This window comes from Streptomyces himalayensis subsp. himalayensis, assembly GCF_013778455.1.
Lineage (GTDB): Bacteria > Actinomycetota > Actinomycetes > Streptomycetales > Streptomycetaceae > Streptomyces > Streptomyces himalayensis.
Window position 1 is genome coordinate 1 of record NZ_JACEHE010000016.1, and the last position, 57,671, is coordinate 57,671.

Annotated in this window: 48 protein-coding genes, 1 pseudogene and 1 riboswitch (1 of these 50 running past the window's edge); of the genes and pseudogenes, 31 read left to right on the top strand and 18 right to left on the bottom strand. The window is 70.4% G+C overall.

The features are described 5' to 3' along the window. Positions 1-38: 38 nt before the first annotated feature. Positions 39-1,253: an ornithine--oxo-acid transaminase gene (gene rocD / locus H1D24_RS24640; RefSeq protein ID WP_181659860.1), complete on the bottom strand. Its 1,215-nt coding sequence runs from the start codon at positions 1,251-1,253 to the stop codon at positions 39-41. Between the two features lie 108 nt (positions 1,254-1,361). After that, positions 1,362-1,449: riboswitch (ZMP/ZTP riboswitch) on the top strand. A gap of 34 nt (positions 1,450-1,483) precedes the next feature. Here rocD and H1D24_RS24645 point away from each other — a divergent pair. The 4 genes from H1D24_RS24645 (at position 1,484) to H1D24_RS24660 (ending at position 6,189) form a co-directional block, all read left to right on the top strand. After that, positions 1,484-2,929, top strand: a complete 1,446-nt coding sequence (locus tag H1D24_RS24645) for a glycine hydroxymethyltransferase (RefSeq protein WP_181659861.1) — start codon at positions 1,484-1,486, stop codon at positions 2,927-2,929. Positions 2,930-3,179: 250 nt separating this feature from the next. After that, the gene (trpS, locus tag H1D24_RS24650; protein ID WP_258564290.1) at positions 3,180-4,271 is read left to right on the top strand and encodes a tryptophan--tRNA ligase; all 1,092 of its coding nucleotides are present in this window, start codon (positions 3,180-3,182) and stop codon (positions 4,269-4,271) included. 109 nt (positions 4,272-4,380) lie between these two features. Further along, complete coding sequence (locus H1D24_RS24655; RefSeq protein WP_181659862.1) at positions 4,381-4,980, top strand: 2'-5' RNA ligase family protein; 600 nt, start codon at positions 4,381-4,383, stop codon at positions 4,978-4,980. A gap of 45 nt (positions 4,981-5,025) precedes the next feature. Next, positions 5,026-6,189 (top strand): hypothetical protein, encoded by a 1,164-nt coding sequence (locus H1D24_RS24660; RefSeq protein WP_181659863.1) that lies wholly within the window; start codon positions 5,026-5,028, stop codon positions 6,187-6,189. A gap of 18 nt (positions 6,190-6,207) precedes the next feature. On the opposite strand, the gene dprE2 is transcribed toward H1D24_RS24660, so the two are convergent. Together dprE2 and dprE1 are read right to left on the bottom strand one after the other, a co-directional pair. Beyond that, positions 6,208-6,963 (bottom strand): decaprenylphospho-beta-D-erythro-pentofuranosid-2-ulose 2-reductase, encoded by a 756-nt coding sequence (dprE2, locus tag H1D24_RS24665; protein ID WP_181659864.1) that lies wholly within the window; start codon positions 6,961-6,963, stop codon positions 6,208-6,210. A 51-nt stretch (positions 6,964-7,014) separates the two neighbouring features. Continuing rightward, complete coding sequence (gene dprE1, locus H1D24_RS24670) at positions 7,015-8,424, bottom strand: FAD-binding oxidoreductase (RefSeq protein WP_181659865.1); 1,410 nt, start codon at positions 8,422-8,424, stop codon at positions 7,015-7,017. A gap of 198 nt (positions 8,425-8,622) precedes the next feature. On the opposite strand from dprE1, the gene H1D24_RS24675 reads away from it, so the two are divergent. The 4 genes from H1D24_RS24675 to H1D24_RS24690 are packed head-to-tail and all read left to right on the top strand — an operon-like array spanning position 8,623 to position 11,601. Then, entirely contained in the window at positions 8,623-9,153 is a 531-nt protein-coding gene (locus H1D24_RS24675; RefSeq protein ID WP_181659866.1) for a phosphatase PAP2 family protein, read from the top strand. Next, positions 9,150-10,106: a decaprenyl-phosphate phosphoribosyltransferase gene (locus H1D24_RS24680; RefSeq protein ID WP_181659867.1), complete on the top strand. Its 957-nt coding sequence runs from the start codon at positions 9,150-9,152 to the stop codon at positions 10,104-10,106. Before H1D24_RS24675 ends, H1D24_RS24680 begins: the two co-directional genes overlap by 4 nt. A gap of 41 nt (positions 10,107-10,147) precedes the next feature. After that, positions 10,148-10,657 carry a GtrA family protein gene (locus H1D24_RS24685; RefSeq protein WP_181660037.1) on the top strand — a complete coding sequence of 170 codons (510 nt, stop codon included), beginning with the start codon at positions 10,148-10,150 and terminating at the stop codon, positions 10,655-10,657. Beyond that, positions 10,645-11,601 (top strand): YihY/virulence factor BrkB family protein, encoded by a 957-nt coding sequence (locus H1D24_RS24690; protein ID WP_181659868.1) that lies wholly within the window; start codon positions 10,645-10,647, stop codon positions 11,599-11,601. Before H1D24_RS24685 ends, H1D24_RS24690 begins: the two co-directional genes overlap by 13 nt. Here H1D24_RS24690 and H1D24_RS24695 read toward each other — a convergent pair. Further along, entirely contained in the window at positions 11,549-12,832 is a 1,284-nt protein-coding gene (locus H1D24_RS24695; RefSeq protein ID WP_508479866.1) for a D-alanyl-D-alanine carboxypeptidase family protein, read from the bottom strand. The genes H1D24_RS24690 and H1D24_RS24695 overlap by 53 nt on opposite strands. Positions 12,833-12,941: 109 nt before the next feature. On the opposite strand from H1D24_RS24695, the gene H1D24_RS24700 reads away from it, so the two are divergent. The 3 genes from H1D24_RS24700 to H1D24_RS24710 all read left to right on the top strand — a co-directional run bounded on the left by H1D24_RS24700 (position 12,942) and on the right by H1D24_RS24710 (position 14,959). Beyond that, positions 12,942-13,184 (top strand): SCO4848 family membrane protein, encoded by a 243-nt coding sequence (locus H1D24_RS24700; RefSeq protein WP_181659870.1) that lies wholly within the window; start codon positions 12,942-12,944, stop codon positions 13,182-13,184. A gap of 89 nt (positions 13,185-13,273) precedes the next feature. Then, on the top strand, positions 13,274-14,689 hold the full coding sequence (locus tag H1D24_RS24705; RefSeq protein ID WP_181659871.1) for a metallophosphoesterase: 1,416 nt from the start codon (positions 13,274-13,276) through the stop codon (positions 14,687-14,689). A gap of 108 nt (positions 14,690-14,797) precedes the next feature. Next, complete coding sequence (locus tag H1D24_RS24710; RefSeq protein WP_181659872.1) at positions 14,798-14,959, top strand: hypothetical protein; 162 nt, start codon at positions 14,798-14,800, stop codon at positions 14,957-14,959. A gap of 256 nt (positions 14,960-15,215) precedes the next feature. On the opposite strand, the pseudogene H1D24_RS24715 reads toward H1D24_RS24710, so the two are convergent. Further along, positions 15,216-16,661, bottom strand: a pseudogene (locus tag H1D24_RS24715) (sensor histidine kinase); the annotation flags it as partial. 57 nt (positions 16,662-16,718) lie between these two features. Further along, positions 16,719-17,435 carry a response regulator transcription factor gene (locus H1D24_RS24720; RefSeq protein ID WP_181659873.1) on the bottom strand — a complete coding sequence of 239 codons (717 nt, stop codon included), beginning with the start codon at positions 17,433-17,435 and terminating at the stop codon, positions 16,719-16,721. Between the two features lie 202 nt (positions 17,436-17,637). On the opposite strand from H1D24_RS24720, the gene H1D24_RS24725 reads away from it, so the two are divergent. Beyond that, the gene (locus H1D24_RS24725; RefSeq protein ID WP_181660038.1) at positions 17,638-20,121 is read left to right on the top strand and encodes an MMPL family transporter; all 2,484 of its coding nucleotides are present in this window, start codon (positions 17,638-17,640) and stop codon (positions 20,119-20,121) included. Between the two features lie 75 nt (positions 20,122-20,196). On the opposite strand, the gene H1D24_RS24730 is transcribed toward H1D24_RS24725, so the two are convergent. From H1D24_RS24730 to H1D24_RS24755, 6 genes are all read right to left on the bottom strand, one after another. Continuing rightward, positions 20,197-20,604, bottom strand: a complete 408-nt coding sequence (locus H1D24_RS24730) for a VOC family protein (protein WP_181659874.1) — start codon at positions 20,602-20,604, stop codon at positions 20,197-20,199. Positions 20,605-20,731: 127 nt separating this feature from the next. Beyond that, positions 20,732-21,490, bottom strand: coding sequence for a succinate dehydrogenase iron-sulfur subunit (locus H1D24_RS24735; RefSeq protein ID WP_181659875.1), 759 nt, complete (start codon positions 21,488-21,490; stop codon positions 20,732-20,734). After that, complete coding sequence (sdhA, locus tag H1D24_RS24740) at positions 21,490-23,244, bottom strand: succinate dehydrogenase flavoprotein subunit (RefSeq protein WP_181659876.1); 1,755 nt, start codon at positions 23,242-23,244, stop codon at positions 21,490-21,492. Before sdhA ends, H1D24_RS24735 begins: the two co-directional genes overlap by 1 nt. A gap of 22 nt (positions 23,245-23,266) precedes the next feature. Next, positions 23,267-23,758: a succinate dehydrogenase hydrophobic membrane anchor subunit gene (locus tag H1D24_RS24745; RefSeq protein ID WP_181659877.1), complete on the bottom strand. Its 492-nt coding sequence runs from the start codon at positions 23,756-23,758 to the stop codon at positions 23,267-23,269. Positions 23,759-23,763: 5 nt separating this feature from the next. After that, a complete protein-coding gene (gene sdhC / locus H1D24_RS24750; RefSeq protein ID WP_181659878.1) occupies positions 23,764-24,144 on the bottom strand; it encodes a succinate dehydrogenase, cytochrome b556 subunit in 381 nt (126 codons plus the stop codon). A gap of 148 nt (positions 24,145-24,292) precedes the next feature. After that, a complete protein-coding gene (locus H1D24_RS24755; protein ID WP_374064356.1) occupies positions 24,293-24,886 on the bottom strand; it encodes a 2-oxo-4-hydroxy-4-carboxy-5-ureidoimidazoline decarboxylase in 594 nt (197 codons plus the stop codon). A gap of 531 nt (positions 24,887-25,417) precedes the next feature. On the opposite strand from H1D24_RS24755, the gene H1D24_RS24760 reads away from it, so the two are divergent. The 6 genes from H1D24_RS24760 to H1D24_RS24785 all read left to right on the top strand — a co-directional run bounded on the left by H1D24_RS24760 (position 25,418) and on the right by H1D24_RS24785 (position 30,413). After that, positions 25,418-27,040: a beta-N-acetylhexosaminidase gene (locus tag H1D24_RS24760; RefSeq protein WP_181659880.1), complete on the top strand. Its 1,623-nt coding sequence runs from the start codon at positions 25,418-25,420 to the stop codon at positions 27,038-27,040. A 128-nt stretch (positions 27,041-27,168) separates the two neighbouring features. Continuing rightward, positions 27,169-27,684, top strand: a complete 516-nt coding sequence (locus tag H1D24_RS24765) for a hypothetical protein (RefSeq protein ID WP_181659881.1) — start codon at positions 27,169-27,171, stop codon at positions 27,682-27,684. Positions 27,685-27,895: 211 nt separating this feature from the next. Next, positions 27,896-28,477, top strand: coding sequence for a hypothetical protein (locus H1D24_RS24770; RefSeq protein WP_181659882.1), 582 nt, complete (start codon positions 27,896-27,898; stop codon positions 28,475-28,477). Continuing rightward, a complete protein-coding gene (locus H1D24_RS24775; protein ID WP_181659883.1) occupies positions 28,478-29,245 on the top strand; it encodes a hypothetical protein in 768 nt (255 codons plus the stop codon). It begins immediately after the preceding gene. Between the two features lie 81 nt (positions 29,246-29,326). Beyond that, positions 29,327-29,887: an isochorismatase family protein gene (locus H1D24_RS24780; RefSeq protein WP_181659884.1), complete on the top strand. Its 561-nt coding sequence runs from the start codon at positions 29,327-29,329 to the stop codon at positions 29,885-29,887. Positions 29,888-29,957: 70 nt separating this feature from the next. Beyond that, on the top strand, positions 29,958-30,413 hold the full coding sequence (locus H1D24_RS24785) for a DUF5959 family protein (RefSeq protein ID WP_181659885.1): 456 nt from the start codon (positions 29,958-29,960) through the stop codon (positions 30,411-30,413). A gap of 104 nt (positions 30,414-30,517) precedes the next feature. Here H1D24_RS24785 and H1D24_RS24790 read toward each other — a convergent pair whose 3' ends face one another. The 5 genes from H1D24_RS24790 to H1D24_RS24810 all read right to left on the bottom strand — a co-directional run bounded on the left by H1D24_RS24790 (position 30,518) and on the right by H1D24_RS24810 (position 38,838). After that, positions 30,518-33,172, bottom strand: a complete 2,655-nt coding sequence (locus tag H1D24_RS24790; protein WP_309484429.1) for an FG-GAP-like repeat-containing protein — start codon at positions 33,170-33,172, stop codon at positions 30,518-30,520. Between the two features lie 346 nt (positions 33,173-33,518). Next, positions 33,519-34,649: a hypothetical protein gene (locus H1D24_RS24795; RefSeq protein WP_181659887.1), complete on the bottom strand. Its 1,131-nt coding sequence runs from the start codon at positions 34,647-34,649 to the stop codon at positions 33,519-33,521. 87 nt (positions 34,650-34,736) lie between these two features. Further along, on the bottom strand, positions 34,737-37,421 hold the full coding sequence (locus H1D24_RS24800) for an FG-GAP-like repeat-containing protein (RefSeq protein ID WP_445194925.1): 2,685 nt from the start codon (positions 37,419-37,421) through the stop codon (positions 34,737-34,739). Positions 37,422-37,718: 297 nt separating this feature from the next. Next, positions 37,719-38,027, bottom strand: a complete 309-nt coding sequence (locus tag H1D24_RS24805) for a DUF397 domain-containing protein (RefSeq protein WP_181659889.1) — start codon at positions 38,025-38,027, stop codon at positions 37,719-37,721. Next, positions 38,014-38,838: a helix-turn-helix domain-containing protein gene (locus H1D24_RS24810; RefSeq protein ID WP_181659890.1), complete on the bottom strand. Its 825-nt coding sequence runs from the start codon at positions 38,836-38,838 to the stop codon at positions 38,014-38,016. The genes H1D24_RS24805 and H1D24_RS24810 overlap by 14 nt, the downstream gene beginning before the upstream one ends. A gap of 111 nt (positions 38,839-38,949) precedes the next feature. On the opposite strand from H1D24_RS24810, the gene H1D24_RS24815 reads away from it, so the two are divergent. The 9 genes from H1D24_RS24815 (at position 38,950) to H1D24_RS24855 (ending at position 48,145) form a co-directional block, all read left to right on the top strand. Then, on the top strand, positions 38,950-39,189 hold the full coding sequence (locus tag H1D24_RS24815) for a hypothetical protein (RefSeq protein WP_258564292.1): 240 nt from the start codon (positions 38,950-38,952) through the stop codon (positions 39,187-39,189). A 117-nt stretch (positions 39,190-39,306) separates the two neighbouring features. Continuing rightward, a complete protein-coding gene (locus H1D24_RS24820; protein WP_181659891.1) occupies positions 39,307-41,112 on the top strand; it encodes a pyridoxal phosphate-dependent aminotransferase in 1,806 nt (601 codons plus the stop codon). Further along, a complete protein-coding gene (locus tag H1D24_RS24825) occupies positions 41,109-41,912 on the top strand; it encodes a phosphatidate cytidylyltransferase (protein WP_181659892.1) in 804 nt (267 codons plus the stop codon). Before H1D24_RS24820 ends, H1D24_RS24825 begins: the two co-directional genes overlap by 4 nt. Positions 41,913-42,327: 415 nt before the next feature. After that, the gene (locus H1D24_RS24830; protein WP_309484430.1) at positions 42,328-43,068 is read left to right on the top strand and encodes a DUF6612 family protein; all 741 of its coding nucleotides are present in this window, start codon (positions 42,328-42,330) and stop codon (positions 43,066-43,068) included. A 435-nt stretch (positions 43,069-43,503) separates the two neighbouring features. Beyond that, complete coding sequence (locus tag H1D24_RS24835) at positions 43,504-43,899, top strand: hypothetical protein (RefSeq protein ID WP_181659894.1); 396 nt, start codon at positions 43,504-43,506, stop codon at positions 43,897-43,899. A 161-nt stretch (positions 43,900-44,060) separates the two neighbouring features. Then, on the top strand, positions 44,061-44,702 hold the full coding sequence (locus H1D24_RS24840; protein ID WP_181660040.1) for an RNA polymerase sigma factor: 642 nt from the start codon (positions 44,061-44,063) through the stop codon (positions 44,700-44,702). A 38-nt stretch (positions 44,703-44,740) separates the two neighbouring features. Then, positions 44,741-45,721 (top strand): hypothetical protein, encoded by a 981-nt coding sequence (locus tag H1D24_RS24845; RefSeq protein WP_181659895.1) that lies wholly within the window; start codon positions 44,741-44,743, stop codon positions 45,719-45,721. A gap of 448 nt (positions 45,722-46,169) precedes the next feature. Beyond that, a complete protein-coding gene (locus tag H1D24_RS24850) occupies positions 46,170-46,832 on the top strand; it encodes an RNA polymerase sigma factor (RefSeq protein ID WP_181659896.1) in 663 nt (220 codons plus the stop codon). Next, positions 46,832-48,145, top strand: coding sequence for a hypothetical protein (locus tag H1D24_RS24855; protein ID WP_181659897.1), 1,314 nt, complete (start codon positions 46,832-46,834; stop codon positions 48,143-48,145). The genes H1D24_RS24850 and H1D24_RS24855 overlap by 1 nt, the downstream gene beginning before the upstream one ends. Positions 48,146-48,545: 400 nt before the next feature. Here H1D24_RS24855 and H1D24_RS24860 read toward each other — a convergent pair whose 3' ends face one another. Further along, entirely contained in the window at positions 48,546-49,409 is an 864-nt protein-coding gene (locus H1D24_RS24860; protein ID WP_181659898.1) for a L,D-transpeptidase family protein, read from the bottom strand. A gap of 368 nt (positions 49,410-49,777) precedes the next feature. Here H1D24_RS24860 and H1D24_RS24865 point away from each other — a divergent pair, with 368 nt between their 5' ends. From H1D24_RS24865 to H1D24_RS24880, 4 genes are all read left to right on the top strand, one after another. Continuing rightward, positions 49,778-51,358: an acyl-CoA mutase large subunit family protein gene (locus tag H1D24_RS24865; protein ID WP_181659899.1), complete on the top strand. Its 1,581-nt coding sequence runs from the start codon at positions 49,778-49,780 to the stop codon at positions 51,356-51,358. 55 nt (positions 51,359-51,413) lie between these two features. Beyond that, positions 51,414-51,992: a Uma2 family endonuclease gene (locus H1D24_RS24870; RefSeq protein ID WP_309484431.1), complete on the top strand. Its 579-nt coding sequence runs from the start codon at positions 51,414-51,416 to the stop codon at positions 51,990-51,992. Between the two features lie 67 nt (positions 51,993-52,059). After that, positions 52,060-52,722 carry a leucine efflux protein LeuE gene (leuE, locus tag H1D24_RS24875; RefSeq protein WP_181659900.1) on the top strand — a complete coding sequence of 221 codons (663 nt, stop codon included), beginning with the start codon at positions 52,060-52,062 and terminating at the stop codon, positions 52,720-52,722. 215 nt (positions 52,723-52,937) lie between these two features. Further along, positions 52,938-57,671: the 5' portion of a golvesin C-terminal-like domain-containing protein gene (locus H1D24_RS24880; protein WP_258564293.1), read on the top strand. Its footprint extends 4,413 nt past the window's final position; only the first 4,734 of its 9,147 coding nucleotides appear in the window; it begins with the start codon at positions 52,938-52,940; the stop codon falls past the right edge of the window.

The window sequence follows — 57,671 nt, forward strand, 5'->3', positions numbered from 1 at the left end:
AAGAGGTGAGCACCTCTAAGCCTCCGGGGCCTGTGACGTCAGGTCCTGGCGGCCAGGACGGCCCGCAACTGGCCCAGTCCCCAGTCCAGGTCCTCCCTGCTGATGACCAGCGGCGGGGCGATCCGGATGGTGGAGCCGTGGGTGTCCTTCACCAGGACGCCCCTGTCCATCAGCCGCTCCGAGATCTGCCGCCCCGTGCCGTACGACGGGTCGATGTCGACGCCCGCCCACAGGCCGCGGCCGCGCACCTCCCGCACGGCGCCGCCGCTCCCGGCGAGCAGCCGCAGCTCGTCGTGCAGATGCGCGCCCAGCTCCGCGGCCCGCTGCTGGTACTCGCCGGACCGCAGCATGTCGATGACCTCCAGCGCCACCGCGCACGCCAGCGGGTTCCCGCCGAACGTCGAACCGTGCTCCCCGGGCCTGAACACCCCCAGCACGGCACTGGACGCGACGACCGCCGACACCGGCACGATGCCGCCGCCGAGCGCCTTGCCGAGCACGTACATATCCGGCACGACACCCTCGTGCTCGCACGCGAAGGTCCTGCCCGTACGGCCCAGGCCCGACTGGATCTCGTCGGCGACGAACAGCACGTTCCGCTCGCGCGTCAGCTCCCGCACGCCCGGCAGATAGCCGTCGGGCGGCACCAGCACCCCGGCCTCGCCCTGGATCGGCTCCAGCAGCACGGCGACCGCGTTCTCCGTGAGTGCCTCGCGCATCGCGGTCAGGTCGCCGTACGGGACGATCTCGAAACCGGGCGTGTACGGCCCGAAGTCCGCCCGCGCCTCCGGGTCCGTGGAGAAGCTGATGATCGTCGTCGTACGGCCGTGGAAGTTGTTGTTCGCCACGACGACCTTGGCCATGCCGTCGGGCACGCCCTTGACCCGGTACCCCCACTTCCGCGCGGTCTTCACGGCGGTCTCCACGGCCTCCGCACCCGTGTTCATCGGCAGGACCATCTCCATGCCGCACAGCTCGGCCAGCCGCGCACAGAACTCGGCGTACCGGTCGTGGTGGAAGGCGCGGGAGGTCAGCGTCACCCGCTCCAGCTGCGCCTGAGCGGCCTCGATCAGCCGCCGGTTGCGGTGCCCGAAGTTGAGCGCCGAGTACCCGGCGAGCAGATCGAGATAGCGGCGCCCCTCGACATCGGTCATCCACGCCCCGTCCGCGGTCGCGATGACGACGGGCAACGGGTGATAGGTGGGCGCACTGTGCGCCTCGGCGGCGGCGATGAGCGTGTCCGTAGCAGTCACGGGATCTCCGTCCGTACGACAGAGAGGGGAGGGTGTGCCCTTTCTACCCGATTTGCCCGCCCGCTTGCTGGACCGGCAAGGCCGGCCCCGGGTCTTGCCGGTAGGCTGGCCGCGGGCCGTGACTGGCGCGCTGGGATGGGACCGACCATCGGGGAGCGGCCCGCGCAACCGTGTGCCGTGCGCCTGGGCCGACCCGTGAATCCCGTGTCCGCGTCCGGAGGTCCTACGACATGCCAGAGCCCCTCTCCACCGAGTCCACCGCCTTCCGCAGCGCCCTCGATGTGATCCGGGGCGTGGAGCCCCGCGTCGCCGACGCCATCGGCCAGGAGATCGAGGACCAGCGCGCCTCGCTGAAGCTGATCGCCAGCGAGAACTACGCCTCGCCCGCCGTCCTGCTGACCATGGGCAACTGGTTCAGCGACAAGTACGCCGAGGGCACCGTCGGCCGCCGCTTCTACGCCGGATGCCGCAACGTCGACACCGTCGAGGCCCTTGCCGCCGAGCACGCCAAGGAGCTCTTCGGCGCCCGCCACGCCTACGTCCAGCCGCACTCCGGCATCGACGCCAACCTGGTCGCCTTCTGGGCCGTCCTCGCCGCGCGCGTCGAGGCCCCGGCGCTGGAGCGCGCCGGCGCCCGCCAGGTCAACGACCTCTCCGAGAAGGACTGGGCCGAGCTCCGCCGCGAGCTGGGCAACCAGCGCATGCTCGGCATGTCGCTGGACGCGGGCGGCCACCTCACGCACGGCTTCCGGCCCAACATCTCCGGCAAGATGTTCGACCAGCGCAGCTACGGCACCGACCCGGAGACCGGCCTCCTCGACTACGAGGCGCTGCGCGCCACGGCCCGCGAGTTCAAGCCGCTGATCATCGTCGCGGGCTACTCGGCGTACCCGCGCCTGGTGAACTTCCGCATCATGCGGGAGATCGCCGACGAGGTCGGCGCGACCCTCATGGTCGACATGGCGCACTTCGCGGGCCTGGTCGCGGGCAAGGTGCTCACCGGCGACTTCGACCCCGTACCGCACGCGCAGATCGTCACCACGACCACCCACAAGTCCCTGCGCGGCCCGCGCGGCGGCATGGTGCTGTGCGACGACTCGCTGGTCGAGCAGGTCGACCGCGGCTGCCCGATGGTGCTCGGCGGCCCGCTGCCGCACGTCATGGCCGCCAAGGCCGTCGCCCTCGCCGAGGCCCGCCGCCCCGACTTCCGCGACTACGCCCAGCGCATCGTCGACAACTCCCGCGCCCTCGCCGACGGCCTGATGCGGCGCGGCGCCACGCTGGTCACCGGCGGTACGGACAACCACCTCAACCTGATCGACGTCGCGACCTCCTACGGGCTCACCGGCCGCCAGGCCGAGTCCGCGCTCCTCGACTCGGGTGTCGTGACCAACCGCAACGCCATCCCGCAGGACCCCAACGGCGCCTGGTACACCTCCGGCATCCGGATCGGCACTCCGGCCCTGACGACCCGCGGGCTCGGCACCGCCGAGATGGACGAGATCGCCGCGCTGATCGACCGGGTGCTCACCTCGGCCGAGCCGGGCACGACCAGCAAGGGCGCCCCCTCCAAGGCGCAGCACGTCCTGGACGAGAAGGTCGCGGACGAGGTCTCCCGCCGGGCCACCGACCTGCTGGACGGATTCCCCCTCTACCCGGGCATCGACCTCAGCTGATCCCCTTCCGATCCGGCTGATCCACGGCTGCCGGCGGCGTACTGCCGTCGGCAGCCGACGCTGTTCTCAGGGGCCGGTCGGCCCGGCCGGGCGCACTGTGTCCCACGTCTCATCGGCAGTCGCTCGACGGGGCCGCTGCCACCCGCATCCTGGAGGTGAGCCGTCGCCCTCCCGGCCGCGGAAGAAACGGTTCACGAGCTGTCGTGGATCGGTTCCCAAGCTTTCGCGCGCACCTGAGAGAATGTTGAGCATGGTCTCTGAGCACCCACCCGTCGCCCCCGGTTCCGAGGCTGCCCCAGCCTCCGGCCGGGAGGTGCCCCCACGCTCCACGCCCGGCGCCCGTCCGCGTGTCCTCTCCGGAATCCAGCCCACAGCGGGCTCGTTCCACCTCGGCAACTACCTGGGTGCGGTGCGCCAGTGGGTGGCGCTGCAGGAGACCCACGACGCGTTCTACATGGTCGTCGACCTGCACGCGATCACCGTCCCGCAGGACCCGGCCGAGCTGCGCGCCAACACCCGGCTCGCCGCGGCCCAGCTCCTCGCCGCCGGACTCGACCCGGAGCGCTGCACGCTCTTCGTGCAGAGCCACGTTCCCGAGCACGCGCAGCTCGCCTGGGTCCTGAACTGCCTGACCGGGTTCGGCGAGGCGTCCCGTATGACGCAGTTCAAGGACAAGTCCGCCAGGCAGGGCGCCGACCGGGCCAGCGTCGGCCTGTTCACGTACCCGATCCTGCAGGTCGCGGACATCCTCCTCTACCAGGCCAACGAGGTGCCGGTGGGCGAGGACCAGCGCCAGCACATCGAGCTCACCCGCGACCTCGCCGAGCGGTTCAACGGCCGGTTCGGCGACACGTTCACGGTCCCGAAGCCGTACATCCTCAAGGAGACGGCGAAGATCTTCGACCTCCAGGACCCGGCGATCAAGATGAGCAAGTCGGCGTCCACGCCGAAGGGCCTGATCAACCTCCTCGACGAGCCGAAGACGACGGCCAAGAAGGTCAAGAGCGCGGTCACCGACACGGACACGGTCGTGCGGTACGACGCGGAGAACAAGCCGGGCGTCAGCAACCTGCTCACCATCTACTCGACCCTCACGGGCACAGGTATCGCGGAACTGGAGCAGAAGTACGCCGGCAAGGGCTACGGTGCGCTCAAGACGGACCTCGCCGAGGTCATGGTCGACTTCGTGACGCCGTTCCGGGAGCGGACCGAGCAGTATCTGGGCGACCCGGAGACGCTCGACGCGATCCTGGCCAAGGGCGCCGAGAAGGCACGCGCCGTCGCCGCTGAGACGCTCTCCCAGGCGTACGCGAAGGTGGGCTTCCTGCCCGCCAAGCACTGAGGGGACCGGACCGGCCGGACGTTCCGGCCGGTCATCGCCAGTGCATCGAGGGCCTGGGAGGTACCCCCGGCCCGACTGTCCACCACCCGACGCGACGAAGGAGTAAGACGTGGGGACCGTAACGATCGGTGTGTCGATCGCGGTCCCGGAGCCACACGGCAGCCTGCTCCAGGAGCGGCGCGCGGGCTTCGGGGACCCCGCGGCGCACGGCATTCCCACCCACGTCACGCTGCTGCCGCCCACGGAGGTCGACGACTCGGAGCTGCCCGCGATCGAGGCGCATCTGCTGGAGGTCGCGGCGGCGGGCCGCCCCTTCCCGATGCGGCTGTCGGGCACGGGGACGTTCCGGCCGCTGTCGCCCGTCGTGTACGTGCGTGTCGTGGAGGGCGTCGAGGCCTGCACCTGGCTGCAGAAGCAGGTCCGGGACGCATCAGGGCCGGTTGCACGCGAACTGCAGTTCCCGTACCACCCGCATGTCACGGTGGCGCACGCCATCGACGACGAGGCGATGGACCGGGCGTACGAGGAGCTCGCGGACTACGAGGCGGACTGGCCCTGCACCGGCTTCGCGCTCTACGAGCAGGGTGCGGACGCGGTGTGGCGCAAGCTCCGTGAGTACGTCTTCGGAGGCGACGAACCGGGCGGCGGTCCCGTCGTACCTCTGCAGGCGTCGGCGCCCGTGGTCCGGAGCACGCTCCCCGCGCACTGACCTTCGGCAGGCGTACGGGCGGAGCCGGGGAGAGCGAGGGGGGACATGGCCAGGGTCAACGCGGCACTCGCCGTGATCGTGCTGGTGTTCGCCGCCGCGGTGGCCTTGTACACCGTGGTCGAACCCGGCATGAGCTGGAAGTACGACAAGGTCTACAAGGACCTCGGCAGGCTCTCCGACGTGATCGCGACCGCCGACGACGACATCTGGGTGGTCGGCAACGCCACCGACACCGTCAGCTACGCCGGGGACGATACGGCCGACGACGGCTTCCTCCTGCACTACGACGGAACCCGCTGGCAGCGCCGTCCCATGCCTGCGGCGTTCGGCGACAGCGTCTACGAGGCCCGCTTCGACGAGGTGGACTCCGGCGGATTCTTGCTGACGGCGAGCCTGGACAGCCTGGAGGCGCCGCGCATGGCGCGCTGGGACGGCACGCGCTGGACCCCTGTGCCCGAGATCCCAGACATCGGCCGGGTCGTCGACGTGCGGGCTTTCGCCACGGACGACATCTGGGCCCTGGCCGGGACCTCCCGGGTGTGGCACTGGGACGGCACCCGCTGGACCGCCACGGACCTGCCCGCCACGGTCAGTGCGCTCGACGGCGTCGCGCCCGACGACCTGTGGGCGGTCGGCTACCAGGGCAGCGGCGAATCCGAGGAGAGCGGCCACGAGACCATCCAGCCCGCCGCACAGCACTGGGACGGCCGCTCCTGGACGTCGACCAGGACCCCGGAGTACCGCTTCCGGGACCCGGTGCCTGCCGAGCCCGTGGCCTTCCTCACCTCGGTCCGCGCGCTGGCCGCGGACGACGTACGCGCGTACGGCTCGCACACCTTCAACCACGGCGAGGTGGAAGACGAGCCCGCCGACGAACACATCCGTCTGCGCTGGGACGGCACCCGCTGGAGCAAGCAGCCCTCCGTGGAGGGCGACTGCGCCACCCGTGTCCCCGTGGCCGTCGACGGGGAGCGCGGGGTGTTCCTCAACGGGAACCGGTACCTCACTGCGGACGGCGACTGCGAAAGGATCAAGCGCCCACGGCTGCCGAGCACCGGCGGGATCAGAGACAGCTCCCAGCAGTCGCTCTGGCTGAACGGCATCGAGCCGATACCCGGCACCGACGAGGTCCTCGGCGTGGGCCACGTCCAGGTCAACCAGGCCGGCAACCCCACGAGCAGATCCGTGATCGTGCGGCTGAAACGCTAGCCGTTGTGCCTTGGGCGGCTACACCGGCAACCGCCGGAACACCGCCCGCGGAACATGCCGCAGCGCCGACATCACCAGCCGCAGCGTCCCCGGCACCCACACCACCTCCGAGTGGCGCCGCAACCCGGTCTCGATGGCCGTGGCCACCGCCTCCGGAGTCGTGGCCATCGGTGCCTCCTCCAGGCCCGCGGTCATCTTCGAGCGGACGAAGCCGGGGCGTACGACCATGACGTGGACGCCCGTGCCGTGCAGGGCGTCGCCGAGGCCCTGCGTGAAGGCGTCGAGGCCCGCCTTGCTCGAGCCGTAGATGAAGTTGGAGCGCCGGGCCCGCTCGCCCGCGACCGACGACAGCACCACCAGCGACCCGTGGCCCTGCGCCTGCAGGGCCCTCGCGCACACCAGGCCCGCGGACACCGCGCCCGTGTAGTTGGTCTGCGCGACGCGCACCGCGGCCACCGGGTCGCCCTCGTCGCGTGCCTGGTCGCCGAGGATGCCGAAGGCCAGCAGCACCATGTCGATGTCGCCCTCGGCGAACACCTTGCCGAGCACCTCTTCGTGCGACGTGGGCTCGAGCGCGTCGAAGGCGAGGGTACGGACGTCCGCGCCCAGTGCGCGCAGCTGTTCGGCGGCCGCCTCCAGAGCGGGCGAGGGGCGGCCGGCCAGCCACACCGTACGGGTGCGCCGCGCGATGAGGCGGCGGGCGGTGGCGAGCGCGATCTCCGATGTGCCGCCGAGGACGAGGAGGGACTGGGGGGTGCCGAAGGCGTCCTTCATGACAACCAACTCCTGGGGATTTTCCGGTTCCTGGAATGGCCGGACGGAGGGTCAGAGGTTCAGCCGGCGGGACAGGTCCGACACGAACACCCCCCGCGGGTCGAGTTCCGCGCGCAGCGCGCGGAAGTCCCCGAGGCGGGGGTACATCGAGGCGATCAGTTCCGGGCGGAGCCGGGAGTCCTTGGCGAGGTAGACGCGCCCGTCGGCCGCCGCGACCTCCTCGTCGAGCTCGTCGAGGAAGCCGCCGAGGCCCGGCAGATTGGCCGGGATGTCCAGGGCGAGCGTCCAGCCCGGCATCGGGAAGGACAGCCAGCCCGGGTCGCCTTCCCCGAACCGCTTGAGCACCGCGAGGAAGGAGGGGCAGCCGCGCCCGGAGATGCGCCGCACGATCCGGCGCAGGGCGTCCTCCTTCCCGTATCCGATGACGAACTGGTACTGCACGAAGCCGCTGCGCCCGTAGATGCGGTTCCAGTGCGGGACGCCGTCCAGCGGGTGGAAGAACGTCGAGATCTTCTGCAGCTCGCCCGTGCGGGACCTGGGGGCCTTGCGGTACCAGAGCTCGTTGAACAGCCCCACCGTTGCGCGGCCGAGGAGCCGGTCGGGCATGTGGAGGGGGGCGGCCGGCAGCTGTCCCGGGCGGAACGTCAGCGGCGCCCTGCGCGTGCGGGCGGGCAGGGCGTCCAGGGGGGCGTGGTCGCCGCGTGTGAGGACCGAGCGGCCGGTGGACGCCCCGCGGGCGAGCAGGTCGATCCAGGCGACCGAGTAGCGGTAGCGGTGGTCGGTGGCGGTGAGCCTCGCCATCAAGTCGTCCAGGTCCGTGGCGCGTTCGGTGTCCACGGTCATCAGGGACGTCTCGACGGGGTGCAGCCGGACGGTCGCGGAGAGGATGACGCCGGTCAGTCCCATGCCGCCCGCCGTCGCGTCGAACAGCGGTGTGCCGCGCTCCACCGTGCGGACCTGGCCGTCCGCTGTCAGCAGGTCGAGGGACAGGACGTGCCGCGAGAACGACCCCGACACATGGTGGTTCTTGCCGTGGATGTCGGCCCCGATCGCGCCGCCCACCGTCACATAGCGGGTGCCGGGCGTCACCGGTACGAACCAGCCGAGCGGCAGGAGCACCTCCATCAGCCGGTGCAGGCTGACGCCCGCGTCGCACAGCACCGTTCCGCACGCCGCGCCACGGGCCGGACTCCCCGCGCCGCCTGCCGGTGAGCCGGTCGCCGAAGCCCCGGTCGTGTCGATGACGTGGATGCGGTCCAGGCCGGTCATGTCGAGCACGGCTCCGCCCGCGTTCTGCGCGGCGTCGCCGTAGGCCCGGCCGAGCCCCCGGGCGATCCCGCCGCGCCTGCCGCAGCCCCGGACGGCCTCCACCGCCTCCTCGTACGAGCGGGGGCGGACCACACGGGCCACGCTCGGGGCCGTGCGGCCCCAGCCGGTGACGGAAACGGTCTCTGCTGGCATGTCGGCGACCGTATCGCCCGACATGGACGGGCATCGGTGGTTTGCCGATGATGTGGCCGCCCGTCACTTGAATGGGTGATTCAGGGAGTGTCGTCCAATACGGTCATGATTAAGGGCTGTTGCGTAGAGAGCGCACATTCCGGATGGCCGGACGGAGCGTCCAGCGCCAGCCGGATGGATCGAGCACCAAGGGGCCACATGCACGACATGGACCACCGGTTGCTGTCCGCGCTCCGCGGCTGCGGCAGGGACCCGCGGGTGGCGGCGGCCGCGCGCGCATTGTCCTGGACCGGCGAACACGGCGCCCTGTGGCTGGCCGCGGGGCTCGTGGGCGCCGCCGCCGACCGCGAGCGGCGCGACGCCTGGCTGCGCGGCACCGCGCTGACCGCCGCCGCACACCTGGCCAGCATGGGCGTCAAGCGCATCGTGCGGCGCCCGCGCCCCGGCCACGTCGAGCCGCTGGTGCGCACCGCGAGCCGGCACTCCTTCCCCAGTTCGCACGCCACGTCGGCGGCCGCCGCGGTGGTCGCCTACGGTGCGCTGCGCCCCGGGGGCGCCCGCCTGCTGCGGCCGGTCGCCGCCGCGATGTGCGTCTCCCGCCTCGTCGCCGGTGTCCACTACCCGTCGGATGTCGCGGCGGGCGCGGCCCTGGGGGCCCTGACGGCCCGGCTCGGGGCCCGGTGGATGACCGGGGGACGACCGGTGGACGCCGGAGGGCCGGGCCGATGACCGAGCGCACCGCCGTACTCGAGCGCGAACCCCCGCGCCGCACCCCCGTCGACCAGCTGAGGAGCGGCCGACTCGGCCTCACGCTGGGCCTGTTGAGGACCGCGCGCCCCCGCCAGTGGGTGAAGAACGTGCTGGTCGTGGCGGCCCCCGCAGCCGCCGGCGAACTGTTCTCGCCCGGGGCGTTCCTCCAACTGGCGATCGTCTTCGTGCTGTTCACGGCGGCCGCCTCCGCCGTCTACATGATCAACGACGCACGGGACGCCGAGGCCGACCGCGCCCACCCGGTCAAGTGCCGCCGTCCCGTCGCCGCGGGGCACGTGCCCGTCCCCGTCGCCTACGCCGTCGGCGGCGTCCTCGCCGTGCTCGCCCCGACCGCCGCGCTCGTGCTGTGCAACGCGCTCACGTCGGCGCTGCTCGCCGCGTACGTCGGTATGCAACTGGCGTACTGCATCAGCCTCAAGCACGTCCTCGTCGTCGACCTCGCCGTCGTCACCACGGGCTTTCTGATGCGCGCCATGATCGGCGGCCTTGCGCTGGGGATTCCGCTGTCCCGCTGGTTCCTGATCACCACGGGCTTCGGCGCGCTGTTCATGGTCTCCGCCAAGCGGTACTCCGAAGCCGTCCAGATGGCCGGAAAGGCGGGCGCCACGCGCGCGTTGCTGAACGAGTACACCACCGGCTACCTGCGGTTCGTCTGGCAGCTCGCGGCCGGCGTCGCCGTACTCGGCTACTGCCTCTGGGCGCTGGAGGAGGGCGGCATCGCCGGCACGAGCCTGCTGCCCTGGCGGCAGCTGTCGATGGTCGCCTTCATCCTCGCGGTGCTCCGGTACGCGGTCTTCGCCGATCGCGGCACGGCGGGCGAGCCGGAGGACGTCGTGCTGCGCGACCGGGCGCTCGCCGTCATCGGCCTGGTGTGGCTGGCGATGTACGGGCTGGCGGTCGCGGACTGGTGAGCCGGGCACCTCAGGCACCGGGCCGCACGGCACCCGGCGGACTGCGGGCCCTCGGGCCCGAGGTGCTGGGCTTCGCGGCGGCCGGGTTCTGCGCCTACGCCGCCGACCTCGGGATCTTCCTCTGGCTGCGCGGCCCCGTGGGCCTCGACCCGCTGACCGCCAAGGCCCTGTCGTTCGTGGCGGGCTGCACGGTCGCGTACGCGGGCAACGCGCTCGGCACGTACCGCCACCGGGCGGCAGACGTCTCGCGGCTGCGGCAGTACGGCGTCTTCTTCGCGGTGAACGTCGCCGGCGCCCTCGTCCAGCTGCTGTGCCTCGCGGTGTCGCACTACGGCCTCGGGTTCACCTCCGGGGTCGCGGACACCGTCTCGGGAGCGGGCATCGGCATGGCACTCGCCACCGCGCTGCGCTTCTGGGGCACCCGGACGCTGGTCTTCCGGGCCGACAAGGGCACGGGGCAGGGGGCTCAGGACTCCGTACCGGGTACACACGGCTCCGCGCGAGGGACAGAGCGCTCCGTACGGGGCACACAGAGATCATGGACTGGCTGAAGAGACTTCCCGGCATCGGACCCCTCGTCGAACGTCTGATGACCACGCACGCGTGGCGGTCCTACGAGCGTCTCGACCGTGTGAAGTGGACCCGGCTCGCGGCGGCGATGACCTTCGTCAGTTTCATCGCGCTCTTTCCGCTGATCACCGTGGCCGCCGCGATCGCCGCCGCGACGCTGAGCGCCGACCGCGTGCGGCAGCTCGAGGACCGGATCGCCGACCAGGTGCCGGGCATCTCCGACCAGCTGGACATCGGCGCGCTCGTGGCGAACGCCGGCACGGTCGGGGTCATCGCCGGCGCCCTGCTGCTGGTCACCGGCATCAGCTGGATCGGCCAGATGCGGGAGTGCCTGCGCGCCGTGTGGGAGTTGCCCGACAGCGAGGAGAACCCAGTCCTGCGCAAGGCCAAGGACGCCGGGGTGCTCCTCGGGCTCGGCGGCGCCGGACTCGCCTCGCTCCTCGCCTCCGCCGTCGCGTCGACCGCGGTCGGCTGGACGACACGGCAGCTCGGCATCGACGAGGGCGGCGTGGGCGGCGCGCTGCTCCAGACGGCCGCCTTCGCCATCGCCGTCCTCGCCGACTTCCTGCTGCTGCTCTACCTCCTCACCCTGCTGCCCGGCGTCCACCCGGAGCGGCGCCATCTGATCACCGCGGCACTGGTCGGCGCCGTGGGCTTCGAGCTGCTGAAGCTGCTGATCGGCAGCTATATGAGGGGAGTGGCGGCGAAGAGCATGTACGGCGCCTTCGGCGTGCCGGTGGCGCTGCTGCTGTGGATCAACTTCACCGCGAAGCTGCTGCTGGTCTGCGCCGCCTGGACGGCGACGCCGCACAAGGAACCGGAGAGCGAGCCGGTGACGGACGGGGACGAGGACGGAGGCGGCGGCGCCGGGGTCAGGGGCGCGGCCGGCGGCGCACCAGGTCCGGAAGCGGCCAGCGGCGCCTGACCACGAACATGCCGGCGGCCAGCACCACCAGTAGGCCGCCCGTGATCGCCAGCGCGGTCGCGATACCGCTCGACCCCTCCTTGGTTGCGGCCGCGGGCGCCGCCTTCGCGTCCGAGGTGTCGTCGCCGGGGCCGGCGGCGCCCGCCCGGCCGCCCGCGTCGCCGCTCGAACCGCTGCCCGTGTCGGCGCTCTTCGGCGGCACGAGCTCGCCGACCGCCCTCACCTTCCCCGCGGCCTGGAAGCCCCAGTCGAACAGGGCGGCCGTCTCCTTGTAGACCTCGTTGCTCGCCTTCTTCTCCGGGTTCATGACGGTGACGAGCAGCACCCTGCCGTCGCGTTCCGCGACCCCGGTGAAGGTCGCGCCCGCATTCGTGGTGTTGCCGTTCTTCACGCCCGCGATGCCCTTGTAGGCGTTCAGGCCGTAGTCGCCCGTCATCAGCCGGTTGGTGTTCTGGATCTCGAAGGACCCGCGCTTCGTGCCGTTCTTCGTCTTCTTCGTCTCGCCGGGGAACTGGGCCCGCACGGTCGCGCAGTAGTCGCGGAAGTCCTCATTCTGCATCCCCGAACGCGCGATCAGCGTCAGGTCGTACGCGGACGAGACCTGGCCCGGGGCGTCGTAGCCGTCCGGGCTGACCACGTGCGTGTCCAGTGCCTGCAGTTCGTCGGCGTGCTCCTGCATCTCCTTGACGGTCTGGTCGACGCCGCCGTTCATCGCGGACAGCACGTGCACCGCGTCATTGCCCGAGCGCAGGAAGACGCCGAGCCACAGGTCGTGGACCGTGTACGTCTCGTTCTCCTTGATGCCGACCAGGCTGGAGCCCGAGCCGATGCCCGCGAGGTCGGACGGCTCGACCTTGTGCTTCTGCGTCTTGGGGAACTTCGGCAGGACCGTGTCGGCGAAGAGCATCTTCATGGTGGACGCCGGGGGCAGCCGCCAGTGCGCGTTGTGCGAGGCCAGGACCTCGCCCGACTCGGCGTCCGCGACGATCCAGGAACGGGCCGTCAGATCCTTGGGCAGCACCGGCGCGCCCGTCCCGAGGTCCACCTGCGTGCCCGCCTTGCCCAGCCGGACGCCGCCGACGGTCGACATGTCGGCCGGCGGCTTCGCCTGGCTGCCCGCCGGCTTGTCGTCGGCGAGCGCGGGCGGGGCGATCGAAACGGTCAACAACGTGACAGAAGCCACCAAATAGGTGGCCCGTCTTTTCAAATTCAACGTGTTATAGGCAGGCACGATCGAGAACGTACAGGGCGCCGATGGGGATGTCGTCGCCGAGGCACGTCGTGTTTCACCCTCCCCACCCCGCGCGGGACACCGGGCGGCGGACGGCGATACTGGACGTATGAAGCTCAGCCGCCCCATCTCCTGGTTCCTGCTCGCCTTCGGGGTGTGGAGCTGGGTCATCTGGATCACTTTCGTCAAGAACCTCTGGAAGGACGCCAGCGGGCTCGCGTTCGACGACGCGGGCGACCCGACCGGCTACTTCTGGGTGCACCTGCTGCTGGCCGTCGTCTCCTTTGTCCTGGGGACGGCCATCGGAGTCATCGGGTTGCGCGGACTGCGCGCACTGCGCCGCAAGTCATAGGACAGCGCTCGTGAGAAGGCCCTCCTCGGAGGGCCTTCTGGACGGCGCAACCAGAACGGCTCAACGGTCAACCGGAAGGCGGCTCAGCCGTGGTCATCGTGTTCGTGCTCGTCGGCCTCGCCGTGCTGTCGGCGTTCTGCGGGCTCCAGTGGTACGCGTGGCGCCGTGTCGTGCGCGACACGACGGCCCGCGGCTCGGCCGCGCGGCGTATGGGCAGCGTCGTCTTCATCGCGGGGCCGCTGCTCATGTTCGGAGCCTTCGGGAGCACCCGTGCGGAGGCACCCTTCTGGCTGCAGCAGGTGCTGGCATGGCCCGGCTATCTGTGGATGGCGTTCTCCCTGTATCTCGTGCTGGCGCTGCTGGTGGGGGAGTTCATACGTCCCCTGCTGCGGCGGTGGCCGGCGCGGAGGGATTCCGAGGCCGGGGCCCCAGGCGGGCACGGCAGCGGCACGGTGCCCCAGCGGCTCGAGCACCCGGTCGGGGCCGGGGACCGGACGGCAGCAGGTGGCGTGCGCGGGCCGGAGCCCGAGCCGGAGCTGGGCGCCGAGCCCGAAGACGCGCCCGTGCCGGCCACCGGCCCCGAACTCGTGGGCGAGCCGGCGCAGGAACCCGTCGTGGGCGAGCCCGCGCAGGAGCCCGTCCCCGCCGCGGCTACCGTCACGGCCCCGGCCGGCGGAGGCCCCTCCCGCCGCCTCTTCGTCTCCCGCATCGTGGGCGGCGCCGCCGCGGCCGTCGCCCTCGGAACCGTCGGCAACGGGGCGTACGGCGTGCTCAGCGGCCCCAAGGTGAAGCGGCTCACCGTGCCGCTGGCCAAACTGCCGCGCGCGGCGCACGGGTTCCGGATCGCCGTGGTCAGCGACATCCACCTCGGCCCGACGCTGGGGCGCGGCTTCGCGCAGCGTGTCGTCGACCGCATCAACGCGACGCAGCCCGACCTCATCGCCGTCGTCGGCGATCTGGTCGACGGCAGCGTCGAGAACCTCGGGCCCGCCGTCGAGCCCCTCGCCCAGCTGCGCGCACGGCACGGCGCCTACTTCGTCACGGGCAACCACGAGTACTTCTCCGGCGCCGAGCAGTGGGTCGACCACGTGCAGGAACTCGGCCTGCGCGCGCTGCAGAACGCGCGCGTCGAGATGGACGGCTTCGACCTCGCGGGCGTCAACGACATCTCCGGCGACGACTACGGCGACGGCCCTGACTACGTCAAGGCCCTCGGGGACCGGGACACCGCCCGCGCCGCCGTGCTCCTCGCCCACCAGCCCGTGATGATCCACGAGGCGGTCGAGCACGGCGTCGACCTCCAGCTCTCCGGTCACACCCACGGCGGACAGCTGTGGCCCGGCAACTTGATCGCGGGCGCGGCGAATCCGACGCTCGCTGGGCTCGAGCAGTACGGCGACACGCAGCTGTACGTGTCCCGGGGCGCGGGCGCGTGGGGGCCGCCGGTACGGGTGGGAGCACCCTCCGACATCACGGTCGTGGAACTCGCCTCGAAGCAGGCCTGAGCAGGGCCGTCCTGAGGGAGACCTACGGCCGTCCTGAGGCCGGCCTGCTGAGGCCGGCCTGACGCCGTCCTGGCCGGGACTGTGGCATCTCGCGATGCCCTGCATCATGTGTCGGACCCGTGTGCACCGTGTGGTGGCGCACCCTTCGACGACACCATCCTGCTGGTCTCCGCACTGGCCGCGAACGCCGTGCGCCACGGGCCCGTACCGGAGTGGGACTTCGAGGTGGCGGCGTTGGTCGGGGCGGCCGAGGGTGCCGCGGGACCGTGATTCCCGTTCGGGTGGGCGTACGCGGCGCGGCCAAGCCCTGTGCCGGACCTCGCACCATCGAGCAGTCCGCTCACGCCGGGGGCGGCCGCGTGCCCGTACCGTCCGGCTGCGCGGACGGCCGTGTGCGCGTACCGCCCGGCTGCGTGGACTGTCGCGTGCCCGTACCGTCCGGCTTCTCGCCGAGCCGGAGCCGACCGGTGCTGGCCGGCCACTCGGCGGGGGAGGCCGCAGGGGAGTCCGCGGCCTCCGTACATGCCGGCAGCGTCACCGTCACAGCCAGCCCCGCGCCCGGCGACGTCCTGACGTCGACGGAGCCGCCGTGGGCCGTGACCACGCCTTGCACGATGGCCATGCCCAGGCCGCTGCCCGGGGCCCCACCCGTGCGGAAGAACCGGTCGAAGATGCGGGCCGCGTCCTCCTCCGCGAGCCCGGGGCCCTCGTCGGCGACGCACAGCCGGACCATCCCGTGCTCACGCGCCAGTTCCACCCGGGCGGCGGCATCCGGCGGAGTATGGGTGCGTACGTTGCCCAGCAGATTGCCGAGGACCTGGCGCAGCCCCGACTCGTCGGCGTGCACCAGCAGCGCGCCGTCGGCTGCGACGGACAGCGGGCGGTCCGGCTGCTGGGCGCGCAGATCCGCGGCCGCGTCGCGCACGAGACGGCTCAGATCGACGTTGCGGAAGCGCAGTTCGGGCTGCTGGTCCAGGCGCGCCAGCGTCAGCAGCTCGTCGACCAGCCGTCCCATCCGGTCGACCTCCCCGCGCATCCGGATCCCCGCACGGGCCCGGTCCTCCGGGTCGTTCAGCATCCCCTGGTCGTACAGCTGGAGATACCCGCGGATGGCGGCCAGCGGTGTACGCAGCTCGTGCGAGGCGTCCGCGACGAAGCGGCGCAGCTGCGCGGCGCTGCGTTCGCGCGTGTCGAACGCCGACTGCACCTGGTGCAGCATCGAGTTGAGGGCGACCCGCAGCTGCTCGATCTCCGTGACGGGGTCCCGGCTGGACGGCACGCGTCGCGTCAGGTCGCCCTCGGCGATGGCGGACGCCGTCTCCACCATGTCCTCCAGCGGCCGCAGCCGATGGTGCGCCCCGATCATCGTCAGCACCGCGAGCAGCGCCAGCAGCATGGTCCCGAAGACCAGATCCAGCTTGAGCGCCTTGGTGACGCTCTCGTGCACGGCGCTCGTCTCCATGGCGATCAGCATGGCCGTGCCGTCGCTGAGCCGTGCCCCCACCGCGCGGAAGGCGTCACCTCCCAACGCGATGTCACGCGGCTCCCCGTCGTCGCTGAACGCCTCCGCGTCGCCGACGGCTGACGCCAGTTCGCGCTGCCGCGGCGTCGGCTCGAAAGCGCCGAGCGACACGGGCTCACCGTCGTCGTCGACGGTCACGAACAGCGTTTCCGGGCCCGGCAGCGCATCCGCCCCGCTCAGGTCCGGGGCCATGTGGTCCCGGACGAAGGCCAGGGAGCTCAGCGACTCGATCTCCCGCATGCTGAGGCCGCTGCGCTAGAGCGAGTCCCGCGAGGAGGTGAGCGACGAATCGACGCTCGCGGTCAGGTAGTGCCGCATGCCCATGAGGCTGACCGCGGTCGCCGCGACGATGCCGAGGGCCAGGAGTGCCACGTTCACGAGGGTGAGCTTGGCGCGCAGCGAGTGCATCCCGCGGGGCCGGCACCAGCGCCAGTCCCAACCGCCCGCCATCCACATCCCGCCGCCTCCCCGTGCCCTCTGCCCGCATCCGGCCACCGCGCTCGCCTCTTACGCCAGGCCGTACCCCACCCCGCGCCGCGTCGTGATCAACGGCGGCCCGAGCGCGTCGAGTTTGCGCCGCAGATAGCTGATGTACGTCTCCACGACGGTCGACTCGGCGGTGTGTTCGTACTGCCACACATGCCGCAGCAGCTGCTCCTTGGGCACGACCGCGCCGCCGTTGCGCACCAGGAAGCGCAGCAGGGCGTACTCGGTCGGGGTGAGCTCGACCGCCCGGCCGTCGCGGCGCACGGTGTACGTCGTCTCGTCCAGCTCCAGGTCGCGGTACCGCAGCGGCGGCCGCTGCGGCAGGACGTCGGCGGGCCGGGTGCGCCGCAGCACCGCGCGGGTACGCGCGACGACCTCGTCGATGTTGAACGGCTTGGTGATGTAGTCGTCGCCGAAGCCGAGCGCGCCCACGATCTCCGCGGGAGCGTCCCGTGCGGTGATGAAGACAAGCGCCAGCTCCGGCCGCTGCGCGCGCAGTTCGCGGCCCAGCGCCCGCCCGTCGCCGTCCGGGAGCATCACGTCGAGCAGCGCCGCGTCCGGGCGGGTGCGCTCCGCGAGGGCGAGGGCCTCGCGGACGGTGCCCGCCGTCATCACCTCAAACCGGTGGTAGCGCAGGGATATGGCGAGGACGTCGGCGATGCTCGGCTCGTCCTCGACGACCAGGACCGTCGACGCCTCGTGCACAGCCGCCGCTGCCTCAGGGCCAGGAGAGGTCATGACCCCAGTATCCGCACGGGCGTTGTACGAAGTGCCGGATCGGAGCTTTGGAGTTCCTTGAGAGTCATGGACGCGCCGCCCCACGCGTGCGTGCCGCCACGGATTCTGAAGCGCAGGACCCGGGGGACCGACGTACCGATCGACGTACCGAATCGACGTACCGAATCGACGTACCGATTAAGGAGCGGAAATCGTGGCGGCATTGGCACGGTGGTGCTACCGGCACCGGCTGGTGGTCCTGTTGCTGTGGGTGGGGGTGCTGTTCGGTCTGGGAACCGCGGGAAGCGCGGCCGGGACCGACTACGCCAACGTCTTCTCCCTCCCCGACACGGACTCCAAGCGCGCGATCGACCTGATGCAGAAGGCCTTCCCGGAGAGCGCGGGCGACACCGACACGGTGGTGTGGAAGGTCGACGACGGCTCGGTGCGCGAAGAGTCCGTACGATCCCGGATCGAGCCCGCGCTCGAGGACATCGCCGCCATGAAGGGCGTCGGCGAGGTCAGGAGCCCCTACGCGGAGGGGCCGGCGGGCGCCGCGCAGATCAGCGAGAACGGGCGGATCGCGTATGCGCAGGTCACGTTCACGGAACAGGCGAACTCCGTCCCGAAGGGGCTCGTCGAGGATGTCGTCGACACCGCGCAGGACGCGGAGCGCGACGGCCTCCAGGTGGAGCTCGGCGGCCAGGCCATCACCCGTATCCAGGAGCCGCCCACCGGCGTCGCCGAGATGGTCGGCATCATCGCCGCGGCGATCATCCTGTTCCTGGCCTTCGGCTCGGTCTTCGCGATGGTGCTGCCGATCGTCGTCGCCCTCTTCGGCGTCGGCACCGGCATGCTCTCCACGATGCTGATCAGCCATGTCACGGACGTGGCCGATGTCGCCCCGATTCTCGGGTCGTTGATCGGTCTCGGTGTGGGCATCGACTACGCGCTGTTCATCATCACGCGCCACCGGCGCGGCATCCTGCGCGGGGCGGATCCGGAGGACGCGGCCGTACAGGCCCTGAACACCTCTGGACGTGCGGTGCTCTTCGCGGGCGGCACGGTCGTCATCGCGCTCGCGGGCATGCTGGTGATGAACATGCGGTTTCTCGACGGCGTCGTCATCGGGACCTCGCTCACGGTCGTGTTGAGCGTCCTGGCCGCGGTCACGCTGCTGCCCGCCCTGCTCGGCCTCCTCGGCATGCGGGTCCTCAGCCGCCGTCAGCGCCGCCGGCTGGCGGAGCACGGGCCCGAGCCGGAGAACGCGAGCGGTCTGGCGGCGCGCTGGTCGTCGTACGTCCAGAAGCGTCCGCGGTCGATCGCGCTGGCCGCCGTCGTGGTGATGGCCGTTCTCGCGCTGCCCGTCCTGTCGCTGCGGCTCGGCGCCACCGACCAGGGCAACCACCAGGAGTCGACGACGACCCGGCAGGCGTACGACATCCTCGCCGAGGGGTTCGGGGCCGGCTTCAACGGGCCGCTCCAGGTGGTCACCGAGGCCCCCGACACCGGCGCGCTGGTGGAGCGGATCCGCTCGACGGAGGGCGTCGCGCAGGTCTCCGCGGTCCCGCCGTCCGAGGGCGTGTCGGTGATCCAGGTGGTGCCGACGACCTCGCCGCAGTCGGAGGCGACGGACCAGCTCATCGACCGGCTGCGGGACCACGTGATCCCGGAGTCGGGCGTGGAGGCCCATGTGGGCGGCGTGACGGCCGTCTTCAAGGACTTCGCGTCGGTGACAGGCGACCGGCTGCCGTATTTCGTCGCGGCGATCATCGGCCTGGGCTTCCTGCTCCTGCTGATCGCGTTCCGCTCGCTCGTCGTACCGCTGACGGCCGCGCTGATGAACCTCATCGCGGCGGCAGCGTCCTTCGGCGTCCTGGTGGCGATCTTCCAGTGGGGCTGGGGAACGGAGCTCCTGGGAGTCGGCAAGGAGGGCCCGATCACGTCCTTCCTCCCGGTGATCATGCTCTCCCTCCTCTTCGGCCTCTCGATGGACTACCAGGTGTTCCTGGTGAGCCGGATGCACGAGGAATGGGTGCACACGCGGGACAACGCACGCGCGGTACGCGTCGGCCTCGCCGAGACCAGCCGCGTCATCAACTGCGCCGCCCTCATCATGATCTGCGTCTTCTCCGCCTTCGTACTGAGCGGCGACATGGAGGGCGCCATGGCGGGCATCGGCCTCGCGGCGGCGGTCGCCCTGGACGCGTTCATCCTGCGTACGGCGCTGGTACCGGCTGCGATGCATCTGCTGGGCCGGTCCAACTGGTGGCTCCCCGCCTGGCTGGACAAGCGGCTGCCGCATCTGGCGGTGGAACCGCGCGAGGAGGCGGAGCCGCTCCCGGACACCGCGGCCCACGCGCGCGTACCGGAACCGACGGCCCACGCGCGTGTGCCGGAGGCTGCCGACGAGGAGACCAACGGGGTGTCCGCGGTGGCGGTGGTCCACGGCTTCATCCGCACCACGGACGGAGAGCCGGTCTCCGGCGCCGTCCTGACTCTCCTGTCGAGGGGCGGCCGCCAACTCGACCGCGTCAGGTCGCTGGCCGACGGCTCGTACATCCTGTCGGCACCGTTCCCGGGCGGCTACCTGCTCGCCGCCTCGGCCCCCGGCTTCGCGCCCCGCGCCCGCCATGTCGTGGTCACGGAGGCCCCTCTGGTGTACGACGTGGAGCTGGCTCCTGAGGGGGTGGACGCCGTGAACTGAGCACGCGTGAGCCGAACCGACCGAGCTGAACCGAAGCGAATCGAACCCCTCGCCCGCCGGCTGCGGGCGAGGGGTTCAACTCCGCCCCAGCTCCGGCCGCTTGCTGTAGTCCGTGAACCCGACGACGTTCCCCCATGGATCCGCGACCTCCACTGTCCAGCCCGTGGCCACCGCGAACGGCTCTTCCAGGACCGGGACCCCCGCCGCCACGAGCGCCCGTGCCGTGGCCCGCGCGTCGCGGACCTCCAGCCAGACACGGGGCCCGGGCCACGGCGGCGGCCGATACCCGAGGTCCTCCTCCAGCCGCAGCAGAACACCGGGCGCCTCGTCCCCGACCTTCAGCAGCGCGATCCCGGCCTCGTCGAGCCGGAACACCACCGGAAAACCGGCCCGACGGTAGAACGCCACCGCCTCGTCGAGATCGCCGACGGGCAACAGCACGTTGTCGAAGCCGAGCAGCTCGTACGACGCCTCCTGTGACATGGCGTCAGGGTAGGCGGCCCCGGGGGCCTCGTACGGGAGCCATACGGGGGCTCTTCGACGCGCATGGGCCCCGCTCCCAGCCGGGAACGGGGCCCACGTCGACGTACGACCGCGAACGCGGAAACCGTCAGAAGCGGCGCGTGATAAGCGCCCGCTTCACCTCCTGAATCGCCTTCGTCACCTCGATACCGCGCGGGCAGGCGTCCGTGCAGTTGAACGTCGTGCGGCAGCGCCACACGCCGTCCTTGTCGTTGAGGATCTCCAGCCGCTGCTCCCCGGCCTCGTCGCGCGAGTCGAAGATGAAGCGGTGGGCGTTGACGATGGCGGCCGGGCCGAAGTACTGGCCGTCGTTCCAGAAGACCGGGCACGACGACGTGCAGGCCGCGCAGAGGATGCACTTCGTCGTGTCGTCGAAGCGCTCGCGGTCCTCGGCGGACTGCAGACGCTCACGCGTCGGCTCATTGCCGGTGGTCACCAGGAACGGCATGACGTCCCGGTACGCCTGGAAGAACGGCTCCATGTCCACGACCAGGTCCTTCAGGACCGTGAGGCCCTTGATGGGCTCGACCGTGATGGGCTTCTCCGGGTTGATGTCCTTGATCAGCGTCTTGCACGCCAGCCGGTTGCGGCCGTTGATGCGCATCGCGTCGGAGCCGCAGATGCCGTGCGCGCAGGAGCGGCGGAACGTCAGCGTGCCGTCCAGGTCCCACTTGATCTTGTGGAGCCCGTCGAGCACACGCTCCTTCGGGTCGATCTCCAGCTGGAAGTCTTCCCAGGTCGCCTCGGCCGAGACCTCCGGGTTGAACCGGCGGACCCGGAAGGTGACGGTGATGTAGGGCGAGGCGGCGGACTCCGCCTCGACCTTGTCCATGACAGGGGTAGCCATCAGTACTTACGCTCCATCGGCTGGTAGCGGGTCTGGACGACCGGCTTGTAGTCGAGGCGGACGGTCTCGGTGCCGTCGTCGCCGACCTCGCGGTACGCCATGGTGTGGCGCATGAAGTTGACGTCGTCGCGGTTCGGGTAGTCCTCGCGGTAGTGACCGCCGCGGGACTCCTTGCGGGCCAGCGCCGAGATGGCCATGACCTCGGCCAGGTCGAGCAGGTTGCCCAGCTCGATGGCCTCGAGCAGGTCGGTGTTGAACCGCTTGCCCTTGTCCTGGATGGCGACGTTCCGGTAGCGCTCGCGCAGCTCACCGATCTTCTCGACTGCCGTCTTGATCGTCTGCTCGGTGCGGAACACCATGACGTTGGCGTCCATGGTGTCCTGCAGCTCCCGGCGGATCTCGGCGACCCGCTCGGTGCCGGTGGAGTTGCGCAGCCGCTCGACCTGCTCGACGACGAGCTCGGCCGGGTTCTCCGGGAGTTCGACGTAGTCGTGCTTGGCCGAGTACTCGGCGGCCGCGATACCGGCGCGCTTGCCGAAGACGTTGATGTCGAGCAGCGAGTTGGTGCCCAGGCGGTTGGCGCCGTGGACCGACACGCAGGCGACCTCACCGGCGGCGTACAGGCCCGGGACGACCGTGGTGTTGTCCGCCAGGACCTCACCCTCGACGTTCGTCGGGATGCCGCCCATCGCGTAGTGCGCGGTGGGCTGGATCGGGATCGGGTCCGTGTAGGGCTCGATGCCGAGGTAGGTGCGCGCGAACTCCGTGATGTCGGGCAGCTTGGCGTCCAGCTGCTCCGGCGGGAGGTGCGTGAGGTCCAGGTACACGTGGTCGCCCTCGGGACCGCAGCCGCGGCCCTCGCGGATCTCCGTGTAGATGGAGCGGGACACGACGTCGCGGGACGCCAGGTCCTTCATGACCGGCGCGTACTTCTCCATGAAGCGCTCGCCGTCCTTGTTGCGGAGGATGCCGCCCTCACCGCGGGCGCCCTCCGTCAGCAGGATGCCCATGCGCCAGATGCCGGTCGGGTGGAACTGGAAGAACTCCATGTCCTCCAGCGGCAGCCCGCGGCGGTAGACGGCCGCCTGGCCGTCACCGGTCAGCGTGTGAGCGTTCGACGTCACGCGGAAGAACTTGCCGCAGCCGCCGGACGCGTAGATCACGGCCTTCGCCTGGAAGATGTGGATCTCGCCGGTCGCCAGCTCGTACGCGACGACACCCGCCGACCGCTTCACGCCGTCGACCTCGGTGATCAGCTGGTCCAGGACGTAGAACTCGTTGAAGAACTCCACGCCCTCCTTGACGCAGTTCTGGTACAGCGTCTGGAGGATCATGTGGCCGGTGCGGTCCGCGGCGTAGCAGGACCGGCGGACCGGCGCCTCGCCGTGGTTGCGCGAGTGGCCGCCGAAGCGGCGCTGGTCGATGGTGCCGTTCGGGGTGCGGTTGAACGGCAGGCCCATCTTCTCCAGGTCGAGGACGGAGTCGATGGCCTCCTTCGCGAGGATCTCGGCGGCGTCCTGGTCGACCAGGTAGTCACCGCCCTTGATCGTGTCGAAGGTGTGCCACTCCCAGTTGTCCTCCTCCACGTTGGCCAGCGCGGCGGCCATGCCGCCCTGCGCGGCGCCCGTGTGGGAGCGGGTGGGGTAGAGCTTGGTCAGCACGGCGGTACGGCTGCGCTTCGTCGACTCGATGGCCGCGCGCATGCCCGCGCCACCGGCGCCGACGATGACGGTGTCGTACTTGTGGATCTTCATGGTTAGCGCCTCAGCCCCGGCTCTAGCGGATGTTCGGGTCGAAGGTGAAGATCACCAGCGTGCCCAGCAGGACGGTGAACACCGTGGCGGTGTACAGCAGCATCTTCAGCCAGAAGCGGGTCATGTCCCGCTCCGCGTAGTCGTTGATGACGGTACGCAGACCGTTGCCGCCGTGCAGCATGGCGAGCCACAGCATCAGCAGGTCCCAGATCTGCCAGAACGGGGACGCCCAGCGGCCGGCCACGAAGGCGAAGCCGATCTTGCTCACGCCGCCGTCCAGTACGAGCTGGATCAGCAGGTGGCCGAGGACCAGGACGACCAGCACGATGCCGGACAGGCGCATGAAGAGCCAGGCGGCCATCTCGAAGTTGCCGCGGGTCGAGCGCGGGGTCTTCGCGGTGCGCTTGCGTGGCGCCTCGATGACGGGCGCCGGGTTGTCGACGCCGTACGCGGTGCCGGCGCCGCCCTCGACGGGGCCGATGCCGGACGTTGCGGTGGTGGTGTCAGAAGACATCGGCCTCAGCTCCCGAAGAGTTCACGGACGGCGTGGCCGAGGACCGGGTACAGCGCCCCGACCATCAGGACGACCCAGATGCCCATGACGGTCCAGAGCATCTGCTTCTGGTAGCGCGGGCCCTTCGACCAGAAGTCGACGGCGATGACGCGCAGGCCGTTCAGCGCGTGGAAGAGGATGGCGGCGACGAGGCCGTACTCCAGAAGCGCGACGATCGGCGTCTTGTAGGTGGCAACGACCTGGTCGTACGCCTCGGGGGAGACGCGGACGAGAGCGGTGTCCAGCACGTGTACGAACAGGAAGAAGAAAATGAGGACGCCGGTGACTCGATGAGCCACCCACGACCACATTCCTTCCCGGCCGCGGTACAGCGTTCCAGCCGGCACGGAAGAACCCTCCGGGAGCGGGGATTGGGGCCGCGCCGGCTTGTCTGTCGGTCGGGCCCGGCCGGGTACGGTCCACCGGCCCCGGCCATCGTAGCGACGACTTGTCGGAACGCTTACGCGGGGCCTACCGATGTGATCAAACAGGCAATCAAACTTGCACGTACGGGCTATCGGGCCGCCCCGAATCCACTGATTCAGGCGATTCCGGGCCGGGGCCGATGCCCTCCGCCGGCCAGTCGTACGCCATGGGGGACCCACCGAGGCCGTGCAGGAGGCGGGAGATCCGGCCCCGGGCGACGCCTCTGAGCTCCTCGGCGGCCTGCACCCGCTCGTCCTCGGGGTCGTTGTTCAGTCGTGACCGGATTCCTGCGAGCACCTGGTCGAGCGTTTCTTCTGGAGCGACATCGTCCAGGCAGATCACGAAGACATGGCCGAAGCGGCTCTCGTACGCGGCGTGGGCTGCGCGAAGCGCGGTGGCCGCGGCGCGTGAGTCGGTCCCCGGCTGGTGCGCGGACTCGGCCGCGAGGGCCTGGTGGAGCTCGTCGGGCGTCAGGTCGTATGCCGCCTCGTCAGCGGCCGCCAGCAGGGAGGCGAGGTCCGGGTAGGGCCGGTGGGCGGCGAGGCGGCGCGCCCAGCGGAGGCTGTCGCAGCAGGCGAGGAGCGCGTTCTCGGCGACCTCGGCGGGCGCGGTGTTGAACCGCTCCAGTCCGGGCAGGCGCGGTCCCGTGGAGGTACCTCCCAGGTCCTTCAGGCCCTGGTGGAGGTTTTGGTCCGGTATCGCGGCACGGCCGGGGAGGCGAGGGAAACGATCCGAAGGCAGCGTGCGCTCCTCGTAGGCGGCAGGTGGGGTACTGGCAGGCGTGGCGCCGGGGTGGTGATGCCGTGCCGTGCGGTGGGGCGTGATGCGGTGCAGGCTTGTTGTAGTGCATGCGGTGCAGTGCATGTGATGCGTGCGGCGCCCGGATGGTTCCCGACCTGCGTGGTTTCGGTGAATGACTCGTGGTTCTGCGGTGGATGAAGTGATGAATGTGTCGTCACGCTATCGGCCTAGGGCGAGACCTGTCCGTTCGGTACCAGGAATTCACCCGGACGGCAGAGTTTCAACGCCTGGCGTGGACGTCAGTGGTCATGGATCCGGTCATACGGTCACAGCAATGCGTATGCCCGTAGCGCCCCGTAGCGGCCCCCGGCCATACCGGGTGGGCGCGCTCGAAGAATCAGTGACTCGGGAAGCACGGCCCGGCAGGGCCGCGATGAGGCAGGGTGCGGCTTGGTGAGGCGTGTATGGGCGTGGAGCGGTGCGGGAGCGGCCACGGCGAGCGCCGTGGCACTGACGGTGACGCTGTGGGTGGGAGGGCCGGGCGGCGGCCCCGCCGTGAGCCAGCAGCCCACCGGGACGCCATCGGCCTCGCGGGCGCCGAACCCGTCGGCGCCTCCGGCGTCACCGGCGTCGACGCCGTCGCCCGGCCGCACCTATCCGCTGTCGACGGCACCGGACACGATCCCCGCGATCCGGGAATTCACCCCGGCCCGCGGCCCCGGCTGGCAGCCGGGGAACGGCCGGGTGGTCGTCGGTGACGACGCGCTCGCGGACGAGGGGCGCCTGCTCGCCGGTGAGCTGCAGCTGAGGTACGCGGGCAAGGTCGCCGCCGGCGCCGGGGACGTCGAACTGGCGCTCACCCCGGGCGCGGGCGGCGGCGCCGAGTCGTACACCATGACCGTCAAGGACCAGCGCGTACGGATCACCGGACCCGGCGAGGCCGGGGTCTTCTACGGCACGCGCACCCTCAAGCAGGAGGTGCGCGCCCAGGGATCCGCGCCCGAGGGCGTCGTGAACGACGCGCCCGCGAAGCCGCAGCGCGGGTTCCTGATCGACATCGCACGGAAGCACTACTCGGCCGACTGGATCGAGGACCGCATCCGCGAGCTCGGCGACCTCAAGTACAACCAGCTGGGCCTGCACTTCTCCGATGACCAGGCCTTCCGGATCGAGTCGGACTCGCACCCGGAGATCGTCTCCAAGGTCCATCTGACGAAGGACGAGGTGCGGCGCATCATCGCGCTGGCCGCCTCCCGGCACATCACCGTCGTGCCCGAGATCGACTCGCCCGGCCACCTCGGGGCCGTGCTCGACGCGCACCCCGATCTGCAGCTGCGCAACGCCCAGGGCACGCTCGCGACCGGCGCGATCGACATCTCCAAGAAGGAGTCCGCCCAGCTCGTCGACGACCTGCTGAACGAGTACGCGGAGCTGTTCCCCGGGCCGCTGTGGCACCTCGGCGGCGACGAGTACCGGGCGCTGATGGCCACGAACCCGGAGGCGTCGTATCCCCAGCTCGCCGAGGCCGCCCGGCAGGAGCACGGGCCGAACGGCCGGATCCAGGACCTGGCGACGGACTGGCTGAACGACCGGGCCGACGTGATGCGCGGACACGGCCGCACCGTCAAGGCCTGGAACGACGGGTTCTACGCCGGCGGCGTCGTGCAGCCGGACAAGGACATCCAGGTCGCGTACTGGACGGGCAAGGAGATCGGGGCGCGGCAGCCGCTGGAGTATCTGCAGGAGGGACGGGACGTCGTCAACTACAACGACGAGTACCTCTACTACGTCCTCGGCCAGCCCAACCAGTTCGTCTACCCCACCGGGCAGCGCATCTACGAGCAGTGGACGCCGCTCGTCCTGCGCGGCACCCAGCCGGTCCCCGAGAGGTACAACGACCAGATTCTCGGCGCCGTCTTCTCCGTATGGTCCGACCTCGCGAACGCGCAGACCCAGGACCAGATCGCCCAGGGCATCCGGATGCCGCTCAACGCCATGATCCAGAAGGTGTGGGACCCGCGGCAGCCGGACATGACGTGGGCGCAGTTCAGAGCACTGGCGGAGAAGCTGGGCTGAAAGGGCTGAACCGCCGGTTTTGCCTTACCGGTGGCGAACTCGTGTACGGCTGTGGTCTATTCGGCCGAGGAGTCCTGAGCCGGGACACAGCAGGACAGAGCCATCGAACGCACCGGGGGGCCAACGGGATGGGCTACTGGGGTTACTTCGTCGTGGGCAGGAGCGAGCGTCCGCTCGCGGAACTGACCGCGCTGCAGGGCGTACGGGACCAGCTGACGCTGCACGAGCAGCGCGCCGGAGGCTGGCAGGTGTGGGAGTGCCCGAGCGGCGGGGACGGCACCCAGGACGTCGGGAGCATGAACACGCTGGCGCTGGAGACCGGGTCGCCCGCACTGTTCGGATACGTCATGGACAGCGACTGCGTGGTCGTCGAGGCGGCAGGGCCGGAGAGCGGGGCGTGGACCGCGTGTCTGGCGCCCGGCGCGATGGCGGGGTACATCGGCGGAGACGGACTGACGCTGGAGGACTACTTCCTCCAGCCGCGCGATGCCGCCGAGCGCGCGGTCGCGTGGGCGGCCGAGGCGGGCCGGGAGGTGCCGGGCGAGCCGCTGGTCGAGGTGCTGACCGCGGACCCGGATCCGTTCGCCGAGGCGCTGTTCTTCCGACTCCTCGACGGGTTGGGGGTCGAGCCGCTTCCGCAGTGAGATCGCGGCCCGACGGCCCCCGAGCGCCGGCCTGACAGCCCCCGCGCGCCGGCCCAACGGCCCTCGAGCTCAGCGAAGTTGACCGACGTTTGTCACGCGGTCACGACGCAGGGCGGTCACGTTCCGAGACCGTGACATGCGGGTGCAGTGACGTTCCTGGGGTTCCGCGCGCAGTAAGGGGAGGTGCTGAGTCCGGGTAAGGGAGGCGCACATGAGCCTGGTGGAACTGATCGTTCAGGCCGACGAGCGAGGTCTGGCGGCGAGCGGTCTCGCCTGTCTGGACCGTTGCGTGCCCCTGCTGGGCGGTGACGACGACGTCCTGCGGCCGCTGTGGGCGAGCCTCACGGACGGCGAGGAGTGGGAAGTGCGGCTTGCCAAGGCGCGGTCCGCCCTCGACACGGCGGAGGTGGACGACGACGAGGCCTGCGTGCTGGCCCGCCGTATGCTCGGCGCCGCGCCCGCCGTCCTGCCCCAGAGCCGGGAGTCCCTGATCGGCACGCCCGAGGCCGCACAGCTGCGCGAGTGGGCCGACGCGTGTTCCGTGGCCGCGCTGCAGATCCACCGGATTCTGGACGTCACGGAGGACGGCGCCACGTCGGTGACGTCCCGGCGTGAGGGCAGTACGGACGCCATGTCGCCGCTCGTCGCCGCGGAACTCCGACGCCAGATCACGATCCTGGAACTCCTCTCGGTCCATGGGGCGAGCGGGCTGCGCCAGGCGCTCGACGTGTCGACCGAGGGTCGCCGCGTCCTGCGTGCGGTGGTGTCCCGCAGAGCTCGGGGGCGGGTCTGAGTGTTCCGGACCGGCCGGCTCTCACCGCGGTCGTGGCTGCTGCTCGGCGTGGTGCCGGTGCTGCTGCTCGCGCTGCTGTATCCCTACCCGTATCCAGCGCCCTGGCGGGAGGCCGGGCAAGGCCGCTTGCTCAGCGCACTCGGCGAGCTGAAGGACACCGCGCTGCCCGGTGGCGCCACAGCGGCGCTTTCGGGGTGCGGCGCCACCGGCCCCGTACGGCCCGAGCCGCGTGGTGAGGGGGAACGGGACGCACTTCCTCAGCTGGTCATCTCGAGCTACGGGTACTACGACCCGGGGCCGCGCAAGTCCCCCCGGTTCACCATCACGGCGAACATCGCCCCGGGCGATCGGACGCTCACCCTCCCGGCGCCGGTCGGCGAACAGCGCGTGACGGTGGACATGTACGGGCCGCACGGCGAGGGACGCACCGCCTCCGCCCGCGGGCTGACGGCCGATGTCGTCGTCGGCATCACGGGCAAGCGCGTCAAGACCCCGAAGTCGGGACAGTTCCGCTTCACCTCGAACGGCAGTCTGACCTTGCAAGTGGAACTCCCCGCGGGGGCCGTGTGCCCGGGCCACACGATCACCGACATCAGCAGGTGCTCACCGGAGAGGACGAACAACGTCGATGACTGCCCGTTCATGGTCCTCACCCTCTCGGACCCGGCGATCCGCGCCCACCGCGCCAAGGAGCGGTCGGAGAGCCCCGCGGCGATCAGCGACCGCCTGGTGGCGGTGACGTACGAGCCCAACGCGACAGATGTCTAGCGGCCCCGGGCGACTGTCAGTCGGGGGATGTAGCGTGCCCGATCGAATGCGTGGTGCAGTGCCACAACCAAGGGGGAGACCATGACCACACTCGAGAACCGGCCGAACACCGCACTCCTCGTCGTCGACGTGCAGAACGGCGTCGTCGCGGGCGCTCACGAGCGCGATGCTGTCGTCGCGAACATCGGCGGCCTCGTCGAGAAGGCGCGGCGGGAACAGGTCCCCGTCGTCTGGGTCCAGCACTCCGACGAGGACCTCGCGAGGGGCAGCGACGAGTGGCGGATCGTCCCCGAACTGACGCCGGGTGACGCCGAGCCGCTCGTCGAGAAGAGCTACGGCGACTCCTTCGAGGACACCACCCTCGAGACCGTGCTGTCGGACCTCGGAGTCGGGCGACTGGTCGTCGTCGGCGCGGAGACCGATGCGTGCATCCGCTCGACGCTCCACGGCGCGTTCGTCAGGGGGTACGACGCGACCCTTGTCAGCGACGCCCACACCAATGGGGACAAGACGGCATGGGGCGCACCGGCACCGGACCAGGTCATCGCGCACACGAACCTGTACTGGAGCTTCCAGGCGGCGCCGGGGCGGACGGCGGGAACGGTCGAGACCAAGAACGTCGACTTCGGCGGCACGTCCTGACGCAGCGCGGTGATCCATCGCAGGGCGGCGGCTAGTGTTCCGGCAGATACGGGAGCCGGGAGGAGCACTGGTGGCTGACGGACCGATCGACCTGATCCGCCTGGAGGGCGCGGGCAACAGCGTCGTCCTCCGGATCACCGGGAGAGTACGCGAGGCGAGACCGGGCGCGGAACCGGGAGCAGGCGAGGCCGCGAGCGATGTACTCGCCGGAGAGGTTCTGGTCGATACCCCCTTCGTGCGGGGAAGCATCGGGATCTCGGTCTTCCCGGAGGATCTGCAGCAGTGGCAGGAGGCCCTGGACGCCCTCGACGCCGGGCAGGACATCGCGTGGCGCGAGGGGGTCCGCGGGCCCGAGATGTTCATCGAACGTGACGTGGACGAGGAGCGGGCCCACGTCACGATCAAGGACAGTTCGATGTCCCTGACGACGGTGACCGTGACCGTCCCGCTGCTCGACACCTGGTTCGACGACGCGTACCAGCGCCTGGACCTGACCTGGGAAGCCTGGCCCCCGGCCGAAGACTGAGACTGAGGGGCACGTCTGCGCGCCAAAGACGAACGGCCGGGCTCCCAAGCGGGGAGCCCGGCCGTCGTAACGCCGCACGGCTGAGTGGCGGTTCGCCTACGCCGTCACGGCGTCAGCGTCTGCCCCAGGTACGCACTCGTCGGCGTGCCCAGCTTGTCGCGGCCGATGTAGAAGGCCTTCGACGGGGTGATGCCGCTGCTGCCGCTCGGCAGGTAGAGGATCGTGCCCGCGTAGGAGTCCTCGCCCTCGACACCGAACGTCAGGTCCGACCGGCCGTAGCCGGAGAGGTCCGTCAGGGAGACGGCGGAGCCCAGCTTGTCGTTGGTCTCCGTGGAGCCCGTGATCCCGGTCGTGTCCTGGGAGAAGGCGAGCGAGCCCGTGCCGGTGAGGCCGGACGACGTGCCCTTGATGAGCCAGGCCGAGCCCGCGTTGGTGCGGTTGGTGGTGCGGGTGATGTCCTCGTTCGGGGCGCCCGCGAGGACGTCCGCGTAGCCGTCGCCGTTGTAGTCGCCGACCGACACCGACCAGCCGAGCGCGTCGCCCGACTCGGCGGCTCCCGGGACACTGGCGGTGTCCTGGTGGATCGTCGTCATGCCGGTCGTGGTGAAGCCGGTGGACGTGCCCGGGACCATCGTCACCTGGCCGCCCGCCTTGGCGCCGGACTCGGCGGTGTACGGCTGGCCGATGACGATGTCGTCGTAGCCGTTGCCGTTGACGTCGCCCGCGGCGATGGAGCGTCCGCCCTTCACGGACAGCGTGGACACCTTGGTCAGACCGGTCGACTTGGAGCCCCTGAACCAGGTGACCCGGCCGATGCCGGAGGAGTCGCGGTAGTTCAGCGCCACGTCCGCGTAGCCGTCCCGGTTGAAGTCACCGGTCGTGGCGTCCGCGTACGCGAGGGCGCCGGAGCCGGACGTGACCTGCCCGGCGACCTCGTGGCCGTCGTTGAACCGGGCCGCCCAGCTGCCGCCCGTACCGGTGGACGCGGCGAAGACGTCAGCCTTGCCGTCGCCGTTGAAGTCTCCGACGGTCACTGCCGCGCCGAACTTGGCGCCCGTGGGCGTGTAGTCGTCGCCGAGGGCGATGGTGGAGGCGTTCTGGCTGAACGTCGGGCCGTACAGGATGGTGACCGCGCCGCGGTCCGCGTGCCCGGTCGTGTCGTCCTCGCCGGGCGCGCCGATCGCGAGGTCCGCGTACCCGTCGCCGTTGATGTCCCCCCACGCCGTGGCCGCGCCCCACTGGTCGCCCGACTCGGAGGCACCGGGGACGCCCGCGCTGGACTGGGTGAGCCTCAGCTTCGAGCCGGCCGCGGGGCCGTTGACGCTGCCCGGCACGATGACGACGTTACCGACGCTGCCGGACGCCTTGGGCACACCGGCGACCAGGTCCTTGACGCCGTCACGGTTGAAGTCCGAGGTGGGCAGGGCGTGCGAGACGCCGGGCAGGGACGCCAGGGTGCGGATGGTGGAGAGCTTCGGGTAGAGGTTCGCACCCGGGCAGAGTGTCGCGTTGGTGTCCTTGTGACCGAAGATCGTCGGCAGCGTGATCTGCGTGCCCTCCGGGACCTTGTTGCCGCTGTAGTTCAGCGGGGCGCGCGACGTCAGCGTGACGTTGGCCTTCGGGTCGACGCCGTACTGGCCGAACTTCCAGGCGATGACACGGGAGATGGCGTCGAGCGCGGCCTTCGTCGGCTTCGCCTTCTCGAAGTTGCCGATGTACGAGATGCCGAGCGTGTTGGTGTTGAAGCCCGCGTCGTGGGCGCCGATCACCGGCAGGTCCATGCCGCCGCTGCGGCCCTCGAAGATCTGGCCGCAGCGGTCGACGAGGAAGTTGTAGCCGATGTCGTACCAGCCCTCTTGGAGGTGGGCCAGCTGGATGCTGCGTACGCGGGCGCGGGACTCGGCGCAGGACAGCGTGTTGTCGCTGTCCACGCCCGTGTGGTGGACGACGGCCGCCTCGATCTTGTCGCCGTACGAGGGCGTGCCGTTGTAGTCCGCCGAGGCGCCCCACTGGGCCTGCGTGATGACGGGCGGCTTCACGACGGTGGAGGGGCGGGCGGTCGGCACGGTCTCCGACGGCTCGGGAGACGCCGAGGCCGAAGCGGAAGCGGACTCGGAAGCGGACGCGGAGGGGGATTCCGAGGTGGTCGCCGAGTCCGTGACGGCGGTTTCCGTGGTCGCCGCCGGAGCCGTCGGCTCGGACTCCGAGGGGGCCGGGGACTCCGTCGCAGTGGCGTCGGCCGTCGCGGTCGCGGTCTCGGCCGCGAAGGCGGCGGGTTCCAGGCCGCTCGTGGTGGCGCGGGCGCCGCTGTCCGTACCGGGGTCGATCAGCTTCACGTCCAGACCGGCCGGCAGCTCCGACGCGGTGCCGTCGTCGGCCACCACGCGGACCTCGACACCGTCCGAGAGGCCGGTCCACACAGACTCGGTGCCGCCGCGCACGCCGGCCCGCTCGGCCTCCTTGCCGTCGGCCTGGGTCGGGTCCTGAGGCAGCTTCTGCCACGTGGACCACTCACCGGTCTCCACGCTGCGGGCGCGCACCTCGGCCGTGCCGTCCAGCTCGGCCTTCGGGTTCTTCCAGGTCAGCACCACCGCGCTGAACAACTCGGTGGACTTCTTGGGCAGACCCTTGCGATCGGCGCTCTGCGTCTCCAGCTTCATGCCGTGGACGGCGGGCTTACGGGACTTGGCATCCGTGTCCGCAGGCGCGGACGGATTCGCGACGGCATACGTGACCGCCCCTGCCCCGCCGAGGACCACCGCCCCGATCGTCAGCCACGCTCTCCGCTTCAGGCTGAGCGGTTTGTAAGCGTGCGATGTGCGTGACTCGTGTCCGGCGCGCGGTGTCCGCGATCTGCGCGGGCTCAAGTGATCCACCCCTCAGTACTGTTTACACGTGCCCCGTGTGTCCCACCGGTGGCTTCCTGCTCAGCGCATGACTTCTCAAAGCCGCCGCGGGTTGTACGGGTGTGACTCAAGTCACCTGACGAGTGGCGGGCGTCACGGTGAACGCAGGATGCCCAGGCCTTGAACGCGGAAGGCCGGAGCCCTGGTTGAGGGCTCCGGCCGGTTGTGAGATGTGCGGTTTTTCCGAAGTGCGTGGTCCTCAGAGGGCCTGGACCGACAGCTTGCCGTTGCGGCTCACCACGATGCGATGCGCGGACCAGCCGCCGTCCGCCGACTGCCCGACGGCGATGGCGCCGCCGCCCGGGATCTGCGCGATCTGCGGCTCAGCGGCCGGCAGGAGCGTACGAGGGTCGCCGCCCTGCAGCGGCGTCGCCAGCAGCGGAGCCCCCGGGCCGGCCGGTGTGCCGGACGCCGGCCGGTAGGCGGTGAGCAGCCACTCGCCGGCCAGGCCCACGAAAGGCGTGTCCGTCCCGGACTGCGGCACGGCCACCACGGTCTGCGCACCCGTGGGGTCGTCGCGGCGTACGACGCGGGCCTGGGTCGTGCCCTCCTCGTACCAGGCGATATGCGTCGGGGAGAGCGCCGCCTGGAGTCGGAGGGGCTCGTCGACGGCATGGTGCGCGTTGATCGTGGTGAGCGCGCCGGTGGTGAGATCGAGCAATCCGATGTCGTACGCGTGGCGGAGCCGGATCAGCGCCGATGTGCCGTCACCGGCCAGCACCGGCTGGTCGTTGAAGAACTGGGACTCGGGCGGGTCCACCGGGATGTCGGTGACCGTCGCCCCGCCGTCCGACGTGCGCAGGATGTGGAGGCGGGCAGTCTGCCAGACCTCGTTGTACTCCTTTGTGATCAGCGTGGAGCCGAAGGCCGCGACGATGTACTGCCCTTCGGGCAGGGTGACGTCGATCAGCCGGCCGGTCGCCATGTCCCGCAGCTGGACCTGGCCGCTGGTGGAAGCGGAGGTGTGGAGGACGTCGGTGCCGGCGCCGTAGTACCCGTACTCGCCGGGAAGCGCGCCGCTGTAGGCGTCGAGTGTCTGCTCGCTGCCGTCGTAACCGCGCCATGTGTACGGCCCCGGCGAACCGTCGGCGAGCGCCCGGCGGTGCAGATAGCCGGTGTCCCCGGCGGCATAGAGAGAGTCCTGTACGTACTGGACCGACTCGGCGCTGTCCCGAGTGGAGGTTTCCAGGGTGGTGCTGGTGGTCGCCGCACGGGCGTCCGGCGCGAGCGTGGTCACCGCTCCGGCAGCGAGCGTGAGCGCTGCCAGAGCGGCCACCGTGCCGCGGCTCAGAGCGATTCGACTGGGGGCGGGCAGAAGCCGTCCTGACATTCGGATCTCCAAGTGATGTACGGGGTATGGCAATCGGGGCACAGAAGGCAGTCGGGCACACGCCCGACTGCCTTCGTGGTCACTGCACTAGGGGGTCAGGACCTGGCCGAGGTGGACGCCGGCGAGCGTGCCCAGGGCGCTGCGCCCGTAGTAGACGCCACCGGAGGTGGAGATCCCGGCACTGCCGCTGTCGAGCTGCAGGATCGTGCCGTCGTAACCGTCCTCGCCCTCCGCACCGATGGCGAGGTCCGCACGACCCCAGCCGGAGAGGTCCTGCAGGACCACGGAGGAGCCGAACTTGTCGTTGGCCTCGGTCGAGCCGGCGATGCCGCTGGTGTCCTGGTGGAACTCCAGGGCGCCGGAGCCGGTGAGACCGGACGACGTGCCCTTGATGAGCCAGGTCGTGCCCGCGTTGGACTGGTTGACGCCGCTACGGGTGATGTCCTCGTTGGGGGCACCCGTGAGGACGTCCGCGTACCCGTCCAGGTTGTAGTCGCCGACGGAGACCGACGAGCCCATGGCGTCACCGGATTCGTTCGTGCCGGGGACGCTGGTGGTGTCCTGGTGGATCGTCGTCATGCCGGTGGTGGTGAAGCCGGTGGACGTGCCGGGGACCATGGTGACCTGGCCGCCGGACTTGGCGCCTGACTCGCTCGTGTACGGCTGGCCGATGACGATGTCGTCGTAGCCGTTGCCGTTGACGTCGCCCGCGGCGATGGAGCGGCCGCCCTTGACGGACAGCGTGGAGACCTTGACCAGGCCGGTCGCGGAGCCCTTGAACCAGGTGACGCGGCCGACGCCGGACGCGTCACGGTAGTTGAGAGCCACGTCCGCGTAGCCGTCCCGGTTGAAGTCGCCGGCGGCGGCGTCAGCCCAGGCGATCGAGCCGGTCGCGGTGGTCAGCGTGCCGTACTTGGTGGCGCCGCCGGTGAGGAGGGCGTTCCAGTTGCCGCCCTTGCCCGTGCCGGCCGCGAAGACGTCGGCCTTGCCGTCCGCGTTGAAGTCGCCGACCGCGACGGCCGAGCCCAGCTTGGCACCGGCCGCGGTCACTCCGGTGGTGGTGTGCGAGGTGCCGGAGCTGAGGCCCGGCCCGTACAGGACGGTGACCGCGCCCCGATCGGCGTTGCCGGAGGTGTCGTCCTCGCCGGGCGCGCCGACCGCGAGGTCCGCGTAGCCGTCGCCGTTGACGTCGCCCCACGCGGTGGCGGCACCGAAGTTGTCGCCGGACTCGGAGGAGCCCGGCACCCCGGCGCTGTTCTGGCTGATCGTCCGCTTGGCGGAGGCCACGGGGCCCTCCTCGCCGCCCGGTACGACGGTCAGGTTGCCCACGCCGCTCGTCCTCGGCGTACCGGCCACCAGGTCCGTGACACCGTCGCGGTTGAAGTCGGTGGTGGGCAGCGCGTGCGAGATGCCGGGGCTCGCGGCGAGCGAGCGGATCAGCGGCAGCTTCGCGTAGAGGTTCTTGCCCGGGCAGGCCGTGGCGTTCGTGTCGCGGTGTCCGAAGATCCTGGGCAGCGTGACCGACTGGCCCTTCGGTATCAGATTGCCGTCAACACCCTTGTCGCCCGCGGAGGTGAGCGTCACGGTGCCGGCCGGGTTGGCACCGTACTGGCCCAGGCGCCAGGCGGCGACCCGCGCGATGGCGTCCATCGCGGCACGGGTCGGCTTCACGGTCTCGGTGTTGGCAAGGAAGGAAACGCCGATGGTGTCGGTGTTGAAGCCGTAGTCGTGGGCGCCGCGGACCGGCAGGTCCATGCCGCCGCTGCGGCCCTCGAATATCTGGCCGCAGCGGTCGACCAGGAAGTGGTAGCCGATGTCGAACCAGCCCTTGGCCAAGTGGCCCTGCTGGATGGTGCGGACACGCTCGGCGGAGTGCACGCACGAGGTCTGGTTGTCCACGTCCACACCGGTGTGGTGGACGACGACCGCCTTGACCTCGGTGGCGTACTCGGGCGTGCCGTTGTACTTCGTGCTGGCGCCCCACTGGGCCTGGGTGATGACGGGCGGCTTGACGACCGTGGACGGCGGGGCCGTCGGGATGGTGGGCGTCGGGGACGCGGATGCGCTCGGGGACGTGGAGGCCGTCGGGGAAGCCGAGGTGGATCCGGACGGGTCGGTCGGGGACGGCGAGGCGGTGTCGGTGGCGGCGTTCGACTCGGCGGGGCCCGCGGGCTCGCTCGGAGAAGAGCCGTCCGCCGGGGCCGCCGTGTCCGTCGGCGTGGCCGCGGGCGTCGTCTCCTCAATGGAGTACGCGGCCGGCTCGGTGACGGGCGCCTGCGCCTCCTTGGCGGTCGTCCCCGGGTCTATCAGCTTGAGGGCGATGCCCTCGGGAAGCGCGGACGTCGTGCCGTCCGCGGCCGTGACCCGCACCTCGACGGCGTCGGACGCGCCGGTCCACAGCACCTCGGTGCCGCCCAGCGCCCCGGCCCGCTTCGCCTCCGCGCCGTCCGCGGCGAGCTCGGGCGCCAGCGGCTTCCACCCGGACCAGTCACCGGTCTCGGTGCTGCGGGCACGCGCCTCGGCCGTGCCGTCGAGCGCCACGTTCGCGCCCTTCCAGGTGAGCAGGAGACCGCTGAACCGCTCGGTCTCCTGCTTGTCCACGCCCTTGCGGCCGGTGCCGCGCGCTTCCAGCTTCATGCTGTGTACGGACGCCGGCCTGGCCTCTTTCCCGGTTTCCGGTCGCTCGCCGGACGGTCCGGCGACGGCGTACGTCACAACGCCGCCGCCTCCCAGAACCACGGCTCCGAGGGTCAGCCATGCTCTCCGCTTCAGACTCAGCGGTCTGTACGCATGCGTCTGCGACGTGCGGCGACTCAAAATGTTCCCCACCCTAAGTTGGAAAGAAAGTCACTGGGGCCACGCCTGTCACACAGGTGGCCCGACTGGTTCAGCGAAGCTCAGCGGTGAAACGTCACACCGCGCTATCCGTTCAGGGCGAGGGTGTGGCCGGATCTGAGCGAAACGGCCGTGTTTATAGCCGTACCGGGGTTGGCATTTCAAGCAGGGTCACGAATCGGACGAATTGATGCTCGTCTGCGGCGGGACCAGCGCCCGGAAGCGGTGCTGTGTTCAGACGGCGGCGAGGGCGCTGTTCTTGACCGCGGTGACGAAGGACGTCCAGGCGGGGGCGGTGAACACGACGGCCGGGCCGTGGGGGTTCTTGCTGTCGCGGACGGGGATGCAGGCGGGGCAGGCGGTGTCGTTGACCTCCAGGCAGTCGCCGCTGTCGCCTCCGCTGTACGTGGACTTGCGCCAGGCCGTCGTCACGTATGCGTCGCTTACCTCCAGGCAGTTGCCCTCGTTCGCACCGCTGTAGCTGGACCTCCGCCATATCGGCAGAACCGAGGCGTCCGGGATGATGAGCTCAGCGCGTTTCATGCTCGTATTCCTCTGCAACGGATCGCATCAAGGCCAGCGATTGCTGGTGCGACATGGCGTCGCCCAGGGCGAGATCGTAGGCGGACAGGCACTGATGCACCACCGACGGAAGCTCCCAGACCTTTCCCGTCTTCCACCCCTCGACGTAGACGACCGGCGGCAGGTCGTCGAACCACATCAGGGAGACCGCTCCCTCCATCAATGGATGAGCTCCGGTACCGAAGGGGAGCACGTGCGCGCGAATGCGGCGCTGCTCGCCCAACTCCACGATGTGCCTCAACTGCTCGGCCATCACAGTCGGACCGCCTACGGGCCGCCGCAGTACGGCTTCGTTCAAGAGCGCCCATACCACAGGTGACCAGGGGTTCTCGAGGATGCGGGCCCGACCGAGGCGTGTGACAAGGGCCTTGTCACATTCCTCGTCCGTCATGGGCGGGAACCGTGTCTGGAACACGGCTCGGGCGTAACCCTCGGTCTGCAGAATGCCCGGAACCAGCTCGGCTGAGTACTCACGGATCACGGTCGCCTGCTGCTGTAGCTCCTTGGCGGCCTCGAAGTGTTCGGCCACCCTGCGACCGTCCAGCGTGGGCAGAAATCGCTCCAAGACGCCGCCCGTCTGCAAGATCTCGTCCAACCGCCGCGCATCCTCCACCGACGGCCTCCGTCGCCCCGCCTCGATATGGGCGATGTGCGTGCGCGACATGATCGCGCGCACGCTCAGTTCCTCCTGCGTGAGCCCGGCCGCCTCGCGTCGGCGGCGCAGCTCCTCTCCGTAACTGGAACGGGATCCGGGATTGTCCTCGATTGCCATACGCAACTCCCGTATGTGCCATCGCACTTGTCACGCTGTGTCCACTGGCGAGCGTACCTGCGGCGACGTCACTCTGTGAGCAGTTCGATGCAGAGAGCGAGAGGCGATGCGATGGCAATGGGTGCGCCGCACGGGGAGTTCCCAGAGGGTACGTATGTCGCCCACACAGGGACCGACGTCTACGGCCCCGGGAAGGTGATCGGAGTGGAGGGCGAGCAGCGGCGCGTGCGGTTCGTCTACTTCGTGGCCACCATCGCGGCGCGCGATCTGCGTACCGCCTCTCCGGAGGAGGAGGCGCAGATGAGGGCGTGGCTGAGACAGAAGGTGATGCGGTACGGGGGCCGGTGGTGAGCCGGAGACTGCGCCTGAGTATCCGTACTCAGGTTGCTTGTGTTGCTTCGCTCTGACGCGGCCGATCTGCGTTCCCCACGATGAGACGGCCCCACCCCCGCGTCGAATGAGGTGTCCATGGGTCGTGACCTGCAGCTGCGCACTGCCACTCCGGAGGATCTCGAGTGGATCTACGAACTACGCCACCGGGTGTACGCACAGGAGCTGGGCCAGCATGTGCCGGATCCGGCCGGGCGGCTTCGCGACGGGCTGGACGGCGACAACGTCTACCTGGTCGCGGCGCGAGGTGCGACCAGGATCGGCTTTGTCAGCGTGACTCCGCCGTGGTTGGGGCGGTATGCGCTGGACAAGTACCTGACCCGCGACGAACTGCCGCTGCTGACCGAGGGTGATCTGTTCGAGGTGCGCATCCTCACCGTCGAGCCGCGCTGGCGGGCCACCGCGGCGGCACCGCTGCTGATGTACGCGGCGCTCCGCTGGATCGCCGCCCGGGGTGGTCGCCGGGTGGTGGCGATGGGGCGCACCGAGCTGCTCGACATGTACCTGGCCGCCGGCCTGCGACCGGTCGGGCGTACCGTCCACAGCGGTGCGTTGACGTTCGAGGTGCTGACCGGCAACGTGACCGAGCTGACGAAGGTCACGATGGACCGTTACGGCACCACGCTTGAGCGTCTGCGATCCGAAGTGGACTGGCGGCTGGACATGCCGTTCGCACCCCGGCCGGACGGCTGCGAACACGGCGGCGCCTCGTTCACCGCCATCGGCACGGACTTCCGCAGCCTGCACCGGCGCCATCAGGTGGTCGCGGCCGATGTGCTGGACGCCTGGTTCCCGTCGGCCCCCGGGGTGCGGGCGGCGCTCACGGAGGATCCGGCCTGGGCGGCGCGGACTTCGCCGCCGACCGGCGCCGAGGGCCTGCTGGCGGAAATCGCCGGTGCCCGGGCGCTGCCGGTCGAGACGCTGGTGGTCGGCGCCGGTTCATCGGACTTGATCTTCAGGGCGTTCGGTCAGTGGCTGACCCCGGAGAGCAGGGTCCTTCTGATGGACCCGGGCTACGGCGAGTACGCCCACGTCACGGAGAGGGTGATCGGATGCCGGGTGGACCGGTTCCGGTTGCGCCGCGAAGAAGGCTGGCGGATCGATCCGGCCCGGCTGTCTGCCGCCGTCGGGTCCGGCCGCTACGACCTCGTGGTGGTGGTCAACCCGAACAACCCGACCGGACGCCACGCGCCGGCCGCCGAGCTGCGGTCGGTGATCGCCGCCGCTCCGGCCCGGACCCGCTGGTGGATCGACGAGGCGTATCTGGGCTATGTCGACCTGGCCGAGTCGCTCGTCGGCCTCGCCGCGATGGACTCGCGGGTCGTGGTCTGCACCTCACTGTCCAAGATGTATGCGCTGTCCGGTATGCGGGCGGCGTACCTGGTGGCCGAGCCGAACACCGCGGCGCAGCTCCGCCGGTGGACGCCGCCCTGGCCGATCAGCCTCCCCGCGCAACTGGCGGCGGTGGCAGCCCTGCGCGACCCGGCGTACTACAGCGACTGCTGGCGTCGTACCCACGCACTGCGCCGGGAGCTGGCCGCCGACCTGGCCGCGCTGGACGAGGCCGTGGTGGTCGAGGAGTCCGTGGCGAACTTCCTCACCGTGACCCTGCCGCTCGGTGGGCCGAGTGCCGCACAACTGGTGCACGAGTGCCGCCGCCACGACGTATACCTGCGCGACCTGTCGCCGTTGTCGTCGGAGTACCAGGGGCGCACCGCGCGTATCGCGGTCAAGGACACCGCCGAGAACGCGCGCATCGTGGCCGCCTGTCAGGCCGCCCTGGACGTGCTGCGGCCGCGTTCGGCCTCGCTCTTTTCGATGCCTGAGATACCTGAGACGCCGGAGATCTCTGAGGGCGTTCCCGTCGCCGGATCCGCTCGGTGATCACCGTGGCCTCCCTGGCGCCCTACCTCGGTGGGGCGCTGGCGCTGGGCGGCATCGCGGTGGCGGCGTCCCGGCGCCGCGAGTTGCTGATCCGGTGGTGCGCCTGGGCGGTAGGAGTGCCACTGGTCACCGGGGCGTTCTGGTGGGGCCGCCCGGGCGCCGCGGCCATCGCCATCGCGGTCGGGGTGGTTGCCGTGATGGAGTTCGGCGGGCTGATGCGGCTGGGCTGGGTGGACCGGGTGGTGCTGGCCGCGGCGGTGGCAGGCGTGGTACTGGCCGCCTGGTTGGCGCCCGGACAGGTGCTCCGGGTGGTCGCCATCGGGGCGCTCGCGGTGGCCGCGGTGCCGCTCCTGGCGGGCGACGCCGACCATGGCCTGCGCCGCCTCTCCGCCGGCCTGCTGGGGCTTGCCTGGCTGAGCGTGCTGGCCGCGCTGGTGCCGCTCGGGGCGAGCGCGCTGGCGCTGTTCGTGGCGGTCTCGATCGCCGACATCGTGGCGTACTTCGCCGGTCGAGGGCTGGGCGGGCCGCGGCTGTCGCCACTGTCACCGGCCAAGCGGTGGAGCGGGACCCTGGCCGGGGCCGCGGCCGGCCTCGGCGTGCTCGCCGTACTGTCCGCGCTCAGCTGGCCGATGGCGGTGGCGATGGCGGTCGGCGGCCCGGCCGGCGACCTTCACGAATCCATGATCAAAAGAGGTGCACAGGTGAAGGACGCCGGCCGCTGGCTACCCGGCTCCGGCGGCCTGCTGGACCGGATCGACTCGCTGCTCATCGCGCTGGCCGTCCTGCTTGTCCTGAGCTGAGCCTCATCTGCCCTGGCCGGGCAGCGTGTCTCTCGATACTCCGACCGTCGCCCGGCCGGTGCCGGGCCGGTTCGGACGACGAACCGGCCCACCCGGGGGATCTTCGGGTACTCGGGCGACTGAGCCAAGACCGCCAGACGAACACCCATGCCGTCGCAGAATGTCCTGAATATCCGTCGGCTTGATTCTGCTGTTGCGCGGTGGTTAGAACCTCGGCCGTCAGCGACCGCCCCGCGTCCCCAGCAAGGAGCACCACGTGCACGTCCCAACCCGCCGAATTCTGGTGACCACTGCCGTCCTCGGTGCGTTGGCGGTGACGTCCGCATGCGGCGGAGGCGGAGGCGGTGACGGCAAGGGCTCGGCCTCGGGCTCCGACCCGGCCGCCTCGGCAAAGGCCACCGACGGTGCCGCCGAAGTGAAGAAGGAACAGCCGCCCGAGACTCCGGAGGAATTCCTCGACCGGGCCGAAGAGGCCATGGCAGCCGAGAAAGGCTGGACGTTCGCGGTGCGCGGGAGGGAGAGACTCGTGCTGCAGGGACAGACGAACGGCGCTTCCTATGAATCCACGGTACGGCTGACCCAGGATCCGAAAGCCTTCCACTCGACCGGGGCGACCACGAGCAGCAAGGGAGTGCGCAAAGCCGAAGAGATCTTCGTGGTCGATGGCACGGGATACGTCAAAGAGGGAACCGGGGCCTGGAAGCAGGAGCCGGCCTCCGAGCCGGAGATGAAGAACAAGGTGGAAGACCCCCTGTCCGCCATCGAGGAGTTCAGGAGCTACGTCACGGAATCCGGCGGGGACGTCACGCTGACCCGACAGGGCGGGCAGGTCAGACTCCAGGTGAGCGTGTCATCACGGAAACTGCCGCAGGTACGGGAGCGGGCCTACGTCGAGAAGGCCATGCGAGAGCTGAACCCGACCCTGAAGCAGCTGCAGAACGCCGGAGTTTCGGCGACCGAGGATCAGCTCACCCTTTCCAGCCTCAAGGAAACGATGATCCTTGACGCGGACAGCTACCGCATCACATCCCACCGGTTCCAGTTCGGCTTCCTGATTCCTTATGGCGCACAGAACATCACGTTCGCCCAGGATGTCAGTGAGTCGAACAAGGGGGTTTTCGAGGGAAGCATCGAGCTGCCCGCCGGGGTCGGTTGACGGCGGTGAAGGTTCTCGTTGACGTCACGGTTGTGGCTTCCGTCCTGCTGTCCCTCGCCCTAGTCCCGCGAGCTCTGGCCCGTCGCCCGTCGCCCGGACCCGGCTCCGGCCGTGGGCCGCTCTCGCTCGCCCTTCGTGTCGCCCGCGTACGTCGATCAGTCGAAGTGACCGCCGGGCAGGGCCGGATGACATCCGAGGCACTCAAAAGGTTGTGCGGAATATGTGAATCCGTCTTGTGAGAATCGGCACCTCTGTGACACGTGATGTTCTTGAGGTCAGATCCGCTTGGTCAACCGGAACTCCAGGAGGTCGGGAGCAAGCGGAGGGCGGGACCGCATGGGTGAGAGCCGGAGATTTGACGGCCAGATAGATGACGGCCAGATAGATGACGGCCAGAGAGATGACGGCCAGAGACACGTGCCGAAGGCGGGGGAGATGCGGCGGCATGCCGCCGGGTTCGTCACGCGCGTGACGGCCGCGCCTGCCACACGCCGCCTGCCGCTCGACTACTCCGTTGCGAGTCTGCGCCTCGTGGACTTCCTCGTCGACGGTCTGCGCAAGGGCGGCCGGGAACGGGCACGGGTGGCGGAGACACTGTTCGGGTTAGGGGCGTACGTGGGCGAGGTGATGGTGCGCCGGACCGGGGCCGTGTGGGTGGACCTGGACGAGAGCCAGCGCGCCTACTTCGGGCAGCCGGTGGGCGTACGGATGCCCGACGGGCGGGTGTGGAGCCCGCTGAGCCGCGTGGTGAACCGGTTCGAGGTAGGGCCGGAGGAGTCCTTGCAGACCTTCTATCTGACGCTGCACGGGCGGGCCCACAGGGCGAGTTGACGCCGGTATTCCGACGGTGTTCCGCCAGGGCTCTCGCGTCGGAAGCACCGGCGTCCACGTCCTGGGCCGACTGCTGTGACATTTCTGTGAGTCGGCACGCTGATCATCGTGGGGGCATGGGCACGGTGATCTGTGTCGCGTCGGCGCGAAGAGGAAAGCGGTTGGGCCACGGAGGGGAACCCCGTCGCGCGCAGGCGCCCGACGGGGAGCTGGGCACGGCCGTCACGCGGGCGCAGCAGGGCGACGAGATCGCCTTTGCGGTCGCGTACCGGCTTGTGCAGCCGGGGCTCCTCGGCTATCTGCGCGGGCTCGTGGGCGACGACGCCGAGGACGTGGCCGCCGAGGCCTGGCTGGAGATCGCCCGGGACCTCGCGCGGTTCCGCGGAGACGGCGCCGGATTCCGCGGCTGGACCGCGACCATCGCACGGCACCGGGCGATGGACCATCTGCGACGGCAGAAGTCGCGGCCGCGCGCGGCGGCGCTCGAGCAGGACATGCTCGAACTCCCCAGTGCGCACAGCACCCCCGAGCAGGCACTGGAGTCCATCTCGACCGAGCGTGCGCTCGCGCTGATCGCCGACCTGCCGCGCGACCAGGCGGAGGCCGTGCTGCTGCGCGTCGTCGTCGGCCTGGACGGTCCGGCGGCCGCACGGGTGCTGGGCAAGCGGCCGGGTGCGGTGCGTACCTCCGCGTACCGCGGCCTCAGGCGCCTCGCCGAGCGGCTCGGGGCACGCGGTGTGACCGGTGGCAGAGGTGATGGTGTGACGGATGAGGGCCCGAAAACGCTGGGTGATTCGAGATGAACTGAAGCTCGTCTTCGGGCATGTGGGATAAGTGAGGCATGTTGGACAAGGGTGGCGGCGGGCAAAGGGCGCGGGGCGGCGCGAGCGGCTCGTCGGGCGCCTCGACCCGGCAGGGCGCGGAGGTGACGCCGGGGCCGCGGGCCTCGGACGCGTCGGCCTCGGCGCGCACCTCAGGGTCCGCGTCGGGCGCGGCGTCCGCGCCGCGGGAGGCCGGCTCGCCGACGCAGGGCGACTCACCGACCGTCCTGGAATCCCTGACCGGCCTGGAGACGCGCCTCGCGGTGGCTGTACGGGCCTGCCGTGTCGACGACGATGCGGAGGCGCGGGCTCTCGCCGCCTTCCGTGCGGCGCGTGACGGCGCCGGGGTGGGGCGGCGCTCCCCGCGCACCCGCCGTCGCGACGACTGGCGACCGCGCGGGCGGCAGCGACGGCCGGGGCGTTCGCTGCGCGCGGCTGTCGGGGCGCTGCTGGCCAGTGTGGCGCTGGGCGGCGTGGCGATGGCCTCGATGGGCACGCTGGGTACGTCGTCGGACGACGGCCGCGACGAACGTCCGCGTTCGCAACGGACGACCCCGAGTGCCGGCACGGAGTCGGCCGCCGCGCCGTCGTCCTCCGGCGGCGCCACCACGCCGGACTCGTCCTCGGCCGGCGGTCACGGCCGGGACCGGGCCGCCGGGGCCAAGAAGAGCAAGGCCCTGTGCCGTGCCTACCTGTCCGCGAAGGACCGGGGCCACGTACTCGACGCGACGGCATGGCGGCGTCTCGTCGACGCGGCGGGCGGCGAAGCGTCCGTGAAGGCGTACTGCGACGAGCAGTTGGCGTCCGGCAAGGGCACGAGGAACGAGAGAACCGGAAGTGCCGCAGCCGACGGCGGGGCCGGGAGCGGCGCGAAGGCGGCTCAGGAAGATGCGGACGCCGCCAAGCAAAGCGCGGCGGCTGAGACGAAGTCCGCGGGGGATACCGGCGACAGCGACAAGTCGGATACCGGCGTGACGACTGCCGGCGGCGCGGGAGGCTGAGCGGCCCCGGGGAAGTTCAGACACGTGGGCCGCTGGCAGGCAGTCTCTTCGCGGCTGGCCCACCGCCGCCTGTCCGGATGTTCCGGATCGGATGTCACGGATCAGATGTCCCGGATCGGATGTTCCGGATCTGTTGAACCCGCCGTCAGGCGAGCCGTTGGCAACGGCCGGGGCCGCCACCCCCCACAGGAGAGGCCCCGACCGTCGCGCGGCACGGGCCGCGCGGCGGCCCGTACTTTCTTCAGCGCCGTACGTACGTTTTCTGTCACACCCCGTGCCGTCGAAAGATAGGCGCATGTTGATCGGACATGGACGGCGAGGCGTTTCAGGCCGTAGCGTGCTGCTTCGCGCCGGGTTGTGACACAGGACCGCAACCATCAATTGAGAACCCTGATGGCGAGTAACCAGGTCCGCGAGAGCGGCGCCGGTTTAGGCGCAAGGGAGAGTAGTGCTGGGGGACGACGCGGAGCTGACCGCCGCGGTGCTTGCGGCACAGGACGGAGACGAGACCGCGTTCCGGACTGTGTACCGAGCCGTGCATCCACGGCTCCTGGGATACGTACGGACGCTGGTGGGCGATCCCGACGCCGAGGACGTCACGTCCGAGGCGTGGCTGCAGATCGCCCGCGACATCGACCGTTTCAGCGGGGACGCGGACCGGTTCCGGGGCTGGGCGGCCCGAATAGCGCGCAACCGTGCGCTGGATCACATACGGATGCGGGGGCGCCGCCCCGCGATAGGCGGGGACGAGACCGAACTCACCGGGAAGGCGGCCGAGTCCGACACCGCCGGCGAGGCCATGGAGGCCCTGGCCACCGGCAACGCCTTCTCGCTCATCGCCCAACTCCCGCAGGACCAGGCCGAGGCCGTCGTCCTGCGTGTCGTGGTCGGACTCGACGCCAAGAGCGCGGCCGAGACGCTGGGCAAGCGCCCAGGCGCCGTCCGGACCGCCGCGCACCGCGGTCTGAAGCGGCTCGCGGAGCTGCTCGGCGACGACCCGGACAGCACGGGCGCGCTCAGCGCCGTACCAACCCCGAGAGAACCGCGCACGCGCGCGGTGACGTCCGCAGGTGTGACGCATTCGCGTTTGCGGACGCAGAAGGACATGTGATGGCCGACGAGCGCAGTTGTTTTCCGGGGGGCGAGGAAGCCGGCGGTTCCACCGCGGGCGAACCCCGGATGCCCGGAGGCCGCCCGCCAGGTCATACGTCGGGCCGAACGCCTTCTCGTACGCCTGACCGCCCGGCCGGCAGTGCAACCGAGAGTGCAGCTGCCCGCACGTCCGACGCATGGCTGGACGGCGACGCCGCGGAGCGTCTGCTGCGCGGCGAGCCCGTCGACGACGAGGCGCGGCCCCAGGCCCACCGGCTTGCCGCGGCGCTACGCGCGCTGACGGACGAGGGCCGTTCCCCCGCCGCTGCCGAACTCCCGGGCGAGTCAGCGGTGGTGGCGGCTTTCCGGCAGGCGCATGCCGAGCGCCGCGCACAGCACTCGACGCACGCGCAGCACCAGGAGAACGCGGTACATCCGGAGTATGCGGCGCCTCCGGAGGAGAGGCGGGGCCGCGTGCCCGTTCATGCCCCGGACCGCGTCGACGGCGGTTCGGTACGCATCGGCCGCGCCGCCGCTTCGCACCGCCCCGCCCCCGCCCGCGGCTGGGGCCGGCCCGTGCGGTTCGCACTCGCAGCGTTGCTGGCCGGCTGCATGATCGGCGGGGTGGCCGTCGCGGCGGGCTCCGGGGTACTGCCGTCGCTGTTCGGCGGCGAAGGCGAGCCGGGTCCGGCCGAGTCGGTCTCCGCCGCTGCCTCTCCGCAGCAGCCGCTGGTGTCCCCGACACCTGACGTTCCGGCGGGCGACGGCAGCTCCGGCGCGCCCGAGCCCGGCAGCTCCTCGAGCGGGTCCGGCGGCGACGCGTCGTCGGAGGCCGGCGGCCGGCAGGGCGACGGCGACTCCCCGCAGTCCGGCGACGGCAACGCGGGACGCAGCGAGGAAGCCGTCGAACGATGGAAGCGCACGGTCGCCCTCTGCCGGGACTACAGCGCCGGCAAGCAGCTGAGCGAAGAGAAGTGGCGTCACCTCAGCGACGCCGCCCAGGAGAACGGCACCAATCGCGTCGACCGCTACTGCAAGGGTGTCCTGAAGCAGTCCGAGGCCGAGGGCGGTACGAACGGCTCGGACGACGACGGGGGCGGCGACAGCGACGACGGTGACAGCTCCGACAAGGGGAACAGCGGCAACGGCAATGGCGATGACGAGGGCGACGTGAGCGACACACGCAGCTCCGTCGAGAGCAGCGCCTCCGACGCCGCCGACCCGGCCGGGGCTGCCGACGCGCCCACCAGCACACCGACGCTCCTCACGTCGGACAGCGCGCCGGAGCCGACCGCTTCGGCCTCCTCCAGCGCGCTGCCCGCCGGGTCGTAGTCGGCGCCCGGTCACAGTCGGCCGGGTCGTAGGCGGCGCCCAGTCACAGTCGGCCTGCCCGATCGCGGCCCGTTCGCCCGGCATGGTCGGTTTCCGGCCACAGCCGCCGTCGTGCCCGTCACGGTCACGTGCGGCCCGCCCGATGCCCCACCCCCGCCCCGCCTCTGAACTGCGGATACACCAGAAGTTCGGATGCTCGCGAGCGGGGGTGTGACATTTCCGGGGGCCATGACGCTGTAAGAAATGAGCCGACTGGTCATCGGCCAGGCGCGAGCCAGGGTTCCCCCCGTACCCAAGGCTCGGCGCTATTGGCGCGGGTGGGACACGTTCCCCCGGTCCCACCCGCGCCCTTCAAGGCCTCGCCCCCCAGGCACCCTCACCCCCGTGGATGACCCACAGGTCACCAGTAGATGACCACCTGGTCACCGTTCCGCACCTGCGCGAAGAGGTTCGCGATCTTCCCCTCGTCCCGGACGTTCACGCAGCCGTGCGAGGCGCCGCTGTAGCCCTGGGCCGCGAAGTCGGCGGAGTAGTGGACGGCCTGGCCGCCGCTGAAGAACATCGCGTACGGCATGGGGGTGTCGTAGATCGTCGAGACGTGGTGCCGGGACTTCCAGTACACGCTGAAGGTGCCCTCGCGGGTCGGCGTGTACTGGGAGCCGAACCGCACGTCCATCGACGACAGCACCTTGCCATCCACCATCCACGACAGCGTCCGGCTCTTCTTGCTGATGCACAGCACCCGGCCCGTCATGCACCGCGGGTCGGGCTTCGCGACCGGCAGCGTGGTCGGCGGATAGAGCTCGTCGCGGGTGGGGCTGCCGGTCAGGCTTCGCAGCTTCCGCCAGGTCGCCGTGTCCGTCTTGCCCGTACGCGGCAGATCGTGCGCGCCCTGGAAGGCGGAGACGGCGGCGACCGTGATCGTGCCGTAGTAGCCGGTGGGGGCGCGGTCGAAGTGCTTCAGCGCGCGCAGCCGGGCCTGGAGTTCGCGCACCTTCCCGCTCGTGGCGCCCTGCGCCATGAGGACCTTGGGCTTCTTGGGCGTCCGGGACGGCGTGGCCGAAGCGCTCGGCTTGGAGTCGCCGGCCCCCTCCGACGGCTTGTCCGGCGCCGCGGACGTCGGCGGGATACGCACCGGCGGCACCTTCTCGTCGCTGCCGGCGGCCTGCGCGGCGCAGCCGGTCGTCACGCCCATCAGGGCGAGCGCGGCGGCCGCGGCCAGCGACGCGCGTACGACGGGTGTATGTGTGACAGACGCGCGCATTGGATCCCCCCGTGGATTGCAGCGTTCCCGTACCTTGCCGTATGCCCCCTTCAGATGCTTCCCGGGCGTGCCTGGTTGCGAACGTGGAGGCATGGTTGCGGCAAAGCCGGAGAGAGAGCGTGTGAGGGGTCGCGAAAGGGGCGAGTGAGAGGTCGGGCAGAGGTCGGTGTCGGGGAGCGTGTGGGAGGCCGCGTCAGGGGCCTCCGGGAGGCGTCTGAGCAGGCCCTCAGGGAGGCTGTGAGCAGGCCCTCAGGGAGGCTGTGAGCAAGGTCCCAGCGTGGGCCTCTCCACTGGCCGCACGCCCCCCACTACAGTCCGTCGCGAGGGTCGGTCCTTAACCAGTGAGTAACTCAGCGGGAGGCACAACCATGGCGCGGGAGTCGGAGTCGGGACTGCCCATCGAGCCGGTGTACGGACCGGACACCCTTGAGGGCTGGGATCCGGCCGAGAAGCTGGGCGAGCCGGGCTCGTACCCCTTCACGCGCGGTGTGTACCCGTCGATGTACACCGGGCGGCCCTGGACCATGCGCCAGTACGCGGGCTTCGGCACCGCCGTCGAGTCCAACGCCCGCTACAAGCAGCTGATCGCCAACGGCACGATGGGTCTGTCGGTCGCCTTCGACCTGCCGACCCAGATGGGCCACGACAGCGACGCGTCGATCGCGCACGGCGAGGTCGGCAAGGTGGGCGTGGCGATCGACTCGATCGACGACATGCGGGTGCTGTTCGGCGGGATTCCGCTGGACAAGGTGTCGACGTCGATGACGATCAACGCCCCGGCGGCGCTGCTCCTCCTCATGTACCAGCTGGTCGGCGAGGAGCAGGGCGTCCCGGCGGACAAGCTCACGGGCACGATCCAGAACGACGTGCTGAAGGAGTACATCGCGCGCGGGACGTACATCTTCCCGCCCAAGCCGTCGCTGCGGCTGATCGCGGACATCTTCAAGTACTGCAAGACCGAGATCCCGAAGTGGAACACCATCTCGATCTCCGGCTACCACATGGCCGAGGCGGGTGCCTCGCCCGCGCAGGAGATCGCGTTCACGCTCGCGGACGGCATCGAGTACGTGCGCACGGCCGTCGCGGCCGGCATGGACGTGGACGACTTCGCGCCGCGTCTGTCGTTCTTCTTCGTGGCCCGTACGACGATCCTCGAGGAGGTCGCCAAGTTCCGTGCCGCCCGCCGTATCTGGGCGAAGGTGATGCGGGACGAGTTCGGCGCGAAGAACCCCAAGTCGCTGATGCTGCGGTTCCACACGCAGACGGCCGGTGTGCAGCTCACGGCCCAGCAGCCGGAGGTGAACCTGGTCCGCGTGGCCGTCCAGGGCCTGGCCGCGGTCCTCGGCGGCACCCAGTCCCTGCACACCAACTCCTTCGACGAGGCCATCGCGCTGCCGACCGACAAGTCCGCGCGGCTGGCGCTGCGTACGCAGCAGGTCCTGGCCTACGAGACGGACGTGACCGCGACCGTCGACCCCTTCGCGGGCTCCTACGTCATAGAGAAGATGACCGACGACGTGGAGGCCGCCGCCCTCGAACTCATGGGCAAGGTCGAGGACCTGGGCGGCGCGGTCAACGCCATCGAGCGCGGCTTCCAGAAGAACGAGATCGAGCGCTCCGCCTACCGCATCGCCCAGGAGACCGACTCCGGCGAGCGCGTCGTGGTCGGCGTCAACCGCTTCCAGCTCGACGAGGAGGAGCCGTACGAGCCGCTCCGCGTCGACCCGGCCATCGAGGCCCAGCAGGCCGAGCGCCTGGCGAAGCTCCGCGCCGAACGCGACCAGGCGGCCGTGGACACGGCCCTCGCCGAGCTGAAGAAGGCGGCCGAGGGCACGGACAACGTCCTCTACCCGATGAAGGACGCGCTGCGGGCCCGGGCGACGGTGGGCGAGGTGTGCAACGCGCTGCGGGAGGTCTGGGGGACGTACGTCCCGAGCGACGCGTTCTGAGGTTCTTCTCCGGATACGCTCCGTGAATCGAGCGTATCCGGAGAGGAGCTGTCTGGTGGCGGCATCGCGGCGTACGACGGTCATCGAGGCCGAAGCCTGGCTAACCCGTGAACTGGAGGGGTACCGAGGCGAGATCCTCTATGGCAGGCTCACCGCGACGCCGTGGGCTGACGGTGCGCATGCCGCTTCGCTGACGTTCGTAGGCCGCGCCTTACACGACGCCGGAGTTCACCAGGCCGGTCTCACGTGGGTTCAGGGCATCGGCCTGTGGCTGCCCACAGGGCCTGATGACTTCGCGGTCCCTGACTTCGCGGTCGTCGAGGCTGACTTCGTGAGCACACACGTTCAGTGCAACTGCTACGCGCCCCACGTCTTCCATATGGTGCTGGAGGTAACCGCCTGCAACTGGTCCGACGATCTTGGTCTGAAGGTTGATTGCTACGCAGCGGCGGGGATCCCGGTTTATGTCGTGGTCGACCGTCGGCACGATGAGGTCCTGGTTTGCGCCGACCCGTGCGACGGCGAATACAGGACGCGGGTGCGCTACAAGCGAGGCCAGAGCGTCCCGGTGCCCGAGTCCGTCGGAGTCCGTGTCGAGCTCTCCGTGGACACCCTCCTCGACGGCGACGGCTGACCTCCCGTCGTCCCACCCCGCGAAACCCGAAGGCGGAGCGTCGTACCCACATGCGACACTCCGCCTCATGCTTGGCGTAACCAACCTTCCGACCTATCTCGCGGGGCTTGTCCTCATCATCCTGTTGCCGGGGCCGAACTCGCTCTACGTGCTGTCCGTCGCCGCGCGGCGCGGCGTTCGCAGCGGGTACACGGCGGCCGCCGGTGTGTTCCTCGGGGACGCGGTGCTGATGACCCTGTCGGCGGCCGGTGTCGCCTCGCTGCTGCAGGCCAACGCCCTGCTGTTCGGGATCGTGAAGTACGCGGGTGCGGGCTATCTGAGCTGGCTCGCGATCGGGATGCTGCGGGCCGCGTGGGGCATGTGGCGTACGCGGCGGGAGCGGGCCGTGGCCGACGAGGTGACCGCCGGAGCCGCGGCGGCCGCCGCCGATGAGCGGCCCTTCCGTCGGGCCCTCGTGATCAGTCTGCTCAACCCGAAGGCGATCCTGTTCTTCGTCGCCTTCTTCGTGCAGTTCGTGGACCGGGCCTACGCCTACCCGGCCCTCTCCTTCGTCGTGCTCGGCGCCTTCGCGCAGTTGGCGAGTTTCCTCTACCTCAGCGCGCTGATCTTCAGCGGTACGCGTCTCGCCGACGCCTTCCGCCGCCGCAAGCGCCTGTCGGCCGGGGCGACATCGGCGGCTGGCGCGCTGTTCCTCGGGTTCGCGGTGAAGCTGTCGCTCGCCAGCGCGTAGGGCGGGCCGTACGAGCGGTACGCCCGCCTTCGCCGGGCGTACCGCCGTGCCACCAGAGCCGCGCACCTGGCTCAAAACTTCCCGTTTGAAAGGGACTTGGTGCCATTCAGGCAGCCAATGCCCCATATAAGCGCGATGTCTCCATGCTTGACATGCGCACGTGCATCTTCTGTAGAACTCGCTGCCGGCGACCGCCATCAAGGCGCCGCTGAACCATGTCCGCTTCCCGAAAGGATCCGGGGCAAGCAGCGATGTTCGGATTCGGACCACGCGCAAGACGCATACTGGCGACGACCGGCATGGTGTCGGTCCTCGCCGCGGGACTTCCACAACCAGCCTTCGCGGCCCCCGCCGACGGCCGTGCGCTGCTCGGCGGCATCAAGGACTGGCTCGGCGGTGACGACGACGAGCAGGAGCCGGCGAAGCCGCCGCAGCTCTCCGACGAGGGGGTGCCGAGCAACGAGCACCTGCCTCAGGGCAAGGCCAGAGCCAAACCCAAGCGGGTCAAGGAACTCAAGAACAGACGCACGCCCAGCGCCCGCTACTGGCAGCTGTCGGACGGCAGAGTCCAGTCGGAAGTCTCCTCGGTGCCCACGCACTACGAGGCGGGCAAGGACTGGAAGCCCATCGACACGGCTGTCCGCGGCACGGAACGCGACGGCTACCGGTACGCCAACACCACCAACCTCGCCCGGACCTACTTCGGCGAACAGCCCGGCGAACTCGTCCGGTTCGAACTGGACAAGGGCCACTGGGTGGTCCTCGGCATCAAGGGCGCCGAGTCCAAGAAGCTCACCCCCAAGACCGACGGCGACACCGTCACGTACGAGAACGCCCTCGGCGACGGCGCCGACCTGACGTACACGGTCGGACACGGCACCGTGAAGGAGGGCATCGTCCTCGACGGGCCCCCGAAGGGCGCGCCGTCCTACGAGTTCACGCTCACCACCAAGGGCCTGAACGCCAAGCGGCTCAAGGGCGGTGCCATCGCCCTCTACACCGACGCCTCAGGCCCGAACCGGCCGGATCTCGTCATCCCCGCGCCGTTCATGACGGACGCGAAGAAGAAGGCCGACTCCCCGTACGGCACCGCCGGCACCGACGCGGTCAGCCAGACGCTCAAGGAGTCCGGCCGCGACGGGAGCTACGAGCTCACCCTCCGCCCCGACGCGAAGTGGCTCGCCTCCGACAAGCGCGACTACCCCGTCGTCATCGACCCGACCATCTCGATCTCGCCGACGGTGACCCAGTCGCAGGACGTGATGATCTCCTCGGACGCGCCGTCCGACAACTACGACGGCGTGTGGCGGCTCTCCGTCGGCAACACCTCGACCGGCAGCTCCCGCGCCCTGCTGAAGTTCCCTCTCGGCAGCGTGCCGGCCGGGACCAAGGTGGACTCGGCCGACCTGCGCCTCTACTACGACCAGACGCACACCACGGGCGACACCGAGGTGCTCCTCGAGGCGCACCGGGCCACGCAGGCCTGGAACGAGACCACCGCGACCTGGAACAGCGCCAACGGCATCACGGGTGAGCTGTCCGGCACCTCGGTCCTGGTCGACGACCGCGACTCGGGCACCACCGCCGCCAAGGGCGCCTGGCCGGCCTCGACCAACACCGCGTACACGCAGTACGCGGTCAACCAGGACTACCTGTACAACAAGGACGCCGTCGCCGGGGACACCTACACCTGGCAGCCGAACCTCCCCGAGGACGGCGACTACCGGGTCGACGTGCACTACGTCCCCGCGTCCGACCGCGCCGCCAACGCCCCGTACACGGTGACGTACAACGGCGGCACCAAGGCGTACACGGTCAACCAGACCAGCGGCACCGGCGGTCAGTGGAAGACGCTCGGCACCCACCCGTTCAAGGCGGGCACCGCGGGCAAGGTCGTCCTCGGTGACGGCCCGGCCTCGACCTCGACCGCCGTCCTCGCCGACGCCGTCCGCCTGACCAAGGGCGGAGTCGCCGTCAAGGAGCCCAACAAGAGCAACACCTGGAACTCCTTCAGCGTCACCAAGACGGTCCAGTCCTGGATCAACGGCACGAACCCGAACCATGGCTTCGTCGTCAAGGCCGCCGACGAGAGCAGCACGGCTCCCAAGGGCGGCCCGCGGTACGAGGCCGCCGAGTACGCGTACAAGGGCGAGGTCGCCAACTACCCGCGGCTCGTGCTCACCTACGGCCGCCCGGGCGTCGCCCTGGACGCGCCCTCGGTGATCCACGCCACCGGCGCCGAGCTCGACTGGTCCTCCTACAACGACCCGTCGGCCGACCTGGGCGACGACATCGTCGAGTACCAGGTGCACCGCAGCGTCTACCAGACGTTCACGCCGTCCGCGCAGACGCTTGTCGCCCCCGTGGACAAGGAGAAGACGAGCTTCACGGACACCACGGCGACACCGACACCGGCCGACTCGGCCGACTCGTTCGGGAACGTCTTCTACTACATGGTCGCGGTGAAGACACGCGACGGGCAGGTCATCCCCGCCGCGACACAGATCGTCAAGCTGCCCAAGGCGGGACGCACGACGCTGGTGCTCCAGTCCGGGCAGACCGACACCACGCTGTCCTCCGCCCAGCCCACCACCGGCCACGACACGATCTCCGACTCGGGCCTGAACAAGAACTGGCTGTCGGTCGGCAACAACTCGTCCACCTACGGCAAGACGCGTGCGCTGCTGAAGTTCCCCGGTGTGAGCGCGATCCCGGCGAATTCCCGGGTGCTGGAGGGGCGACTGGACCTGTGGGGCTTCACGACCACCACGGGCACCGCGGGCGCGATCTACGAGGCCCATGGGCTGACCAGGGACTTCGACGAGACCGCGGCGTCCTGGAACAACGCCGCGAGCGGCACCGCGTGGACGACGGCGGGCGGCGACATGGACGCCGCCGTCGCCGATACGGTGGGCACGGTCACCAACGACCCGGCACGCCAGTCCTGGTACCTCTCCTCGCTCGCCCAGTCCTGGGTCAGCGACCCGGCGAGCAACAACGGCGTGGCGATCAGGCTCAAGGACGAGTCGGCGACCGGCCCGCAGGAGCGGACGATCTTCCTCTCCTCGGAGGCGGAGGAGCCCCAGCTGCGCCCGCAGCTGGTCGTGACCTACATCGACAAGAGCACCGACTCGACGTACTTCGCGCCCTACACCCCGGCGCGGATGATCCCCGGTGACGAGTACTCGGTCGACGTCACGCTGACCAACACCACCACCTCGGAGTGGAAGGCCGCCGACCAGGTGCTGTCCTACACCTGGTCGCTGCCCGACGGCACGGACGCCACCACCGGCGGCAACCAGCTCGAGACGGCTCTGCCGGAGGACGTGTCCCCGGGTGAGACGGTCACGCTCAAGGCGGCCCTGAAGGCCCCGATCAACTCCGACTCGGGCAACAAGCGCCTCGACTACGTCCTCAAGTGGGACCTGCGGAACAAGACAGCGGGCACCTGGCTGTCGGCCACCGAGAACATCCCGCCGCTCGCGCAGAACGTGCGGACCGAGGACCCGACCTCCGACCAGCTCGGTCTGGAGAAGTTCTACTCGTACGCGGGGAAGAACACGGGCGCCGGCTCGACCCTGATGACCAACCTGTACGCGGGCAACACGGTCTGGCAGTACAACGCCTTCTCCAACCCCGGCCGCGGCCTGTCCACCTTCGTCCGCTTCGCGTACAACTCCCAGGACACCTCCGACACCGTCCTCGGCCACGGCTGGTCGGCGCAGGCCGCCATGCCGCTCCGGCTCGGCGCGGCCATGGACTTCCACCCGAACCCCAACCCGACCGAGGTGACGCTGCCCGACGGCGACGGCACCGCGCACGTCTTCCGCAAGCAGGACGACGGGACCTGGAAGGCCCCGGCGGGCGTGCACTACCTGCTGCAGCAGGGCTCCGGCGTGGACTGCACCCCGGACAAGGACGGCGACCCGAAGGCCTGGTCGCTGACCCGCCCGGACCGCTCCCAGTTCTTCTTCGACTGCGACGGCTACCTCACGTCGATCGTCGACAAGAACGGCAACACGCAGACCTACACGTACGAGGAGCGCAAGTCCAACAACAAGCCGGTCAAGTTCCTGCGGTACATCACGGACCCGGCCGGTCGTCAGACCCTGACGGTCGACTACTACGCCAAGGGTGACTCGTACCCGTACATCAACGACGCGGGCACGAAGGTCACCGGCACCAACCTGACCAGCCCGAAGATCATCGACCACGTCAAGTCGATGACCGACATCTCGGGCCGCAAGCTCGAGTTCGTCTACAGCGACAAGGGCCTGCTCGGTGAGCTGACGGACGGCGTGGGCTCGTCCCAGCCGAAGGTCTTCAAGTTCGTCTACGACGCCACGCAGGGCAACAAGAACGCCAAGCTGGTCAAGGTCACCGACCCGCGTGGGAACTCGACCTCGCTCGACTACTACTACCCGAGCGAGGGCGACGACCCGAAGTTCCACTGGAACACGCAGACGATCACCGACCGGCTCGGCGGCGACACCGGGTACGTCTACCGCGACACGGACGGCACCGCGGGCTCGTTCGTCGAGACGAAGGTGACGGACGCGGAGAACCACACCGCCACGCACCTCATCGACGGCTACGGCCGGCCCACCCAGATCACCAACGCCAAGTCGGAGACCACCAAGCTCGGCTGGGACGCGGACAACAACGTCGTCCGGCTGGAGGAGGCCAACGGCGCCGTCTCCACCTGGGTGTACGACCAGAAGACCGGTTATCTGCTGGAGACGAAGGGGGCCGAGGCCAACAAGAACGGCACCGGCGCCGGCAAGCTCGTGTACGCCACCGGGCTGAACGGCTACATCGCCGACATCTTCCAGAAGAAGTCCCCGGAGGGCCGCACCTGGCAGTTCGGCTACGACACCCGCGGCAACCTCACCTCGGTCACGGACCCCAAGGGCGTGGCCTCGGCGACGGCGGACGACTACACGACCTTC

Bases quoted from the DNA above. Each gene is read 5' to 3' on its own strand.
- H1D24_RS24700 (WP_181659870.1), top strand. From the start codon at position 12,942: ATGAAGCTCAGCCGCCCCATCTCCTGGTTCCTGCTCGCCTTCGGGGTG.
- H1D24_RS24735 (WP_181659875.1), bottom strand. From the start codon at position 21,490: ATGGCTACCCCTGTCATGGACAAGGTCGAGGCGGAGTCCGCCGCCTCG.
- H1D24_RS24860 (WP_181659898.1), bottom strand. From the start codon at position 49,409: ATGCGCGCGTCTGTCACACATACACCCGTCGTACGCGCGTCGCTGGCC.
- H1D24_RS24795 (WP_181659887.1), bottom strand. From the start codon at position 34,649: ATGTCAGGACGGCTTCTGCCCGCCCCCAGTCGAATCGCTCTGAGCCGC.
- H1D24_RS24660 (WP_181659863.1), top strand. From the start codon at position 5,026: ATGGCCAGGGTCAACGCGGCACTCGCCGTGATCGTGCTGGTGTTCGCC.
- sdhA (WP_181659876.1), bottom strand. From the start codon at position 23,244: ATGAAGATCCACAAGTACGACACCGTCATCGTCGGCGCCGGTGGCGCG.
- H1D24_RS24730 (WP_181659874.1), bottom strand. From the start codon at position 20,604: ATGTCACAGGAGGCGTCGTACGAGCTGCTCGGCTTCGACAACGTGCTG.
- H1D24_RS24820 (WP_181659891.1), top strand. From the start codon at position 39,307: ATGGGTCGTGACCTGCAGCTGCGCACTGCCACTCCGGAGGATCTCGAG.
- H1D24_RS24720 (WP_181659873.1), bottom strand. From the start codon at position 17,435: ATGACCTCTCCTGGCCCTGAGGCAGCGGCGGCTGTGCACGAGGCGTCG.
- leuE (WP_181659900.1), top strand. From the start codon at position 52,060: ATGCTTGGCGTAACCAACCTTCCGACCTATCTCGCGGGGCTTGTCCTC.
- trpS (WP_258564290.1), top strand. From the start codon at position 3,180: ATGGTCTCTGAGCACCCACCCGTCGCCCCCGGTTCCGAGGCTGCCCCA.
- H1D24_RS24645 (WP_181659861.1), top strand. From the start codon at position 1,484: ATGCCAGAGCCCCTCTCCACCGAGTCCACCGCCTTCCGCAGCGCCCTC.
- H1D24_RS24745 (WP_181659877.1), bottom strand. From the start codon at position 23,758: ATGTCTTCTGACACCACCACCGCAACGTCCGGCATCGGCCCCGTCGAG.
- H1D24_RS24780 (WP_181659884.1), top strand. From the start codon at position 29,327: ATGACCACACTCGAGAACCGGCCGAACACCGCACTCCTCGTCGTCGAC.
- dprE1 (WP_181659865.1), bottom strand. From the start codon at position 8,424: ATGCCAGCAGAGACCGTTTCCGTCACCGGCTGGGGCCGCACGGCCCCG.
- H1D24_RS24810 (WP_181659890.1), bottom strand. From the start codon at position 38,838: ATGGCAATCGAGGACAATCCCGGATCCCGTTCCAGTTACGGAGAGGAG.
- H1D24_RS24805 (WP_181659889.1), bottom strand. From the start codon at position 38,027: ATGAAACGCGCTGAGCTCATCATCCCGGACGCCTCGGTTCTGCCGATA.
- H1D24_RS24835 (WP_181659894.1), top strand. From the start codon at position 43,504: ATGCGGCGGCATGCCGCCGGGTTCGTCACGCGCGTGACGGCCGCGCCT.
- dprE2 (WP_181659864.1), bottom strand. From the start codon at position 6,963: ATGAAGGACGCCTTCGGCACCCCCCAGTCCCTCCTCGTCCTCGGCGGC.
- H1D24_RS24765 (WP_181659881.1), top strand. From the start codon at position 27,169: ATGGGCTACTGGGGTTACTTCGTCGTGGGCAGGAGCGAGCGTCCGCTC.
- H1D24_RS24680 (WP_181659867.1), top strand. From the start codon at position 9,150: ATGACCGAGCGCACCGCCGTACTCGAGCGCGAACCCCCGCGCCGCACC.
- H1D24_RS24770 (WP_181659882.1), top strand. From the start codon at position 27,896: ATGAGCCTGGTGGAACTGATCGTTCAGGCCGACGAGCGAGGTCTGGCG.
- H1D24_RS24865 (WP_181659899.1), top strand. From the start codon at position 49,778: ATGGCGCGGGAGTCGGAGTCGGGACTGCCCATCGAGCCGGTGTACGGA.
- H1D24_RS24815 (WP_258564292.1), top strand. From the start codon at position 38,950: ATGGCAATGGGTGCGCCGCACGGGGAGTTCCCAGAGGGTACGTATGTC.
- H1D24_RS24855 (WP_181659897.1), top strand. From the start codon at position 46,832: ATGGCCGACGAGCGCAGTTGTTTTCCGGGGGGCGAGGAAGCCGGCGGT.
- H1D24_RS24690 (WP_181659868.1), top strand. From the start codon at position 10,645: ATGGACTGGCTGAAGAGACTTCCCGGCATCGGACCCCTCGTCGAACGT.
- H1D24_RS24845 (WP_181659895.1), top strand. From the start codon at position 44,741: ATGTTGGACAAGGGTGGCGGCGGGCAAAGGGCGCGGGGCGGCGCGAGC.
- H1D24_RS24675 (WP_181659866.1), top strand. From the start codon at position 8,623: ATGCACGACATGGACCACCGGTTGCTGTCCGCGCTCCGCGGCTGCGGC.